General features: G+C 71.8%; 47 protein-coding genes and 1 pseudogene (1 of these 48 cut by a window edge). 26 read left to right on the plus strand and 22 right to left on the minus strand.

Going from position 1 to position 57,487, the window contains the following annotated elements:
• Window positions 1–355: 355 nt before the first annotated feature.
• From zapE to ACF1A1_RS27430, 8 genes are all read left to right on the plus strand, one after another.
• Complete coding sequence (zapE, locus tag ACF1A1_RS27395; protein WP_392003566.1) at window positions 356–1,462, plus strand: cell division protein ZapE; 1,107 nt, start codon at window positions 356–358, stop codon at window positions 1,460–1,462.
• 184 nt (window positions 1,463–1,646) lie between these two features.
• Window positions 1,647–2,054, plus strand: coding sequence for a hypothetical protein (locus ACF1A1_RS27400; protein WP_392003567.1), 408 nt, complete (start codon window positions 1,647–1,649; stop codon window positions 2,052–2,054).
• Window positions 2,055–2,135: 81 nt separating this feature from the next.
• The gene (locus ACF1A1_RS27405) at window positions 2,136–2,717 is read left to right on the plus strand and encodes a carbonic anhydrase (RefSeq protein ID WP_392003569.1); all 582 of its coding nucleotides are present in this window, start codon (window positions 2,136–2,138) and stop codon (window positions 2,715–2,717) included.
• 8 nt (window positions 2,718–2,725) lie between these two features.
• Complete coding sequence (locus tag ACF1A1_RS27410) at window positions 2,726–4,204, plus strand: SulP family inorganic anion transporter (RefSeq protein WP_392003571.1); 1,479 nt, start codon at window positions 2,726–2,728, stop codon at window positions 4,202–4,204.
• Window positions 4,205–4,324: 120 nt separating this feature from the next.
• Entirely contained in the window at window positions 4,325–5,116 is a 792-nt protein-coding gene (locus tag ACF1A1_RS27415) for a slipin family protein (RefSeq protein ID WP_392003573.1), read from the plus strand.
• 90 nt (window positions 5,117–5,206) lie between these two features.
• On the plus strand, window positions 5,207–6,589 hold the full coding sequence (locus tag ACF1A1_RS27420; RefSeq protein WP_392003575.1) for an alkaline phosphatase PhoX: 1,383 nt from the start codon (window positions 5,207–5,209) through the stop codon (window positions 6,587–6,589).
• 420 nt (window positions 6,590–7,009) lie between these two features.
• Entirely contained in the window at window positions 7,010–7,852 is an 843-nt protein-coding gene (locus ACF1A1_RS27425) for a polysaccharide deacetylase family protein (protein WP_392003577.1), read from the plus strand.
• A gap of 39 nt (window positions 7,853–7,891) precedes the next feature.
• On the plus strand, window positions 7,892–8,083 hold the full coding sequence (locus tag ACF1A1_RS27430; RefSeq protein ID WP_392003578.1) for a hypothetical protein: 192 nt from the start codon (window positions 7,892–7,894) through the stop codon (window positions 8,081–8,083).
• Window positions 8,084–8,092: 9 nt separating this feature from the next.
• Here ACF1A1_RS27430 and ACF1A1_RS27435 read toward each other — a convergent pair.
• Window positions 8,093–8,292 (minus strand): annotated as a pseudogene (locus ACF1A1_RS27435) (ABC transporter); the annotation flags it as partial.
• 124 nt (window positions 8,293–8,416) lie between these two features.
• Between ACF1A1_RS27435 and ACF1A1_RS27440 the strand changes: the two are divergent.
• The 5 genes from ACF1A1_RS27440 (at window position 8,417) to ACF1A1_RS27460 (ending at window position 14,253) form a co-directional block, all read left to right on the plus strand.
• A complete protein-coding gene (locus ACF1A1_RS27440) occupies window positions 8,417–9,148 on the plus strand; it encodes a peptidyl-tRNA hydrolase (protein ID WP_392003580.1) in 732 nt (243 codons plus the stop codon).
• 117 nt (window positions 9,149–9,265) lie between these two features.
• Window positions 9,266–10,561 (plus strand): DUF692 domain-containing protein, encoded by a 1,296-nt coding sequence (locus ACF1A1_RS27445; RefSeq protein ID WP_392003581.1) that lies wholly within the window; start codon window positions 9,266–9,268, stop codon window positions 10,559–10,561.
• Between the two features lie 274 nt (window positions 10,562–10,835).
• The gene (locus ACF1A1_RS27450) at window positions 10,836–11,621 is read left to right on the plus strand and encodes a DUF4142 domain-containing protein (protein WP_392003582.1); all 786 of its coding nucleotides are present in this window, start codon (window positions 10,836–10,838) and stop codon (window positions 11,619–11,621) included.
• 111 nt (window positions 11,622–11,732) lie between these two features.
• Complete coding sequence (locus ACF1A1_RS27455; RefSeq protein WP_392003584.1) at window positions 11,733–12,515, plus strand: TIGR04222 domain-containing membrane protein; 783 nt, start codon at window positions 11,733–11,735, stop codon at window positions 12,513–12,515.
• Between the two features lie 139 nt (window positions 12,516–12,654).
• Window positions 12,655–14,253, plus strand: a complete 1,599-nt coding sequence (locus ACF1A1_RS27460; RefSeq protein ID WP_392003586.1) for an alpha/beta hydrolase — start codon at window positions 12,655–12,657, stop codon at window positions 14,251–14,253.
• A 24-nt stretch (window positions 14,254–14,277) separates the two neighbouring features.
• Here ACF1A1_RS27460 and hemQ read toward each other — a convergent pair whose 3' ends face one another.
• Both hemQ and hemG read right to left on the minus strand, forming a co-directional pair.
• Complete coding sequence (hemQ, locus tag ACF1A1_RS27465) at window positions 14,278–15,009, minus strand: hydrogen peroxide-dependent heme synthase (protein ID WP_392003587.1); 732 nt, start codon at window positions 15,007–15,009, stop codon at window positions 14,278–14,280.
• 5 nt (window positions 15,010–15,014) lie between these two features.
• On the minus strand, window positions 15,015–16,472 hold the full coding sequence (gene hemG / locus ACF1A1_RS27470; protein WP_392003589.1) for a protoporphyrinogen oxidase: 1,458 nt from the start codon (window positions 16,470–16,472) through the stop codon (window positions 15,015–15,017).
• 161 nt (window positions 16,473–16,633) lie between these two features.
• On the opposite strand from hemG, the gene ACF1A1_RS27475 reads away from it, so the two are divergent.
• Together ACF1A1_RS27475 and ACF1A1_RS27480 are read left to right on the plus strand one after the other, a co-directional pair.
• Window positions 16,634–17,542: a DUF4349 domain-containing protein gene (locus tag ACF1A1_RS27475; protein ID WP_392003590.1), complete on the plus strand. Its 909-nt coding sequence runs from the start codon at window positions 16,634–16,636 to the stop codon at window positions 17,540–17,542.
• Between the two features lie 33 nt (window positions 17,543–17,575).
• Window positions 17,576–18,976 carry an FAD-dependent oxidoreductase gene (locus tag ACF1A1_RS27480; protein ID WP_392003757.1) on the plus strand — a complete coding sequence of 467 codons (1,401 nt, stop codon included), beginning with the start codon at window positions 17,576–17,578 and terminating at the stop codon, window positions 18,974–18,976.
• 129 nt (window positions 18,977–19,105) lie between these two features.
• Here the strand turns inward: ACF1A1_RS27480 and ACF1A1_RS27485 are convergent, their stop codons facing one another.
• Window positions 19,106–19,375, minus strand: coding sequence for a hypothetical protein (locus ACF1A1_RS27485; RefSeq protein WP_392003591.1), 270 nt, complete (start codon window positions 19,373–19,375; stop codon window positions 19,106–19,108).
• Window positions 19,376–19,508: 133 nt separating this feature from the next.
• On the opposite strand from ACF1A1_RS27485, the gene ACF1A1_RS27490 reads away from it, so the two are divergent.
• Entirely contained in the window at window positions 19,509–20,315 is an 807-nt protein-coding gene (locus ACF1A1_RS27490; RefSeq protein WP_392003593.1) for a rhomboid family intramembrane serine protease, read from the plus strand.
• Window positions 20,316–20,479: 164 nt separating this feature from the next.
• Here the strand turns inward: ACF1A1_RS27490 and hemE are convergent, their stop codons facing one another.
• The gene (gene hemE, locus ACF1A1_RS27495) at window positions 20,480–21,547 is read right to left on the minus strand and encodes a uroporphyrinogen decarboxylase (RefSeq protein WP_392003594.1); all 1,068 of its coding nucleotides are present in this window, start codon (window positions 21,545–21,547) and stop codon (window positions 20,480–20,482) included.
• 194 nt (window positions 21,548–21,741) lie between these two features.
• Here hemE and ACF1A1_RS27500 point away from each other — a divergent pair, with 194 nt between their 5' ends.
• The 3 genes from ACF1A1_RS27500 to ACF1A1_RS27510 all read left to right on the plus strand — a co-directional run bounded on the left by ACF1A1_RS27500 (window position 21,742) and on the right by ACF1A1_RS27510 (window position 25,129).
• Entirely contained in the window at window positions 21,742–22,368 is a 627-nt protein-coding gene (locus tag ACF1A1_RS27500) for a DUF3000 domain-containing protein (protein ID WP_392003758.1), read from the plus strand.
• 525 nt (window positions 22,369–22,893) lie between these two features.
• Window positions 22,894–23,556: a response regulator transcription factor gene (locus ACF1A1_RS27505; RefSeq protein ID WP_003993737.1), complete on the plus strand. Its 663-nt coding sequence runs from the start codon at window positions 22,894–22,896 to the stop codon at window positions 23,554–23,556.
• A gap of 235 nt (window positions 23,557–23,791) precedes the next feature.
• On the plus strand, window positions 23,792–25,129 hold the full coding sequence (locus ACF1A1_RS27510; protein WP_392003596.1) for a ribonuclease D: 1,338 nt from the start codon (window positions 23,792–23,794) through the stop codon (window positions 25,127–25,129).
• Window positions 25,130–25,249: 120 nt separating this feature from the next.
• Here the strand turns inward: ACF1A1_RS27510 and ACF1A1_RS27515 are convergent, their stop codons facing one another.
• The 3 genes from ACF1A1_RS27515 to ACF1A1_RS27525 are packed head-to-tail and all read right to left on the minus strand — an operon-like array spanning window position 25,250 to window position 28,340.
• Window positions 25,250–26,080, minus strand: coding sequence for a carbohydrate ABC transporter permease (locus tag ACF1A1_RS27515; RefSeq protein WP_392003598.1), 831 nt, complete (start codon window positions 26,078–26,080; stop codon window positions 25,250–25,252).
• Entirely contained in the window at window positions 26,077–27,027 is a 951-nt protein-coding gene (locus ACF1A1_RS27520; protein WP_392003600.1) for a carbohydrate ABC transporter permease, read from the minus strand. The genes ACF1A1_RS27515 and ACF1A1_RS27520 overlap by 4 nt, the downstream gene beginning before the upstream one ends.
• Window positions 27,027–28,340, minus strand: a complete 1,314-nt coding sequence (locus tag ACF1A1_RS27525; RefSeq protein ID WP_392003602.1) for an extracellular solute-binding protein — start codon at window positions 28,338–28,340, stop codon at window positions 27,027–27,029. Before ACF1A1_RS27525 ends, ACF1A1_RS27520 begins: the two co-directional genes overlap by 1 nt.
• Before the next feature lie 169 nt (window positions 28,341–28,509).
• On the opposite strand from ACF1A1_RS27525, the gene ACF1A1_RS27530 reads away from it, so the two are divergent.
• From ACF1A1_RS27530 to ACF1A1_RS27545, 4 genes are all read left to right on the plus strand, one after another.
• Window positions 28,510–30,918: a glycoside hydrolase family 2 protein gene (locus tag ACF1A1_RS27530; protein ID WP_392003603.1), complete on the plus strand. Its 2,409-nt coding sequence runs from the start codon at window positions 28,510–28,512 to the stop codon at window positions 30,916–30,918.
• On the plus strand, window positions 30,915–31,952 hold the full coding sequence (locus ACF1A1_RS27535; RefSeq protein ID WP_392003605.1) for a LacI family DNA-binding transcriptional regulator: 1,038 nt from the start codon (window positions 30,915–30,917) through the stop codon (window positions 31,950–31,952). Before ACF1A1_RS27530 ends, ACF1A1_RS27535 begins: the two co-directional genes overlap by 4 nt.
• 118 nt (window positions 31,953–32,070) lie before the next feature.
• Window positions 32,071–33,288 (plus strand): thiolase family protein, encoded by a 1,218-nt coding sequence (locus tag ACF1A1_RS27540; protein WP_392003607.1) that lies wholly within the window; start codon window positions 32,071–32,073, stop codon window positions 33,286–33,288.
• A complete protein-coding gene (locus tag ACF1A1_RS27545; RefSeq protein ID WP_392003609.1) occupies window positions 33,285–35,414 on the plus strand; it encodes a 3-hydroxyacyl-CoA dehydrogenase NAD-binding domain-containing protein in 2,130 nt (709 codons plus the stop codon). The genes ACF1A1_RS27540 and ACF1A1_RS27545 overlap by 4 nt, the downstream gene beginning before the upstream one ends.
• 54 nt (window positions 35,415–35,468) lie before the next feature.
• Here ACF1A1_RS27545 and ACF1A1_RS27550 read toward each other — a convergent pair whose 3' ends face one another.
• The 4 genes from ACF1A1_RS27550 to ACF1A1_RS27565 form a co-directional block, all read right to left on the minus strand.
• Window positions 35,469–35,630, minus strand: a complete 162-nt coding sequence (locus ACF1A1_RS27550) for a hypothetical protein (RefSeq protein WP_392003611.1) — start codon at window positions 35,628–35,630, stop codon at window positions 35,469–35,471.
• Between the two features lie 12 nt (window positions 35,631–35,642).
• A complete protein-coding gene (locus tag ACF1A1_RS27555; RefSeq protein ID WP_392003613.1) occupies window positions 35,643–36,332 on the minus strand; it encodes a hyaluronoglucosaminidase in 690 nt (229 codons plus the stop codon).
• Between the two features lie 77 nt (window positions 36,333–36,409).
• On the minus strand, window positions 36,410–38,107 hold the full coding sequence (locus ACF1A1_RS27560; RefSeq protein ID WP_392003615.1) for an FG-GAP-like repeat-containing protein: 1,698 nt from the start codon (window positions 38,105–38,107) through the stop codon (window positions 36,410–36,412).
• Entirely contained in the window at window positions 38,104–39,327 is a 1,224-nt protein-coding gene (locus tag ACF1A1_RS27565; protein ID WP_392003616.1) for a phospholipase D-like domain-containing protein, read from the minus strand. The genes ACF1A1_RS27560 and ACF1A1_RS27565 overlap by 4 nt, the downstream gene beginning before the upstream one ends.
• 332 nt (window positions 39,328–39,659) lie before the next feature.
• Between ACF1A1_RS27565 and ACF1A1_RS27570 the strand changes: the two genes are divergently transcribed.
• Window positions 39,660–41,378: an FG-GAP-like repeat-containing protein gene (locus ACF1A1_RS27570; RefSeq protein ID WP_392003618.1), complete on the plus strand. Its 1,719-nt coding sequence runs from the start codon at window positions 39,660–39,662 to the stop codon at window positions 41,376–41,378.
• A 24-nt stretch (window positions 41,379–41,402) separates the two neighbouring features.
• On the opposite strand, the gene ACF1A1_RS27575 is transcribed toward ACF1A1_RS27570, so the two are convergent.
• On the minus strand, window positions 41,403–42,419 hold the full coding sequence (locus ACF1A1_RS27575) for a hypothetical protein (protein ID WP_392003620.1): 1,017 nt from the start codon (window positions 42,417–42,419) through the stop codon (window positions 41,403–41,405).
• Between the two features lie 80 nt (window positions 42,420–42,499).
• Here ACF1A1_RS27575 and ACF1A1_RS27580 point away from each other — a divergent pair, with 80 nt between their 5' ends.
• Window positions 42,500–42,886 (plus strand): NTP pyrophosphohydrolase, encoded by a 387-nt coding sequence (locus ACF1A1_RS27580; protein WP_392003622.1) that lies wholly within the window; start codon window positions 42,500–42,502, stop codon window positions 42,884–42,886.
• Window positions 42,887–43,115: 229 nt separating this feature from the next.
• On the opposite strand, the gene ACF1A1_RS27585 is transcribed toward ACF1A1_RS27580, so the two are convergent.
• The 9 genes from ACF1A1_RS27585 to ngcE form a co-directional block, all read right to left on the minus strand.
• Window positions 43,116–44,639, minus strand: a complete 1,524-nt coding sequence (locus ACF1A1_RS27585) for an amino acid permease (protein ID WP_392003624.1) — start codon at window positions 44,637–44,639, stop codon at window positions 43,116–43,118.
• A 138-nt stretch (window positions 44,640–44,777) separates the two neighbouring features.
• Window positions 44,778–46,706 carry a 1-deoxy-D-xylulose-5-phosphate synthase gene (dxs, locus tag ACF1A1_RS27590; RefSeq protein ID WP_392003626.1) on the minus strand — a complete coding sequence of 643 codons (1,929 nt, stop codon included), beginning with the start codon at window positions 46,704–46,706 and terminating at the stop codon, window positions 44,778–44,780.
• Between the two features lie 205 nt (window positions 46,707–46,911).
• Window positions 46,912–48,276: a sugar ABC transporter permease gene (locus ACF1A1_RS27595; protein ID WP_392003628.1), complete on the minus strand. Its 1,365-nt coding sequence runs from the start codon at window positions 48,274–48,276 to the stop codon at window positions 46,912–46,914.
• Window positions 48,273–49,064: an ATP-binding cassette domain-containing protein gene (locus tag ACF1A1_RS27600; protein ID WP_392003630.1), complete on the minus strand. Its 792-nt coding sequence runs from the start codon at window positions 49,062–49,064 to the stop codon at window positions 48,273–48,275. The genes ACF1A1_RS27595 and ACF1A1_RS27600 overlap by 4 nt, the downstream gene beginning before the upstream one ends.
• 272 nt (window positions 49,065–49,336) lie before the next feature.
• Window positions 49,337–50,416 (minus strand): sugar ABC transporter substrate-binding protein, encoded by a 1,080-nt coding sequence (locus ACF1A1_RS27605; RefSeq protein ID WP_392003632.1) that lies wholly within the window; start codon window positions 50,414–50,416, stop codon window positions 49,337–49,339.
• Between the two features lie 134 nt (window positions 50,417–50,550).
• On the minus strand, window positions 50,551–51,750 hold the full coding sequence (locus ACF1A1_RS27610) for an ROK family protein (protein WP_392003634.1): 1,200 nt from the start codon (window positions 51,748–51,750) through the stop codon (window positions 50,551–50,553).
• A gap of 363 nt (window positions 51,751–52,113) precedes the next feature.
• Window positions 52,114–53,040: a carbohydrate ABC transporter permease gene (locus tag ACF1A1_RS27615; RefSeq protein ID WP_392003636.1), complete on the minus strand. Its 927-nt coding sequence runs from the start codon at window positions 53,038–53,040 to the stop codon at window positions 52,114–52,116.
• Between the two features lie 2 nt (window positions 53,041–53,042).
• Window positions 53,043–53,969, minus strand: coding sequence for a carbohydrate ABC transporter permease (locus tag ACF1A1_RS27620; protein WP_392003638.1), 927 nt, complete (start codon window positions 53,967–53,969; stop codon window positions 53,043–53,045).
• Window positions 53,970–53,997: 28 nt separating this feature from the next.
• Window positions 53,998–55,461 carry an N-acetylglucosamine/diacetylchitobiose ABC transporter substrate-binding protein gene (ngcE, locus tag ACF1A1_RS27625; RefSeq protein WP_392003640.1) on the minus strand — a complete coding sequence of 488 codons (1,464 nt, stop codon included), beginning with the start codon at window positions 55,459–55,461 and terminating at the stop codon, window positions 53,998–54,000.
• A gap of 447 nt (window positions 55,462–55,908) precedes the next feature.
• Here ngcE and ACF1A1_RS27630 point away from each other — a divergent pair, with 447 nt between their 5' ends.
• Window positions 55,909–57,487, plus strand: partial view of an alpha-glucuronidase gene (locus tag ACF1A1_RS27630; protein ID WP_392003642.1) — the 5' portion only. The gene runs 458 nt beyond the window's last position; only the first 1,579 of its 2,037 coding nucleotides appear in the window; its start codon is at window positions 55,909–55,911; the stop codon falls past the right edge of the window.

Below are 57,487 nucleotides of genomic sequence, written 5' to 3' on the forward strand. Positions count from 1 at the left end.
ACTCCCGCTCCCCCACCCTCAGGCTCCCCACTACCACTCCCGCTCCCCCACCCTCAGGCTCCCCACTACCACTCCCGCTCACTCACCCTCGCCCTCCCCACGCCGGCTCCCCCAGTCCCGGCTTCGCCACCCCCGGCTTCGCTCGAGCGAGAGCGACCCGCGTCGCGTCGACGCTCTTCTCCGCCCCGTCGACGCCCTCCACCGCCCCGCCACCGCACCCTCACCCACGCTCGGAACAACCTCACCCGGGCGCACCCCCATCGCCCCCGCATCGCCCCCGCTCACCGGTGCCGGCGAGGGAGCCGTACGCCCCGGGGCGGCCGGAGCCGCCGGGCAGGCCCTAGCATGGGGAAACGTGTCGTCCTCCACCCCCGCCCCCGGCCTCGACCCGATAGCCGACTCGGCCCCGCTGTCCCTGTGCGCCCGCGAGCCGCACGTCCCCGCGGACCGGCTGGTCGCCGAGATGGTGCCGCCGCCGCGCTTCGACTCGGTGCGCTTCAGCACGTACCTCCCGGACCCGAACCAGCCCAGCCAGACCGAGGCGGTCGGGGTCCTGGAGAGCTTCGCGGCGGGGCTCGGCGGGGCGCACGCCGTCGGTTCCGCCAAACGGGGCTTCCTCGGCTTCGGCAGGGCGAAGGCGCCCAGGACTCCGGCCGGCCCGCGCGGCGTCTACCTCGACGGCGGCTACGGCGTCGGCAAGACCCACCTGCTGGCCTCCCTGTGGCACGCCACCCCGGCCCAACCCGCGCTCAAGGCGTTCGGCACCTTCGTGGAGCTGACCAACCTCGTCGGCGCCCTCGGTTTCCAGCAGACGGTGAAGACCCTCTCCGGTCACCGCCTGCTGTGCATCGACGAGTTCGAGCTGGACGACCCCGGTGACACCGTCCTGGTCTCCACGCTGCTCGGCAAGCTGGTCGACGCGGGGGTCGCGCTCGCCGCCACCTCCAACACGCTGCCGGGCAAGCTCGGCGAGGGCCGGTTCGCGGCGGCCGACTTCCTGCGCGAGATCCAGGGCCTGTCCGCACACTTCCGCGCCCTGCGCATCGACGGCGAGGACTACCGCCACCGCGGCCTGCCCGAGGCGCCGGCGCCGTACTCCGACGAACAGGTGACGAAGGCGGCGTACGCCACCGCGGGCGCCTCGCTCGACGACTTCCCGCGTCTGCTGGAGCACCTCGCCAAGGTGCACCCCAGCCGCTACGGAGCCCTGACCGACGGTCTGAGGGCGGTCTGCCTCACCGACGTGCGGCCGGTTCCCGACCAGTCGACGGCCCTGCGCCTGGTCGTCCTGGCCGACCGGCTCTACGACCGCGAGGTCCCGGTCCTGGCCTCCGGGCTCCCCTTCGACCGGTTGTTCAGCGAGGAGATGCTGAACGGCGGCTACCGCAAGAAGTACTTCCGGGCGATCTCCCGTCTCACCGCGCTGGCCCGCGACGCCCAGCCGCTCGTCGAGCCCCAGTAAACGATCTCCCCCGCCCGGGTCAAGGATCAGATCGCGCCACTCACCCCTCGCTTTTGAGGCGCACTTCTCCTCGCAACGCCGAGTTAACCCTGCAAACAACTTTGCAGGGTTAACGTGTTTCTTGACCAGCCGTTGACCAACCGTTGGTCTGGACTGGAGGCGCGAACCACCTGGAGGGGGGCATATGTTCCGAGGTACGACGGCCCGGACCGTGGTTTCGATCCTCGCCGCCGTCCTGCTGGCCCTCCCCTTCTTCGCACCTTCGTCCTCCTTCGCACACGCGCACACGGCCCGTCACGCCCAGGCCAAGACCCAGCCCGGAATCAAACCCTCCGGCATGTCCCTGCGTGACGAGACGGTCACGTCCCGCTCGTGCGACCGGTCCGGGGCGCCCATCGACCCCTTGCGTACCCGCGACCGCCACCGCGCCACCCTGACGGCCGACTCCGCGCCCCAGGAGCGTGAGCGCACCCTGCCGGCGCGGGGTTCCTCGGCCGACCGCCAACCGATCCGGCCGGCCGCGCCGTACCACCGCTCGTCGAGATCCTCGGCGAGCCACTCTCCGGCGGCACTTCAGGTCTTCCGCTGCTGAGAGAGAGCAGAACAGCAGTCACCCCACCTGTCCTGCCCGTCCGACGCGCCCCCCACGGCGCGCCAGGAGGAGTCACCAATCATGCAGCCCCTCATCGACAACGCCCGTACCTTCGGACAGCGCCCTGAGGAGTTCGCCCGGCTTGCCGAAGGCCAGTCACCCGAGGTCCTCTTCATCACCTGCTCCGACTCGCGGGTCGTCCCCGCCCTGATCACGGGCGCCCGCCCCGGCGAGCTGTTCGAGCTGCGCACCGCGGGCAACATCGTGCCCCCCTACCTCTCGGAGCGCCCCACCGGCGAGGCCGCCACCATCGAGTACGCCGTGGAGGTACTCGGAGTCCAGGACATCGTCGTCTGCGGCCACTCCCACTGCGGCGCCGTCGGCGCGCTGGTGCGCGGCGACGACCTCGACGCCGTACCCGCCGTCCGGGACTGGCTCGCGCACGCCGCGGACCAGCCCTCGGCCGCCGACCCCGACGACCCCACCGTCATGCGGGCGGTCCAGAACCACGTCCTCACCCAGCTGCTGCGCCTGCGCTCCTACCCGTGTGTGGAGAAGCGGCTGGCGGACGGCCGGCTGCGGGTGCGCGGCTGGTACTACGAGGTCCACACCGGTGCCGTGAGCGAGCACCGCGCGGGCACCGACTCCTTCGAGGCCCTGTGAGCGCCGCGATGCCTCAGCAGAAGACCTCGATATCCAAGTTCCCCCACCTCAAGCAGGACTTCGCCGCCTCCCTCGTCGTCTTCCTGGTCGCGCTCCCGCTGTGCGTGGGCGTGGCCGTGGCCTCCGGCGTGCCGGCCGAGCTCGGGCTCGTCACCGGCATCGTCGGCGGCATCGTCACCGGTCTGATGCGGGGCAGCAGCCTCCAGGTGTCCGGCCCGGCGGCCGGTCTGACCGTGCTGGTCTTCGAGGCGGTGCAGGAGTTCGGGCTGGCCGCGCTCGGAGTGATCGTGCTGGCCGCCGGGCTGCTCCAGCTCGCGATGGGCGCCCTGAAGCTGGGCCGCTACTTCCGGGCCATCTCCCTGTCCGTCGTCGAGGGCATGCTGGCCGGTATCGGACTGGTCATCATCGCCGGCCAGCTGTATGCGGCGGCCGGGCTGAAGGCCCCCGCCTCCGGCATCGACAAGGTCCTGGGGCTGCCCGGAGCCGCCGTCGACGCGTTCGGCAGCACCGCGGCACTCGCCTCGCTCGCGGTCGGCGCCGGCACGATCGCCGTCATGCTGCTGTGGAAGCGGCTGCCGAAGGGCGTGCAGACGGTCCCCGGCGCGCTCGCCGCGGTCGTCCTGGCGACCGTGGTCACCCTGGTGTTCAGCCTGCCCGTCGCGACCGTCGAGGTGAACGGCCTGCTGGACTCCATCCAGCCGCCGGGCGCGGACGCCTTCGCCGAGCTGGCCCACCCGGCCATCTTCGGCACGATCCTCGCCTTCACCCTGATCGCCTCCGCCGAGAGCCTGTTCAGCGCCGCCGCCGTGGACCGGCTGCACGACGGTCCGCGCACCGAGTACGACAAGGAGCTCATGGCCCAGGGCGTGGGCAACACCGTGTGCGGCGCGCTCGGCGCGCTGCCGATGACCGCGGTGATCGTGCGCAGCTCGGCCAACGTCCAGGCGGGAGCCAAGACCAAGGCGTCCCGGGTGCTGCACGGCGTGTGGCTGCTGCTGTTCGCGGCGCTGCTGCCGTCGGCCCTGGCCCTGATCCCGCTGCCCGCGCTGGCCGGCATCCTGGTGCACGCCGGCTGGAAGCTGATCCCCTTCCGGGCCATCGCGTCGCTGTGGCGGGGCCAGCGCGGCGAGGCGCTGATCCTGGTGGTCACCGCCGTGTCCATCGTCACGGTCAACATGTTCGAGGGAGTGCTCATCGGTCTGGCCCTGTCCGTGGTCAAGACCGCCTGGGAGGCCTCGCACATCAAGCTGGACGTCATCGACAAGGGCGCCGGCCCGGTCCAGGTGTACCTGTCGGGCAACGCGACCTTCCTCCGCCTGCCGAAGATCCTCGACAGCCTGGAGGCCCTGCCGCAGGACCGCCCGGTCGAGCTGGACCTCTCCGGTCTGCACCACCTCGACCACGCCTGCCGTACGGCGCTGGAGTCGTGGGCCGAGCGGCACAGCGCGGTCGGCACCGAGCCGGTGCGGATGACGACGGCCGCGTAGACCGTCTCGCGCGGACCGTCGCTTCCGTCCCCGTGGTCGGGTTCCGGGCATGGCCCCGGACCCGGCCACGGGCATATCGTTGCAGGAACAGCGTTTCGGACCTTCCCGGAGGAGGTCGTCATGCTCGATGAGCTGCTGACGGCGGCCGTGGCGGTCGGCGCCGGAGGGTTCGCGTACGTCGTGGCGGCTGCGCGGGTGGTCAAGCAGTACGAGCGCGGGGTGGTCTTCCGGCTCGGCCGGGTCGTCGGCGACGTCCGCAGACCGGGCTTCACCATGGTGATCCCGGCCGTCGACCGGCTGCGCAAGGTCAACATGCAGATCGTGACGATGCCGGTGCCCGCGCAGGAGGGCATCACCCGCGACAACGTGACCGTGCGGGTCGACGCGGTCGTCTACTTCCGGGTCGTGGACCCGACGGCGGCGATCGTCAACGTCGAGGACTACCGGTTCGCCGTCTCGCAGATGGCCCAGACCTCGCTGCGGTCGATCATCGGCAAGAGCGAGCTGGACGACCTGCTGTCCAATCGGGAGAAGCTCAACCAGGGCCTGGAGCTGATGATCGACAGTCCGGCGGTGGGCTGGGGCGTGCAGATCGACCGGGTGGAGATCAAGGACGTGTCCCTGCCGGACACGATGAAGCGCTCGATGGCCCGTCAGGCCGAGGCCGACCGTGAGCGGCGGGCCCGGGTCATCAACGCGGACGCCGAGCTCCAGGCGTCGAAGAAGCTCGCCGAGGCGGCGCAGCAGATGTCCGAGCAGCCGGCCGCGCTCCAGCTGCGGCTGCTCCAGACGGTGGTGGCCGTGGCCGCGGAGAAGAACTCCACGCTGGTCCTGCCCTTCCCGGTGGAACTGCTGCGTTTCCTGGAGAGGGCCCAGCAGCAGCCGCCTCCGCCACAGGCCGCCGCCCGGTGACGCCTGCTACGCGCGTGGTTCCCGGGACGCGCGGTGAGTGATAGACACAGCGGGATCACAGTTCCTGTCCGCCAGCAGGAAGGTTTCGCCATGTCGGACATCCGTCATGCGGCGACCCGCCGTCAGATCCTCGCCCGCACCGGTGCCCTCGGAGCGGGCATCGCCTTTTCCGGGGCGCTGTCCGAGCTCTTCACGGACACGGCCGCCGCGCAGAACCTCGGCCACACCGGCTACGGCCCCCTCGTCCCCGACCCGCACGGCCTGCTCGACCTGCCGGAGGGCTTCCGCTACCGGGTCCTCTCCCGCGAGGGCGACCCGCTGCGCTCCGGCGAGGGCCCGGTGCCCTCCAACCACGACGGCATGACGGCCCTCCCCGGCCGGCACGGCCGGATCCACCTGGTCCGCAACCACGAGAACCGCCCCACGGCGAAGCTCGGCGTCCCCACCGTGCGGGGCCTGACCTACGACCCGGCCGGCAAGGGCGGCTGTACGGCCCTGACCCTGGACTCCGGCAACCAGGTGCTCGCCGAGCGGGTCGCGATCGCCGGTACGGCCGTCAACTGCGCGGGCGGCCCCACCCCGTGGCACACCTGGCTGACCTGCGAGGAGACCGAGGACCAGGCCGGCACCAACGGCTACACCAAGGACCACGGCTTCATCTTCGAGGTCGACCCGTCCGACCCGCACCGCACCGGCGCCGTGCCGCTCACGGCGATGGGCCGCTTCCAGCACGAGGCGATCGCCGTCGACCCACGGCACGGGATCGTCTACGAGACGGAGGACGCCTTCCAGAAGCCCTTCGGCCTCTTCTACCGCTTCCTGCCCGAGAAGCCGCTGGGCGGGGTGGCCTCGCTGCGCGCGGGCGGCCGGCTCCAGGCGATGCGCGTGCCGGGCGTACCGGATCTGTCGTCGATCCAGGAGCCGGGCACGGACTTCGACGGCATCGAGTGGGTCGACGTACCGGACCCGCTGGCCGCGCGGACCCCGATCCGGCTCCAGGACTTCGGCCCGAAGGGCATCACGCACGCGCAGAAGCTGGAGGGCTGCTACTGGGGCGGGCGGTGCGTGTACTTCGTGTCGTCGTTCGCGCGGGGCGCGGACGGCTCGGCGGCCGACCACTACGGCCAGATCTGGCGCTACGACCCGGCGCGCCGCCGTCTGACCCTGGTGATCGTCTTCGGCCCGGACACCGACGTGCAACTGCCCGGCGAGTCCCCCGACAACATCTGCCTGGCTCCCGGCGGCGGCCTGATGGTCTGCGAGGACGGAGGCGGTGCCCAGCACGTCTACGGCGTGACGCGGGGCGGCGAGGTGTACGCGATGGCCCGAGGCCGCCAGAACATCGGCACGCCCGAGGAGCCGGAGTGGGGCGAGTTCGCCGGCGTCGCCTTCTCCCCCGACGGCCGGACGATGTACGTCAACTGCTACGCCCCGGGAACGACGTTCGCGGTGACGGGCCCCTGGCGCCGCTAGTCCCTCGCGGAACGCGCGGGGGGGCTGGGACGACCGGGTCCGGGTCCGGTTCCGGCGGGCGGTGTCGCGGCGGGCCGACCGCGGCGGGGCGCGGCCGCCGGGCAGGCGCGTGTCCACGCGCGAAACCGCTCCGGCGGACCAACCCCAACCCCCACGCCAGGCAGGCACCGCCCAGTCAGCAGCCGTACCGCCTGCCGTCCGCGGCCTGCGGTACGCCCCGTCGCCGGCGCCGCACGGCGGACGTCGACGAGCCCGGAGGCGACAGGGCCGTCGACGCACACCCAGCCGGGCCCGGGCTCGCGCAGGGGTGGGGTAGTCGGCGCACTCGGCAGTTGGGTGGGGGACCCGGGCGGGTGACGGGGGCACGGACGCGCACTCATATCCATACATAGTGTGGTTCACCGGTCATATCTTCATACGGTGATCGTTCCCGTACGCCGTCTCGTCGCCGTCTGCGCCCTGGGTGCCGCGCTCGCCGCCTGCGGCACGGACCACGCGCCGCGGGCCGCCCGCCCGGCCCCCGCCCAGCCCTCCCCCGTGCCGTCCCGGCCCCCCACGCTGGCCCCGGGCCCGGGCGGTCTGACCCCCGTCTTCTCGCACGCCCCCCGCACCCGCGACAAGACCGTCGCCCTCACCTTCGACGCCGACATGACCGCCGGCCAGGGGGCGCGGGCGGCGGCGGGCGAGCGGTTCGACAACCCGGAGCTGATCGCGGCGCTGCGGGCGCTGAAGGTGCCGGCGACCGTGTTCATGACGGGCCGGTGGGCGGAGGAGTACCCGGTCCAGGCCCGCGCCATCGGCCGCGACCCGCTGTTCGAGGTCGCCAACCACTCCTACAGCCACTACGCCTTCACCGACGACTGCTACGGCCTGCCGACCGTGCCCGAGGAGAGGATGCGGGCGGACGTGGAACGGGCGTACGCGGCCTTCCGCACGGCCGGGGTGCCGGACGCGCGGCCGTACTTCCGTTTCCCCGGCGGCTGCTACGACCGGCGGGCGCTGCGGGCGGTGAGCGGCGCCGGGGTGACCGCCGTGCAGTGGGACGTGGTGAGCGGGGACGCGTTCGCGACGGACGCGGACGCCGTGGCCCGGCAGGTGCTGGAGGGCGTGCGGCCGGGCTCGGTGGTGGTGATGCACTGCACGCGCAGCGCCGCCCCGACCACCGAGCGGGCGGTGCGCGCGATCGTGCCCGAGCTGCGCCGGCAGGGCTACCGGTTCGTGAAGGTGTCCGAGCTGATCGGAGCCGCGAACGGCCGGCGGTGAACCGGCGGTGAGCCGCCCGCGCTCTCGTACGCTGGAGACATGAGCGACGACGACGGCGACACCGGCTACTGCCTGATCGACGCGACCCGGCCGCCCAAGGCCGACGGGCCGCCGTACGCGGAGTGCGTGCTGTGCCGGGAGCCGACGGAGTACCCGGAGTCGTACAAGGGGATCACGCTGTGCCCCGTCTGCGAGTGGCAGGAGGCGCAGCGCACGGCATGCTCGGGCTGAGCCGGCGGCTCACGGCGACCTGCGGGACGTGAGCGCGCAGGCCGCGGCCATGAGGAGGGCCGCGGCGGCCAGGGGCAGCGCGGGCGGACCGTCGTTGAGTGCGAGCCGGTGACCAGGCCAATGACCGCCGTCTGCGCCGGGGAACCCGGCACCACCAGCACCACCAGCACCGGCAGCGCAGCGAGCAGTGGCGTGGGGACCGCCCGGCCGGTGGGAGGGTGGACTTGTCATGCGCGTTCCCTGGGGGCGTCGTCCCGTACGGCGGGTGCGGGCGATGTGGCTGGTCGCGCCCCGCCGGAGCCGCGGTCGGGCACCGTCCCGCGCCCCTTAGGGTTGGCTGGTGTGAGCCCCGATGTCGCGTCCGCCAGTAACAGTCCCTTCCGGTCCGAACCGAGCGCGCGCGATGCCGCTCCGCAGTTCGTGCTCCCCCTCGTCGTCCGGGTGGAGAGAGGCGATCCCCCTGCCCGTACCGACGCGCTGGAGACCGCCGCCCGGGCCGTGCTCGTGATGCTGAGTGATGAGCGGTCCGTCGGGGACGGCGAGTGGGCGCGGGCCGTGCGGGACTGGCAGGACGCCCGGATCCGGAAGGTCGTGCGGCGCGCCCGGGGGGCCGAGTGGCGGCGGGCCGGGGCGCTGCCGGGGATCACGGTGACCGGGAAGGCGGCGGAGGTGCGGGTGTTCCCGCCGGTGCCGCTGGACGGGTGGCCGAAGGAGCTGGCGAAGCTCCAGGTGTCGGGCACCGAGCTCGACGACCCCGAGGCGCCCGCGGGGGCGGACCCGGAGGTGCCGGTGCTGTGGATGAGCCCGGAGGTGGAGATGTCGGCGGGCAAGGCGATGGCGCAGGCCGGACACGGTGCGCAACTCGCCTGGTGGGAGCTGTCGGAGGTGGAGCGTGCCGCATGGCGCGAGGCGGGGTTCCCGCTCGCGGTGCGCACCGCGCGGCCGCGGCGGTGGCGGGAGCTGACCGCGAGCGGGCTGCCGCTGGTGCGGGACGCGGGGTTCACCGAGATCGCGCCCGGCAGTTGCACGGTGGTCGCGGAACACCCGGCCCTCCGCCGGCCGTAGCGGCCCCGGTCCGCAAACCTCAAATGTTGCTCTGAAGGAGGGCGGCGAGCGGTTCGGTCCGGTGCGGCGGGGTCATATCCCCGTCACCACGGCGGGGGCCGGATGGAGGAGGGGACGATGACGCGACTCGGGACGGGAATCGGCTGGCGGCCGGAGATGGCGGACGCCGTGGAGCGGATGCCGGGCATCGACTGGGTCGAGGTCGTCGCCGAGAACGTCTGCCCCGGGCACCTGCCCGACTCCCTGCTGCGGTTGCGCGAGCGCGGGGTCACCGTCGTCCCGCACGGTGTCTCGCTCGGGCTCGGCGGCGCGGACCGGCCCGACGAGGGACGGCTGACGGCGCTCGCCGAGCGGGCGGAGGCGCTGGGGTCTCCGCTGGTCACCGAGCACATCGCGTTCGTCCGGGCGGGCGGGCCGCTGACGGCCTCGCCGTCCCTGGAGGCCGGGCATCTGCTGCCGGTGCCGCGCACCCGCGACGCCCTCGACGTGCTGTGCGAGAACGTGCGCATCGCGCAGGAGGCGCTGCCGGTGCCGCTCGCCGTCGAGAACATCGCCGCGCTCATCGCCTGGCCCGGCGAGGAGATGACGGAGGGCCAGTTCCTGTACGAGCTGGCCGACCGCACCGGCGTACGCCTGCTCATCGACGTCGCCAACCTGCACACCAATCACGTCAACCGCGGCGAGGACCCCGCCAAGGCGCTCGCCGAACTGCCGCTGGAGGCCATCGCGTACGTCCATGTCGCGGGCGGCTTCGAGCGGGACGGCGTCTGGCACGACAGCCACGCCCACCCGGTGCCCCGTCCGGTCCTCGACATCCTGACCGACCTGGCGTCCCGGGTCTCCCCGCCGGGGGTGCTGCTGGAGCGCGACGACAACTTCCCCGAACCGGCCGAGCTGGAAAGGGAGTTGGCGTCGATCCGGGAGGCGGTGGCGGAGGGCGCCCGGACCCGGACCGCCCCGTCGGACCAGACCGCGCCCGAACGGCCGCACACCCCCGTCACCGTCCCGGCCGCGGCCCGCCAGCGCCTCGGTCTCGCCCAGGCCGCCCTGCTGTCCGCCCTGGTCGCCGGGACCCCCGTGCCCGAGGGCTTCGACCGGGTACGGATCGGTGTCCAGGCGCGGGCCCTGGCGGCGAAGCGGGCGGACGTGGTGGCGAGGGTGGCCCCGGAGCTGCCGCGGATCCTCGGCAGCGGGTACCGGTCGGCGTTCCTCGCGTACGCCCAGGGGCATCCAATGCGTGGCGGGTACCGGCAGGACGCCCTGGACTTCGCGGAGCGGATGCTGCTGGGCGGACGGGTGGCGCAGGAGCGGGCCGCCCGGGAGCTGCGCAGGTGGTGGCTGGACCGGTCGGGTCCTGTGCCGAGGCCTCGGTCGCGGTGGGAACGGATGGGGCGGTCGCTGATCCGGCGGTGAGGGTCCGCGCCCGCGCCTCGCCTCACGGCTGCCTCCGCCCACCCCGGCCGGGGGGAATGTGCCGGGGTTAACACCCCGGCCGCGCCGACCCGACACAGCGCCCCTTTCGTCCCCGTTCCACCCGCTGTACGGTCCACATCGGCTCACCCATTCGCCCCGGATGTCCCGGATGCAAGTCTTCTCCCCGGCACGGCAGTTGGCGGAGCGGCCGCAGTAATATGCCAATCCCGCACCCGAAGCGCACCAGCGTGCGGTGCCGTGCGCAGGAGGCACCATGCGACCCCGACCCCCGATCAGGGGCAGAGGCATCTTCAGTGGCACCGGGCTCATCATCACGGGCCTGGCGGCGACCCTCGTGGCGCTGGTCTACCCGATCTGGTCGTACGAGGACCGGTCCGGGACCGGCGTGGACGTCCTGAACGCGCAGACCGTGGCCACCCAGTACGGCCCGCTGTCCGAACTCGACCGGGACTTCGTCACCAAGGTGCGGCTGGCCGGGCTGTGGGAACTGCCGGCCGGTCAGCAGGCGCAGCAGAAGGGCACCACCGAGGCCGTACGGACGGCGGGGCGGCATCTCGTCGAGGGGCACGCCTTCCTGGACGAGCGGGTGCGCGCGGTCGCCGCGCAGCTCGGGCTCGCGCTCCCGAACGAGCCCAACGACCAGCAGCGGGGCTGGCTGGAGGAGCTGAACGCGGCGCAGGGCGCCGAGTACGACCGGAAGTTCGCCAACATCCTGCGGCTGGCGCACGGCCGGGTCTTCTCCGTCGTCGCACAGGTGCGGGCCGGCACCCGCAACTCGCTGGTGCGCGAGCTGGCCGACGACGCCAACACCACCGTGCTGGACCACATCACGGTCCTGGAGGCCACCGGGTACGTCGACTTCGACGCCCTGGCCCAGGAGATGGCGTCCACCGGCACCGCTCCGCCGGCCGGCTCGCCCTCCCCGCCGTGGTCGGTGGCCGACCCCGGCCAGATCGTCCCGGTCACCCCGTCGCCGTACCCGAGTTACACGCTGCCGCCGGCCGCGACCGGTCCGCCGTCCCCGCTGAGCGGTTCCTGAGGACCGGTCGGCGAGGACGAAGGAAAACGGAACGTCACATACCCACAACGCTCCGTCCGGATGGTGAACGAGGCATGGCGTTCTCCTGTGCGTCTGGCATAGAAAAACGGCATGTTCTGGGTCCTTCTCCTGCTGCCGGCCTGGGCCGTCGCCGGCGCGGCGTGCACCCGGCTGTGCCTGGCCGCCGTCCGTGCGGCGGCCGTCGACGCGGACGCGGGTCAGGAACATGATCTGACCCTCTACGAGGCGGCGTTCCTCTCCGGCGGTCCGGGCCGGGTCGCCGATCTGACGCTGGTGGCCATGGCACGGCAGCGGCGGCTGCTGCTCGCCCACACCGGCTGGGCGACCGTCGTGGACCCCCGCGGGCGCGACGAGATGGAACGGTCGGTCATAGGCGCCATCGGGCCGGAGGGGCAGTCCCCCATCGCTCCGGTGCGGTCCGCCGCGGCCGCGGCGGACGCGGTGCGCGGTCTCGCCGACCGGCTGGTCAGCGCCGGACTCGCGGTGCCCGACGGGGCGCGCACGACGGTCGCGGCCGGGGTGCGCCAGGTACGGGGCGCCGCCGTGGCCGTGCTCGCGCTGGGTGCCGTGGCGCTGCTGATGCCCGGCTCCTCGGACCTGCCGCGCACCCTGGTCGCCCTCTGGTTCGCGCTGCCCCTCGCGCTCACCCTGAGCTGCCTGGCCATCGCCCGGGTCGAGGTGCACCCCTATTCACGCTGGGCCTCCCCCGCCGGTCAGCGACTGCTGGGCGCGCTGGCGCGGCGCGCCGACGACGACGGTCACGGTGACGACCGCACGTACCTGACCTCCGTGGCCGTACGCGGGATCCGGGCCGTCGGTGAGCCGGAGCTGCGGGCGGCCTTCGCCCACCGGGAGCCGTACGGGCGCGGCTGAGGACCGACGCGGAGCGCATCCGGGTTCGGAGGGGGCGCACAGGGGGCATTGGCGCCGACACCCGCGGGCGGTGCTTGCCTTCCCCAGCGGGCACACCAAACATCCCTTTTGTCGCCGCCGCGCACCGAAGGGACACCTGATGAGAGCTGCCGTCCTCTACCCGGCCGCCGGAGCCCTGCTCCTGACCACCCTCTCCGCCGCCCCCGCGGGCGGTGCTCCGAACGCCGCCGCCGGCTCCGGGGTCGCGTTCGCCGCCGCGCGCGCCGCTCAGGAGGGCATCGTCTTCGGCAAGTGCTCCTCCATGAAGGACGTGCCGGCGGGCATGCAGTGCGGCACGGTGACCGTCCCGCTCGACTACGCCCGGCCGAAGGGCAAGCAGATCAAGCTGACCGTCAGCCGGGTGTCGGCCACCCACCGCGACCCCCACAACAGCAAGCGCCTGGTGCCCCGGCAGGGCGCGCTGGTCTTCAACCCGGGCGGACCGGGCGCCTCCGGCCTGCACTTCCCGATGGCCGGACAGCTGCCGCAGTGGAAGCGCATCGGGGCCGCGTACGACCTCGTCGGCTACGACCCGCGCGGGGTCGGCCGCTCGGCGCCACTGTCCTGCCAGGACCCCAAGCGCTTTTTCAAAGGCCCTTCACCGGCGCCCACGCACCCCTCGGAGTCCTACAAGCAGGAGCGCATCGCGCAGGCGAAGGCGTACGCGCGCGGCTGCGCCGAGCGGGCGGGCAGCGCCCTTCGGCACTACAACTCGCTGAACAACGCCCGCGACCTGGACGTCCTGCGGGCCGCGCTCGGGGAGGACCGGCTGACGTTCATCGGCGCGTCGTACGGCACCTACTTCGGGGCGCTGTACGCGACGCTGTTCCCGGCGCACGTGCGGCGGATGGTGTTCGACGCGGCGGTGAACCCGGATCCCGCCCAGATCTGGTACCGCAACAACCTGGCGCAGTCGGTGGCGTTCGAGAGCCGCTGGACGGACTTCCGGGAGTGGATCGCCCGGCACCACGCCGTGTACGGACTGGGCGACACCCCGCAGAAGGTGCTGCGCGGCTACGAGCGGGCACGGGCGATGCTGGCCGCCGGGCCGGCCGGCGGGACGGTGGGGCCCGGGGAGTTGCAGCGCGCGCTCCTTCAGGCCGGGTACCACGACGACCACTGGCCGTCCCGGGCCGGGGCCCTGTCGGCGTATCTGAAGGGCGACCCCAAGCCGCTCGTCGCGCTGGCCGCGCCGGCCCCGGAGGCCGCGGCCGAGGCGGAGAACGCCAAAGCCGTCTACACGGCCGTGGAGTGCAACGACGCGTCCTGGCCGACGGACTGGAAGGTGTGGGACCGGGACAACACGCGGCTCGCGCGCGTCGCGCCCTTCGAGACCTGGGACAACGTGTGGACGAACCTGCCGTGCGCCTACTGGCCGGCGCCCCGGCAGCGGCCGCTGGACGTGCGGACCGGCTCGGACGAGCTGCCGCCGACGCTGATCCTGGCCGCCGAGCGGGATGCCGCCGCGCCCTATGACGGGGCGCTCGAAATGCACCGGCGCCTGACGGGTTCGGTGCTGGTGACGGAGCGGGACGCCGGCACGCACGGGATCGCGGGCGGGTCCAACGCCTGTGTCAACGGGCACCTGGAGGCCTACCTGCTGGAGGGCCGGCTGCCGGTGCGGCGCGCGGCCTGCGCACCGCACCCGGAGCCCGAGCCGACGGACCGCGCCGGGAAGACGGCGGTCCGGGCGGGCTGAGCGGCAGGGCCCGGCAGGGGCTGATCAGGCGAGGCCGGCCACCAGGTCGGCCACGGACTTCCGGCGCCCGGTGAAGAAGGGGACCTCTTCGCGGACGTGCATCCGCGCCTCCGAGGCGCGCAGGTGGCGCATGAGGTCGACGATGCGGTACAGCTCGTCGGCCTCGAACGCCAGGAGCCACTCGTAGTCGCCCAGCGAGAACGAGGCGACCGTGTTGGCGCGCACGTCCGGGTATCCGCGGGCCATCTTGCCGTGGTCGGCGAGCATGCGGCGGCGGTCCTCGTCGGGCAGCAGATACCAGTCGTAGGAGCGCACGAACGGGTAGACGCTGACGTAGTTGCGCGGCGTCTCGTCGGCGAGGAACGCCGGGATGTGCGAGCGGTTGAACTCGGCGGGGCGGTGCAGCGCCATGTTCGACCAGACCGGCGTCAGGGCGCGGCCGAGCCTGGTGCGGCGGAAGAGGTTGTACGCCTCCTGGAGCTGGTCGCTGGTCTCGGCGTGCCACCAGATCATGAGGTCGGCGTCGGCGCGCAGACCGGACACGTCGTACGTGCCGCGGACCGTCACGTCCTTGGCGGCGAGCTGGTCGAACAGCTCCTGGACCTCGTCGGCGTAGCCGGTGCGGTCCTCGGGCAGCGCGTCCTTCAGCCGGAAGACGGACCACAGCGTGTAGCGGATGACCTCGTTGAGGTCCTTGGCCAGCTTGCCCTTGTTCGGGACCCTGCCGGACTCGGTGGTGGGGGCGTCGTCACTCATGTCCCTCATTCTCCTGCTCCTCCGTGCAGACTCTGCACCGGGTGGGCGGTGAGCTGCTGCACACCGCTCGGGTCCCCGCCCAACCAGTCCACCGCCGCGTAGGCGCTCGCGATGCAGGCGGGGATGCCGACGCCGTCGTACTGCGCGCCGCACACGGCGAGCCCCGGCAGCTTGGCGACGTGCTCCCGGATGCGGGCCACGCGCGCGTGGTGGCCGACCGGGTACTGGGGCAGCCCGTCGGTCCAACGGGTGACGTGGGTCCGCAGGGGCGTGGCGTCGAGGCCGGTGGCCGCCTTCAGGTCCTGCCGGGAGACCTCGACCAGGTGGGCGTCCTCCCGCTGGAGGATCTCCGTCTCGCCGTACCGCCCGACGGAGGTGCGCACCATGACCACGTCGGGGTTCTCCTCGGCGCTCCAGCGCCACTTCCGGAAGGAGAACGTGGACGCCTTGATGGAGCGGCCGTCGACGGGCGGGACGAGGAAGCCGCTGCCGTCGGGGAGGGAGACCTCGCCACGGCGGTAGGCGAGGGTGACCAGGGCCATGGAGGCGTACTCGATGGCGCGCAGCTCGGCGGCGGCCGCGGGCGACTCGGCGGCCAGCAGGCCGGCGGCGACGGGGGCGGGAACGGCGACGACCACGGTGTCGGCGTGCAGGACGCGGTCGCCGGCCGTCACGCGCCAGCCTCCGCCGGCCTCCCGGCGCAGCTCCGTCGCCGGACGGCCGGACAGGATCTCGCCGCCGTGCGCGGTGACGGAGTCCGCGACCGCGTGGGCCAGGGTGCCGACGCCGCCCTCGATGCCCATGAACACGGGCCCGGTCTGCCGGTTCGCGGCGGCCTTGGCCTGGATCTCGCGGACGGCCTCGGTCAGCGAGTCGTGCCTGCGGGCCACCTCGAAGAGCTGCGGGACGGTCGAGCGCATCGAGAGGCGGTAGGCGTCGCCGGCGTAGACCCCGCCCAGCAGGGGCTCGACGACACGGTCGACGACCTCACGGCCGAGGCGCGCCGCCACGTACTCCCCGACCGCGACGTCGTCCCCGGTCTCCGTGCGGGGCAGGTCGGCGTCGCGCCCGACGCGGGCGAGGCCCTCGTCGGACAGGACGCCGGTCAGGGCGTCGGCGGTGCCGGGGACGCCCATGACGTGGCCCTTGGGCATGGGGCGCAGGGCGCCGCGGGTCCAGATCGAGGCGGCCGCGGTGGCGGGCGGCTGGAGGCGGTCGCCGAGGCCCACCTCGCGCGCGAGGTCGACCGCCTCGGGGCGGCGGGCCAGCATCGACTCGGCGCCCAGGTCGAAGCGGACGCCCTCCATCTCGGCGACCTGGAGCTTGCCGCCGAGCCTGCGGGCCGCCTCCAGGACGGTGACGCGCGCCCCGCGCGTCACCAGCCGGTGCGCCGCGGCCAGTCCCGCGATCCCGGCTCCGACGACGACGACCTGCCCGGTACTGCTGGTACGTGCTGCGCTCATGGCTCCACCTTCTCAGACGCGACCGACCGTCACGCCAGGGCCGTGTGGCCCTGCCGAGTCCGGACCGTGACCGCTTCGGAACCGGATCGGCCCAACGTCGCGGCGGGTCCTGGCGTCGAAGAAGCAACAGCCGTTCCACGACCCTCGGGGGGTACGCCCACATGCGCACACGACGATCCGTACGACCACTCCACGCCCTGGCGGGACTCCTGCTCGCCGCGGCGGTCGCGCTCACCGGATGCAGCGGCGGGGCCGACATGTCGGGCGGCAGCTCCGGGGCGAACGACAAGGCCGCCGCCGGGGACGCCGGCGCCGCCGAGGCCGCCAGGGAGGGCGCCGGCGCGAGCGGCTCCCGACCGAGCGCGGCGCCGGCCCTGCCGGTGAACCGCATCATCCGCACCGCGTCCTTGACCGTGCAGGTCAAGAACGTGCTCAAGGCCCTCGACGAGGCCCGCGCCACCACCGAGAACGCGGGCGGCTACGTCGGCGACGAGACCACCACCCGCGACGAGGAGGGCGTCGAGCACACCCGGGTCGTCCTGCGCGTTCCGGTCGAGAAGTACGACGACGTCCTCACCGGCCTCCAGGGCGCGGGCAGGCTGCTGGAGCGCACGGCGAAGGCGCAGGACGTCACCGACCAGGTCGTCGACGTCGAGAGCCGCATCACCTCGCAGCGCGCCAGTGTCGCCCGCCTCCGCGAGCTGATGGACCAGGCCACCCGGCTCAGCGACGTCGTCACCCTGGAGGGCGAGCTGAGCCGGCGGGAGGCCGACCTGGAGGCGCTGCTCGCCCGGCAGGCGTCCCTGAAGGACCGCACCAGCATGGCCACCATCACGCTGACCCTCGCCGAGAAGCCGGTGGAGAAGAAGACGGAGGAGGAGGACGACCCAGGGTTCCTGGACGCGCTCGCGGGCGGCTGGGACGCGCTCGTGACGACGCTGCGCTGGATCGCCGTCGTGTTCGGCGCGGTGCTGCCGTTCGCCGCGGTGGCCCTCGTGCTCGTCCTGGCGTGGCTGCGGCTGCTCCGGGGCCGGCGCCGGACCGGGCCGGGCGAGCCCGAGGAGGACTGAAATGCCGCCCGCCCGTAGCGTGTTCGCATGAGCATGAGCGAGAGCGTGCGCCGCGGGCACGCCGGGCGGGAGCGGCTGGTCGTGATCGGCGGGGACGCCGCGGGCATGTCCGCGGCGTCCCAGGCCCGTCGGTCGAAGGGGCCCGAGGAACTGGAGATCGTGGCCTTCGAGCGCGGCCACTTCACGTCCTACTCCGCCTGCGGCATCCCGTACTGGGTGGGCGGCGACGTCCCCGAACGGGACGATCTGATCGCACGCACACCGCGGGAACACGGTGCGCGCGGGATCCAGGTGAGGCTGCGCACGGAGGTCACCGAGATCGACCCGGCCCGGCAGGAGGTACGCGCGCGTGACGTCGATTCCGGGGCCGAGTCCCGGACGGCGTACGACAAGCTCGTCATCGCGACCGGGGCCCGTCCGATCCGGCCGGACATGCCGGGGGTCGACGCCGAGGGCGTGCACGGGGTGCAGACCCTGGACGACGGGCAGGAACTGCTCGACACGCTCACGCGCGCGCGGGGCAGGCGCGCGGTGGTCGTGGGCGCGGGCTACATCGGCGTGGAGATGGCCGAGGCGCTCATCAAGCGCGGCTTCCTGGTGACGGTCGTCAACCGGGGCAGCGAGCCGATGTCGACGCTCGACCCGGACATGGGCCGGCTGGTGCACGAGGCCATGGAGGGCCTCGGCATCACCATGGTGAACGACGCCGAGGTCACCAAGCTGCTCACCGGCCAGGACGGCCGCGTACGGGCGGTCGTCACCCAGGACGCCGAATACCCGGCGGACGTGGTGGTCCTCGGTATCGGCGTCCGCCCGGAGACCACGCTCGCCGCAGCCGCCGGCCTGCCCCTGGGCGCGCACGGCGGCCTCCTCACCGACCGGGCGATGCGGGTGCGCGGTCACGAGAACATCTGGGCGGGCGGCGACTGCGTGGAGGTCCTCGACCTGGTCTCCGGCCAGGAACGCCACATCGCCCTCGGTACCCACGCCAACAAGCACGGCCAGGTCATCGGCACCAACGTCGGCGGTGGCTACGCCACCTTCCCCGGCGTCGTCGGCACGGCCGTCAGCAAGGTCTGCGACCTCGAGATCGCCCGCACGGGCCTGCGCGAGAAGGACGCGCGCAGGGTGGGCCTCCGGTACGAGACGGTCACCGTCGAGTCGACCAGCCGTGCCGGCTACTACCCGGGCGCCTCCCCCATGACGGTCAAGATGCTCGCCGAGCACCGGACGGGCCGCCTCCTCGGCGTCCAGATCGTCGGCAGGGAGGGCGCGGGCAAACGCGTCGACATCGCGGCGGTGGCCCTGACGGCCGGCATGACGGTGGAAGAGATGACGGCCCTGGACCTGGGCTATGCCCCGCCGTTCAGCCCCGTGTGGGACCCGGTACTGGTGGCGGCGAGAAAGGCGGCGGCGAAGGTGCGCGGCGTGTAGCGGCGCGGCGGGGCGGCTCGTCCGAGGGGCGGGGAACCGTGCGACCAGCCACAGTCGTCCCGCACCCCGCACCCCGCACTCCCCCGCAGCCCGCAGCCCGCAGCCCGCAGCCCGCAGCCCGCGGTTGTGCTACGCCGTCCCGCTGAGCCTCGGCAAGGAGGACACCGCGGCCGCGGCGGGCTGCTCCGCCGGCTTCGCGTGGGCGGCCGCCGCCGGCCGCGACCGCAGCCGGTGGCTGACGGCCTCGTCGAGCGTCACCGGCCGCTGCATCTGCGAGGCGAGCCGCCCCGCCTCCTGGCCGAGCCGCGCCACGTCCTCCCAGGGGAGACGGATCACGAGCGCGATCTCCGCCTCACCGTCGGGCGTGGCATGCATCGGGGGAGTAACCCGGTCGTTCATCGCTGTTCCTCACGTCGTCCCCGCGACCCGCCTTCCCCGGACCACGGGCGGTTGCCGAGACATACGCGGGGCCGCGGCGCCGCGTTCAGCGCGTCCACCGATTCGCCGAACGGATCGAGGGCAGTACTTCCTTGTGGTCATCCCCGTCCATGACGTGAATCCCGCGCGCCGTACCCCGGTGGTGACGTACGCGCTGATCGCCGTGAACGTCTTCGTGTTCCTCTTCATGCCCGGCCTGTCCGGCTCGGTGGCCGGTGACAGCACCCTGGCGCAGACCTGCCATCTGCACGCGTTCCTGGAGCACTACGCGGCCGTGCCACGCGAGTTGATACACGATCAGCTGCCCCGGCTCGTGCCCACGGGCGAGGTGCGGGCCGGGGGCTGTGCGCTGGGTCCGCCGGGCTACGACAAGTCCCCGGCGCTGAGCGTCCTCAGCGCGATGTTCCTGCACGGCGGCTGGCTGCACCTGCTGGGCAACATGCTGTTCCTGCTGATCTTCGGCAACAACATCGAGGACCGCATGGGCCACGTCCGTTTCGCGCTGTTCTACGTCGCCTGCGGCTACGCGGCGTCGTACGGCTTCGCGCTGCTGAACGCCGACTCGGCCGACCCGCTGATCGGCGCGTCGGGGGCGATCGCGGGGGTGCTGGGCGCCTATCTGGTGCTGTACCCGAAGGCCAGGGTCTGGGTCCTCGTGCCGTTCCTGGTCTTCCTGCCGCTCCGGCTGCCGGCCTGGATGGTGCTGGGCTTCTGGTTCGCGCTCCAGGCGGTGTACTCGTCCGGCGAGGGCGTCTCCGACGTGGGCACCGTGGCGTACGCGGCGCACATCGTGGGCTTCCTCGCGGGCATGCTGCTCGCCTGGCCGCTCAAGCCGGGCACGCCCCCGCCGCCGGAGCCGCGCGGCCTGCTCTTCGGCAGGCGGGCCCGGCCGGGCTGGTGAGCGGCCCGGACGCGCCGGGCCGCCCGTCGTGCGCGCCCTGCCCGGGCTGAATCGTGCACGCGGTCACCGGCGCCGCAGCGGACCGGGCCCGTCGGCCACCACCGCCGACACCACCTCGGCCTCCGGTCGCGCACTCCGGCCGGGCCGGGGCGGGCGGACCGGTGTCAGCGGGCCGTCCGCGTGTGGACGTACTCCACGAGCCGGGTCAGCGCGTCCGGGTCGGTGGACGGCATGACGCCGTGGCCGAGGTTGAAGACGTGGCCCTCCAGACCGGCGGCCGCGTCCAGCACCTCGCGGGTCTTCGTCTCGACCGCCTCGGGGGTGGAGAACAGGACGGTCGGGTCGAGGTTGCCCTGGAGCGCCTTGCCGGGGCCGACCCGGCGGGCGGCCTCGTCGAGCGGGACCCGCCAGTCGACGCCGACGACGTCCGCGCCGGCCTCGCCCATCAGTTTCAGCAGCTCGCCGGTGCCGACGCCGAAGTGGATGCGCGGGACGCCGTACCCGGCGACGGCCTCGAAGACCTTCGCCGAGGCGGGCATCACCGAGCGGCGGTAGTCGGCCGGGGCGAGGGCGCCGACCCAGGAGTCGAACAGCTGGACCGCGCTGGCGCCCGCCTCGATCTGCACCTTCAGGAACGCGGCCGTGATCTCCGCGAGGCGGTCGAGCAGGTCGGCCCACAGCTCGGGGTCGCCGTACATCATCGCCTTGGCGTTCTCGTACGTGCGCGAAGGGCCCCCCTCGACGAGATAGCTCGCGAGGGTGAAGGGGGCCCCCGCGAAGCCGATGAGGGGGGTGGCGCCGAGCTCGCGGGTCAGCAGGCCGATCGCCTCGGTGACGTAGGAGACGTCCTCGGGGGTGAGGTCACGCAGCCGGGCCAGGTCGGCGCGGGTGCGGACGGGCTGCTCGACGACCGGGCCGACGCCCGGCTTGATGTCGAGGTCGATGCCGATGGCCTTGAGCGGGACGACGATGTCGCTGAAGAAGATCGCCGCGTCCACCCCGTGCCGGCGCACCGGCTGGAGCGTGATCTCGGTGACCAGCTCGGGCCGCATGCAGGACTCGAGCATCGGAATGCCCTCGCGCACCTTCCGGTACTCCGGCAGGGAGCGCCCGGCCTGCCGCATGAACCACACGGGCGTGTGCGGCACGGGTTCACGCCTGCACGCCTTCAGGAAGGGGCTGTCGTACGTCGCTGTCGGCTGCTGGCCCGTGGGGCTTGCGTTGGCACTCACGACGGCAAGTCTCGCACGCCGTCGCGGCCGGTGGAGCCGCCCCCTGCCGGGCCCGCGGGCGTGCGCGTGTTCGCGCAGCGCGCACCCGCCGGGGGCCCGCGCACGGGTGTCTTGCCCTGCGCGAAGCCCCCGTTCCCCTTAATCTTCCCCGCATGGCTGCGGCTCAGGGACGACTGTCGGACGGCACGGACGGAATGGACGACGCGAACGAGGAGGACCGGGATGGGAGCAGGTCGGCTCCGGTGCCCTTCCGGGCCGCCGTCGACGCGCTGAGGGCCGCCCGGCTGCGGCCGCAGATCGAGGTGGAGCCGACGCCGGCCCCGCAGCGGCTCGCCCCGTTCGCGTACGCGCTGGAGGCGACGGTCGTGGACGGCGACCAGGACCTGGCCGACGGCCGGCTGGTCCTGCTGCACGACCCGGCCGGGCACGAGGCCTGGCACGGCACCTTCCGGCTGGTGACCCTGATCCGCGCCGACCTGGAGTCCGAGATGGCCGTCGACCCGCTGCTGCCGGAGGTGTGCTGGTCCTGGCTGACGGGTGCGCTCCAGGCGCGCGGCCTGGCGTACGGCGAGCCCAGCGGGACCGTGACGCGCGCGAGTTCGCACTACTTCGGCGGGCTGGCGGAGCGGCCGGCGGCCTCGCAGATCGAGATCCGGGCCTCCTGGACGCCCCGGGAGGGCCTGGGCGGGGTGCCGGACACGGCGGCGCATCTGGCGTCCTGGTGCGATCTGCTGGCCCAGGTCGCGGGGCTGCCGCCGGCCGGCCCGGGGGACGCGTCGGTGGTGACGCTGCCGCAGCGGCGGGGGCCGCAGCCGCACTGACCGGAGCACGCCGACCGCAGACCCCACCCACCACAGACGCGCTTGCCTCAGCCCCACTCACCGCAGGCCCGCTGACCTCGGCCCCACGCACGGCAGACCCGCTTGTCACAGGCGCGCCGACCGCAGTCGCGCTGCCCGTACCGCGTGCCCTTGCCGCGTGCCCGTGGCGCGCGCCCGTGTCCGTGCCGGCTTCCGTGCCCGGGCCGGTGCCGGCCGTCCCTTTCGCGTGCCCGTGTCCGTCCCTGATCCCGTCGGCTCCCTCATTTGGCCGTCTCCGTGACCGTCTCTTTGTCGATACGGCCACTTTCGATCTCATAAGACACCCACTCAAACCGACTCGATCTTCGGATGATCGATCGCGTGTCCGAATTGCACAGATTGTTACTCACTAGATCGTGATCGTTCTCTAAAGGACGCCGCGTTCGCTGCCGAAGACGTCTGTGACCTTGAAAGCACGGTTCGTCCCGGCTGCATCCCCACTGGCCCCACGAACCGCCCCCCCCGTCCCGCACCCCAGGAGGCCTGGTGTCCGTTCTCCTCGAGCAGCCCGCAAGCCTGGTCGCCTACCGCCCGAACAAGCCCACCGCCATGGTGGTCGTGGCCGATCCCCGCGTCCGCTCCACCGTCACCCGCCATCTGTGGGCGCTCGGTGTGCGCGATGTCATCGAGGCCTCGTCCATCGCGGAGGCTCGTCCCCGCATCGGCAACCCCCGCGACATCTGCGTCGCCGACGTCCACCTGCCCGACGGCTCCGGTCTCACCCTCTTGTCGGAGACCCGCGCCGCGGGCTGGCCCAACGGGCTGGCCCTCTCCGCCGCCGACGACATCGGCGCCGTGCGCAACGCCCTCGCGGGCGGCGTCAAGGGCTACGTCGTCACCGGCACCCGCACCAACGTCGGGCTCCCCACCCGGCCCGGTGCCGCCCCCATCGGCGCGGCCGCCGCCCGCCTCCACCGCCGCCCCCCGGGTGCCCCGAGCCACCCGGGCGGCTACCGCGAGCTGTCCGGCCGCGAGGTGGAGGTGCTGCGGCTGGTCGCCGAAGGCCAGTCGAACAAGGCCATCGGCGTCTCGATGGGCCTGTCCGCGCTGACCGTCAAGAGCCACCTCGCGCGCATCGCCCGCAAGCTCGGCACGGGCGACCGTGCCGGCATGGTCGCGGTCGCCCTGCGCACCGGCATCATCCACTGACCCCCTCGCGAGCCGCCTCGCCGATCCCCGTACGAGCCGCCCGGCCTGTCCCCGCCCCACCGCCACGCCCATACTCCGCCCGCACCCCGTCCGAGCCCCCGCACGCACCCGCGAAGACCCCGTCGGGACCGTCCGTCCCGGCCGTCCACCGGTATGACTGGATTACGACCCTGCGGCGCCCGCCGACGGAACGTTCCGTCGGCGGGCGCCGTCCATACACGGATACCCTTGACAGGTGACCGACGCCCAAGAAACCGCAGCAGCCAGCTCACTGCGAACCACCGGGGGCGCCCCTCCGGACGACGACGGATCTACTGCTTCCGGGGCGCCGACACCTCTCCTCGAACCGCGCGAGGGCATTCCCGACGTGATCGCCGACGAGGACTCGCTCGCCGAGGTGATCGCGGCCTTCTCCGCCGGTTCCGGCCCCGTCGCCGTCGACGCCGAACGCGCCTCCGGCTACCGCTACGGCCAGCGCGCCTACCTGGTGCAGTTGCGCCGCCAGGGCGCCGGTACCGCGCTGATCGACCCCGTGGCCTGCCCCGACCTCTCCGCCCTGGGCGATGCCCTGTCCGGCGTCGAGTGGGTGCTGCACGCCGCCACCCAGGACCTGCCCTGCCTGCGCGAGATAGGCATGATGCCGACGCGGTTGTTCGACACCGAGCTGGCCGGACGGCTCGCCGGGTTCCCGCGGGTCGGCCTCGGCGCGATGGTCGAGGGCGTCCTCGGCTTCGTCCTCGAGAAGGGGCACTCCGCCGTCGACTGGTCGACCCGGCCACTGCCCGAGCCGTGGCTGCGCTATGCCGCCCTGGACGTCGAGCTGCTGGTCGACCTGCGCGACGCGCTGGAGAAGGAGCTGGACCGGCAGGGCAAGCTGGAGTGGGCCTGCCAGGAGTTCGACGCGATCGCCTCGGCTCCGCCGCCGGAGCCCCGCAAGGACCCCTGGCGCCGTACGTCCGGCATGCACAAGGTGCGCCGGCGGCGGCAGCTCGGCGTCGTGCGGGAGCTGTGGCAGACGCGGGACCGGATCGCCCAGCGACGGGACGTGTCGCCGGGCAAGGTGCTGTCGGACGCGGCCATCGTGGAGGCCGCGCTCTCGCTTCCGGCCAATGTGCACGCGCTCGCCGCGTTGAACGGCTTCGGGCACCGGATGGGGCGGCGGCAGCTGGAGCAGTGGCAGGCGGCGGTCGACCGGGCGAAGGCGCTGAGCGAGGCGCAGCTGCCGCAGCCGGGTCAGCCGGTGGCCGGGCCTCCGCCGCCGCGCGCCTGGGCGGACAAGGATCCGGTGGCGGCCGCCCGGCTGAGTGCGGCGAGGTCGGCTGTCTCGGCGCTGGCCGAGGAGCTGAACATGCCTCAGGAGAACCTCATCGCGCCGGACAGCGTGCGGCGGGTCTGCTGGGAGCCGCCCAACCCCCTCGACGAGGCGTCCGTCGCGGGCCTGCTCACGGGGTACGGCGCACGGCCCTGGCAGGTCGAGCAGGTGACGCCGGTGCTGGTGGCGGCGCTGTCCGCGAAGGGGGACCAGGCCGGGTCCCCGGGATCGTCCCCGGGCCGCGGCCCCGAGTCGGGCTGATCCAAAAGACACGGCCCAGCCGCCGCGGAGCCTCGTCCGCACGGCGGCCGGTGGCCCGCCGTGGCCGGTCTCGCACACGGCGGAGCCGTATGCCGGCGCAGCACCGCGTCCCTCGGGGAGTCACCTGGTCGCCCCTCTCATGAAGCCGTTGTAGATGTACTTCTGCAGCGCCAGGAAGACGATCAAGGTCGGCAGGATCACCAGGACGGCTCCTGCCGAGATCGTTTCCCAGTGGGCGGCGTAGGGGCCCTTGAAGCGGAACAGGGACGTCGAGATCACGCCAAGATCCTGGGAGGGCATGTAGAGGAAGGGGATGTAGAAGTCGTTGTAGACGGCGATCCCCTTCACGATCACGACCGTCGCGATCGCCGGTTTCAGCAGCGGGAAGATGATCTTGCGGTAGATGGTGAAGGCGTTGGCGCCGTCCAGGCGGGCCGCCTCGTCCAGGGAGATCGGGATCGAGCGGACGAACTGCAGGAAGATGTAGATCGACACGATGTCCGTGCCCATGTAGAGGGCGATCGGGGCCCAGCGGGTGTCGAACAGGCCGAAGCCGTGGACGATCTGGAAGGTGGCCACCTGGGTGGTCACACCGGGGACCAGGGCGGCGACCAGGAACAGGGCGACCACCAGTTTCCGGAAGCGGAAGGTGAAGCGGTCGATGGCGTAGGCCGTCATCGAGCCGATGAGGACCGTTCCGCCGACGGAGACCAGCAGGATGAAGGCGGTGTTGCCGAACGCCGTGAGCATGCCGCCGTCCTGGAACGCCGTCACGTAGTTGTCGAAGTTGAGCGGGTCGCGCGGCAGGGTGAGGGCACCGCCGTCGTTCGCCGTCTCGTTCTCGGTCTTGAGGGACGTCAGGAGGACGACGCCGAGCGGGAGCAGGACGACCACCGCCGCGAGGACCAGCGACAGGTACACGAGGGTGCGGGCAACGGCTCGGCGTGTCATACGAGGTCCACCCTGTCGTCGGGGACGAGGCGTCGCTGCACCCAGGTCACCAGCAGGATGATCAGCAGCAGCACGACGGCCGCCGCCGAGGCGAGCCCCGTCTTGTTGAACTGGAAGGCCAGCTTCACGGTCTGGATCACGAACGTCTCGGTGCCGGTCGCCCCGCCGGTCATGATGTACGGGATCTCGAAGGCCGAGAGGGAGCCGGAGATCGAGAGGATCACCGTCAGGGTCAGCACCGGTTTGATGCCGGGCAGGATGATGTACCGGAACTGGTGCCAGCGGGTCGCGCCGTCCAGCTCCGACGCCTCGTACAGGTCCCCCGGGATGGACTGGATCGCGCCGAGGAACAGGACGAAGTTCATGCCCAGGTAGCGCCAGACGGAGACGCCGGCGAGCGAGGTGTTCGCGGAGAACGGCGTGCCCAGCCAGGCGTGGTCGGTCTGGTGTCCGAAGAGGCCGAGCACCGTGTCGAGGGTGCCGCCGTCCTGGAAGAAGTAGAGGAAGACGAAGCCGATCGCGACGCCGTTGACCAGGGACGGGAAGAAGAGGACGCCCTTGAAGAAGTTCCGGAAGCGGATGTCGAAGCTGAGGATCGTCGCGAAGTACAGCGCGGCGACGATCTGGATCACCGAGGCGGCCAGGTAGTAACCGCTGACGAAGAACACCTGGAAGAGGTCCTCCCGGGTGAAGATCTCCGCGTAGTTCTCGGCGCCCGTGTAGTGCAGTCCGGGGCTCACGCCGTCCCAGTCGGTGAAGCTGTACGCGACCATGTTGGCGATCGGCGCGTAGGTGAAGGTGATCAGGAGGGCGAGCGGGCCGAGCAGGAACAGCCACGGCGTCACGGTCCGCCAGGCACGTGCCCGGCCTGGGGCCGGCCGGGGGGCGGCGGGCTCCGGGGCCGGCGCCACGGCCCCGGAGCCCGCCTTCTCGGTGGTGTCCGTCATCAGTCGCCCACGTTCTTCCGGGTCTCGGTCCACTTCTTGCCGAGGCCGGCCAGGAAGTCGTCCAGGCTGCCCTTCTTGGCGCCGCGCGCGAGGTCGACCAGGTCCTGCCGGTACTCGGGCTTGTAGATGCCGACCTCGGACTCGTCGTCGATCAGCTTGACCTTCGCGCCCGCCGAGTCGTCCAGCTCGATCAGCTTCACGCCCGCGTCCTCGTACGGCTTCAGCACCGTGGGCATCGGGGCGTCCTTGAGCGGGGAGATCGCCAGGTTGTCCCGGTCGTAGCCGGACTTGTCGGTGAACCAGTCGATCCAGGCGCGGGCCGCCTCCTTGTGCTCCGAGTGGATGTTCACGGCCTGGTTGTAGTCGGGGCCGATGGTCGCGCAGAACCTGCCGTCGGTCTGGGCCGGGAAGGGCATGAAGCCGATGTCGTCCGGGTTGACGCCGGCCTTCTTCGCGGCGTCCTGGAACTGGACGATCGCCCAGGTGCCGAGCCACTGTGTGGCGATCTCGCCCTTCGCCAACTGGGGCTTGGACAGCTCCCAGTTGGTGGTCGTCGGGTCCTTCTCGGCGAGGCCCTGGTGCACGATGTCGTACAGCAGCCGGTCGCCGACGCGCAGCTCGGAGTCCTTCGCCCACGGGTCGCCCTCGGCGAGCTTCGTGGTGGCGTGCGGATCGCAGTGGACGGAGCCGTTGACGTACGTCCACGAGGTCAGCGGCCACTGGGCGGCGAAGTTGGTGTAGTAGGGGATCGCGTCCGTCTTGTCCTTGATGGCCTTCAGACCGGCGAGGAACTCGGCCGGGGTGGCCGGCCACTCGGTGACGCCGGCCTCCCGCCAGACCCTCTTGTTGTAGACGAAGCCGGGCATCACACCGACCGGGCTCTGACCGTAGACCTTGCCGTCGACGGTGGTGAAGTCGGTGAAGCGGTACTTCTTTCCGCGTTCGGCCTCGGTGCCGAGGGAGGCGAAGAACTTCGGGTAGTCGTCCTTCTTGATCACCGCCGGGATGAGGAGGACGTCGCCGTAGTCCTCCGTGTTCATCCGGATCTTGATCTCGGCCTCGTAGTTGGTGAGTGCCTGGAACTCGACCTTCACCTTGGGATAGGTCTTGTTGAACTCGGCGGCGTACTTCTTCATCGTGCCGTTCTGCACGAGGTCGGTGCGCACGGTCAGGACCGTGATGTCTCCGCTCACCTGGGAGGGGTCGTCGGGCGCCTCGGCCTCCGCGCCCTTCGAGGTGCCTGCGGTGCCGGTGCAGCCAGGGAGCAGCAGGGCGGCTCCCGCGACCAGGGCGAGGACTGTACGGCGGTTCATGTGCATCAGCTCCGTTCACGGGACGGACGAGCACGTGCGGGGTGGTCGGACACGTTCGGGTTGGCTGATTCGGCACTCTGACAGCGCTTTCTCAACCGGTAAAGTCCCAATCCCGCCAAGGATGAAGAGATGGCGCTCAGTGCTGGGTTGACCGGTTTAGGGAGTGCGCATGCTGGAGGCGACACCGCTCACCGACGGATGGATCCTGCGGCACGGGCAGGAGGCGCTCCCGGCCGTGGTTCCGGGCTGCGTGCACACCGACCTGCTCGCGGCGGGGGTGATCCCGGACCCGTTCCTCGGCCGCAACGAGACCGAGGTCGCGTGGGTGGGGCGGCGGGAGTGGACGTACGAGACCCGGTTGCCGGACGGGGTGTCCGGGCACGAGCAGACGGACCTGGTCTTCGACGGGCTCGACACGGCCGCCGAGATCCTTCTGGGCGGTCAGCCGCTCGGCCGGGTGCGGAACATGCACCGCTCCCACCGCTTCGACGTGACCGGCATGAGCGGACCCCTGACCGTCCGGTTCCGCTCCGCCTACGCCGAGGCGGAGGCCGTGCGCGGACGGCTCGGCGAGCGGCCGGCCGCGTACACCGAGCCGTACCAGTACATCCGCAAGATGGCCTGCTCCTTCGGCTGGGACTGGGGGCCGACCCTGGTGACGGCCGGTATCTGGCGGCCGGTGCGGCTGGAGCGCTGGTCGACGGCGCGCATCGCCCGGGTGCGCCCGCTCGTCACCGTCGAACAGGGTGTCGGGGTCGTGGAGTTGCACGTCGACGTGGAGCGGACCCGGGTGGAGGCCGCGCTCACCCTGGAGGCCCGGGTGGACGGCCGGCGGGTGCGGGCCGAGGTCGGGGGGACGCGCGGCGTCGTCCGGGTGGAGGTGCCGCAGGCGCGGCTGTGGTGGCCTCGGGGGTACGGCGACCAGCCGCTGTACGACGTCGAGCTGACGCTGCACCACGGGAACGCGCCGCTGGACGTGTGGCGGCGGCGCGTCGGCTTCCGCAGTGCCGTGCTGGACACCTCCCCCGACGCGCACGGCACCGGGTTCACCCTCGTCGTCAACGGGGAGCGGCTCTTCGCGCGGGGCGTGAACTGGATCCCCGACGACGTCTTCCCCTCCCGCGTGACCCCGGAGCGCTACCGGGAGCGGCTGGGGCAGGCGGCCGACGCCGGCGTGGATCTCGTGCGGGTCTGGGGCGGCGGGATCTACGAGAGCGAGGACTTCTACGACGCCTGCGACGAGCTGGGGCTGCTGGTCTGGCAGGACTTCCCGTTCGCGTGCGCGGCCTACCCCGAGGAGCAGCCGCTGCGGGGCGAGGTGGAGGCGGAGGCCCGGGAGAACGTCGTACGGCTGATGCCGCACCCGTCGCTGGTGCTGTGGAACGGGAACAACGAGAATCTGTGGGGGTTCCGGGACTGGGGCTGGGAGGAGCGGCTCGGCGGGGACTCGTGGGGGGAGGGGTACTACCTGGGTCTGCTGCCGAGGGTGGTGGCCGAGCTGGATCCGACACGGTCGTACACGGCGGGCAGTCCCTGGTCGGGGTCGTGGCGGCACCATCCCAACGATCCGGCGCACGGGACGCACCACTCGTGGGAGGTGTGGAACCGGCGGGACTACGCCGACTACCGGCTCGACGTGCCGCGGTTCGTGGCCGAGTTCGGCTGGCAGGCGCCGCCCGCGTACGCCACGCTGCGGCGGGCGCTGCCCGGGGAGGAGCTCGCGGCCGACTCCCCCGGTGTGCTGCACCACCAGAAGGCCGAGGACGGCAACGGCAAGCTGCGGCGGGGGCTCGAGAGACACTTCGCCTTCCCCGAGGGGGACTTCGACCGCTGGCACTACCTCACCCAGGTGAACCAGGCCCGTGCGGTGGCCGCCGGGATCGAGTACTGGCGCTCGCTGTGGCCGGTGTGCGCGGGCACGGTCGTCTGGCAGCTCAACGACTGCTGGCCGGTGACGTCCTGGGCGGCGATCGACGGCGACGGGCGGGAGAAGCCGCTGTACCACGAGCTGCGGCGGCTGTACGCCGACCGGTTGCTCACGTTGCGACAGCGGGACGGGGAGCTGGTGCTGGCGGCCGTCAACCAGTCCGGTGAGCGGTGGACGGGCACGCTGTCGCTGCGGCGGATGTCCGTCGGGGGGGAGGTGATCGACGCGGCCGACCTCGATCTCGCGGCCGGGGCGCGGGAGGTGGCCGAGGTGCGGGTGCCGGCGGAGCTGGTACCGGCCGGGGCGAAGGAGTTCCTGGTGGCCGACGCGTGGGGGTCCCCCCGCTCGAGCGGAGCCGAGAGTGCGGAAGGGCTGCGGGCCGTGTACTTCCCCGTGCCGGACCGGGAGATCGCGTATCCCCGGCCGGAGTTCGAGGTGACGGTCGTACCGGGGGGTGTCGAGGTGAGCGCCCGCACCCTGGTACGGGACCTGCTCCTCCAGGCCGACCGGCTGGATCCGGGGGCGCGGGCCGACCGGGGGCTCGTCACCCTGCTTCCCGGCGAACGGGTGACCATCGGGGTCGAGGGCTGGCAGACTCCGGACGCCGCCGCCGCCCGCGCCGCGCTCTACTGCCAGGAGCCCGCTCGATGACTGCCTCCCCGTCGTCCCGCGTCACCATCAAGGACGTCGCCGCGCGCGCCGGCGTGTCCAAGGGGGCCGTCTCGCTCGCCTTCAACCGCAAGCCGGGGCTGTCGGAGGCGACCCGGGACCGGATCTTCGCGGCGGCGCGGGAACTGGGCTGGGAACCGAACCTGACCGCGCGTTCGCTGTCGAGCTCGCGGGTGGACGTGGTGGGGCTCGCGATCTGCCGGCCGGCCCGGATGCTGGGCCTGGAGCCGTTCTACATGGAGTTCGTCTCCGGGGTGGAGAGCGTGCTGACCGAGCACTCCTGCTCGCTGCTGCTGCGCCTGGTGCGCAACCTCGACGAGGAGGTCGGGCTCCAGGAGTCGTGGTGGCGGGGGCGGCAGATCGGCGGGTCGATCCTGGTGGACTTCCGGGCCGACGATCCCCGGGTGGCGGCGGTCGAGCGGCTGGCGATGCCGGTGGTGGCCGTGGGTCACCCCTCGCTGACCGGGAGCCTGCCGTCCGTGTGGACGGACGACGCCACCGCCGTGACGGAGGCCGTGCGGTATCTCGCCGCGCTGGGGCATCGCCGTGTCGCACGGGTCGGGGGTGCCGCCGCGCTCGGGCACACGGCGATCCGGACGGCCGCGTTCGACCAGGCGGCGCGGAGCCTGGGGCTGGCCGGGGCGCGGCAGGTCGCGACGGACTACTCCGGGGAGGCGGGGGCGCGGGCGACCCGGTCGATGCTGACCGCCGCCCCGCCCGACCGGCCGACGGCGATCGTCTACGACAACGACATCATGGCCGTGGCGGGGTTGTCGGTGGCGGCCGAGATGGGGCTGTCGGTGCCGCGGGACGTGTCCCTGCTGGCCTGGGACGACTCCCAGCTGTGCCGGCTGACCCATCCGACGCTGTCCGCGATGAGCCATGACGTGTTCGGGTTCGGCGCGGAGGCGGCGCGGACGCTGTTCGGGGTGATCACGGGAGAGGGGCCGGGGTCGCATCCGGTGCCGACGCCGGTGCTGACTCCGCGGGGGTCGACGGCGCCTCCGAACGTGTGACATTCGCCGCTCCGCCGGGTAGGACTGTGCAGCTACGTTACCCACAAGTAGCATGGGTTCTGAGCGCGCGCTCAGCGCATCGCAGCAGTGCCATCCCGCACCCTGGAGGAGAGCCATCGTGCCTCGTACCGTCAGGGACGTCGTCTTCGTAGACGGCGTCCGTACCCCGTTCGGCAAGGCGGGCCCGAAGGGCATCTACCACGAGACCCGCGCCGACGACCTCGTCGTGAAGGCGATCCGGGAGCTGCTGCGCCGCAACCCCGGTCTCGACCCGAAGAAGATCGACGAGGTCGCCATCGCCGCGACCACGCAGATCGGTGACCAGGGCCTGACCATCGGCCGCACCGCCGGCATCCTGGCCGGGCTGCCCCAGTCGGTCCCGGGTTACTCCATCGACCGTATGTGCGCCGGTGCCCTGACCGCCGTCACCACGGTCGCCGGTTCCGTCGCCTTCGGCGCGTACGACATCGCCGTCGCGGGCGGTGTCGAGCACATGGGCCGTCACCCGATGGGCGAGGGCGTCGACCCGAACCCGCGGTTCGTCAGCGAGAAGCTGGTCGACGAGTCCGCCCTGTTCATGGGCATGACCGCGGAGAACCTGCACGACCGCTACCCGCAGATCACCAAGCTGCGCGCCGACGAGTACGCCGTGCGCTCGCAGGAGAAGGCCGCCAAGGCGTACGCCAACGGCAAGATCCAGGCCGACCTGGTGCCGATCTCGGTGCGTCGCACGAACCCCGAGGGCGGCGAGACGGGCTGGGGCCTGGTCACCGCCGACGAGCCGATGCGCCCGGGCACGACCCTGGAGAACCTCCAGGGCCTGAAGACCCCGTTCCGTGTGCACGGCCGGGTCACGGCGGGCAACGCGGCCGGTCTGAACGACGGCGCCACCGCCTCCCTCATCGCGTCCGAGGACTTCGCGCGCGAGAACGACCTGCCGGTGAAGATGCGCCTGGTCTCCTACGCCTTCGCGGGCGTGGAGCCGGAGGTCATGGGCTACGGCCCGATCCCGGCCACGGAGAAGGCCCTCGCGCAGGCGGGACTCGGCATCTCCGACATCGGTCTGTTCGAGATCAACGAGGCCTTCGCCGTCCAGGTCCTGGCCTTCCTGGACCACTACGGCATCGCGGACGACGACGAGCGCGTCAACCAGTACGGCGGCGCCATCGCCTTCGGTCACCCGCTGGCCTCCTCCGGCGTCCGTCTGATGACGCAGCTGGCCCGCCAGTTCGAGGAGCAGCCGCACGTCCGCTACGGCCTGACCACCATGTGCGTCGGCTTCGGCATGGGCGCGACGGTCATCTGGGAGAACCCGCACTTCGAGGGGGACAAGTGAGCACCACCGCTGAGCTGCTGAAGGGTGCGGCCGAGCTGTTCCCGGACGAGGTCGTCACCCAGGCGCACGTACGCCACCTGGACCTGCCGTCCAACGCCGGGCGCTTCGCCCTGATCACGCTGGACAACGGCTTCGACCACACCAAGCCGACCACCTTCGGCCCGCAGTCCCTCGCGAACCTCAACACCGCGATCGACCAGGTCGAGAAGGAGGCCGCGGACGGCACGATCGTCGGCGTCGGCATCACCGGCAAGCCGTTCATCTTCGCCGTCGGCGCCGACCTCAAGGGCGTCGAGCTGCTGAAGGAGCACAAGGACGCGCTCGCCATCGGCAAGGGCGGCCACGAGGTCTTCAAGCGCCTCGCGGGCCTCGCGGTCCCGACCTTCGCGTACTACAACGGCGCGGCCATGGGCGGCGGCGTCGAGGTCGGCCTGCACTGCACCTACCGCACGGTCTCCGCGGCCCTGCCGGCCTTCTCGCTCCCCGAGGTCTTCCTCGGTCTGGTCCCGGGCTGGGGCGGCTGCACGCTGCTGCCGAACCTGATCGGCGCCGACAAGGCCGTCTCGGTGATCATCGAGAACTCGCTCAACCAGAACAAGCAGCTCAAGGGCGCGCAGGTCTACGACCTCGGCATCGCCGACGCGCTGTTCGAGGGCGCGGACTTCCTGGAGCAGTCGCTGATCTGGACGGCGTCCGTCCTCAAGGGCGAGATCGTCGTCGACCGTCCGGTGATCGACCGCGGCGAGGCCTGGGACCAGGCCGTCGCCAAGGGCCGCTTCATCGCCGACAGCAAGGTGCACGGCGCGGCCCCGGCCGCCTACCGCGCCCTCGACATCATCGCCACCGCCAAGAACGGCGACCTCCAGCAGGGCTACGACGCCGAGGACAAGGCGCTCGCCGACCTGATCATGGGCGGTGAACTGCGCGCGGGCATCTACGCCTTCAACCTGGTGCAGAAGCGCGGCAAGCGTCCGGCCGGCGCCCCGGACAAGTCGCTGGCCCGTCCGGTCACCAAGGTCGGCGTCGTCGGCGCCGGTCTGATGGCCTCCCAGCTCGCGCTGCTGTTCCTGCGCCGCCTCGAGGTGCCGGTCGTGCTGACCGACATCGACCAGGAGCGCGTCGACAAGGGTGTGGGCTACGTCCACGCCGAGATCGACAAGCTGCTCGGCAAGGGCCGCATCAACCAGGACAAGGCCAACCGCCTGAAGGCGCTGGTCTCCGGTGTCCTGGACAAGGCGGAGGGCTTCGCGGACGCGGACTTCGTCATCGAGGCCGTGTTCGAGGAGATCGGCGTCAAGCAGCAGGTGTTCGCGGAGGTCGAGGCGGTCGCCCCGGCGCACGCCATCTTCGCCACCAACACCTCCTCCCTCTCGGTCAGCGAGATGGCGTCGAAGCTGAAGCACCCCGAGCGGGTCGTGGGCTTCCACTTCTTCAACCCGGTCGCCGTCCTGCCGCTGCTCGAGATCGTGCGCGGTGAGCAGACCGACGACGCGTCGCTCGCCACGGCGTTCGCCGTCGCCAAGAAGCTGAAGAAGACGGCGGTTCTGGTGAAGGACGCCCCGGCGTTCGTCGTGAACCGCATCCTCACCCGCTTCATGGGCGAGGTGCAGAACGTCATCGACGAGGGCACCCCGGTCGAGGTCGCGGAGAAGGCGGTGGAGCCCCTGGGCCTGCCGATGTCCCCGCTGGTCCTGCTGGAGCTGGTCGGCCCGGCCATCGGCCTGCACGTCTCCGAGACGCTCAACAGGGCGTTCCCGGACCGCTTCACGGTCTCCCCGAACCTCAAGGCGGTCGTCGAGGCGGGCAAGCGCGGCTTCTACGTCTACGACAGCGGCAAGCCCGAGCTGGACCCGGAGGTCGCCGCGCTGCTGAAGCAGGGCGACACCGTCCTCACCGAGGAGCAGGTGCGGGCGCGCGTCCTGGAGGCGGTGGCGCAGGAGATCGGGCTCATGCTCGACGAGGGAGTCGTCGCCGAGGCCCAGGACATCGACCTCTGCCTGATCACCGGTGCCGGCTGGCCCTTCCACCTGGGCGGCATCACGCCGTACCTGGACCGCGAGGGCGTGTCGGAGCGGGTGAACGGCAAGAAGTTCCTGGCTCCGGGCGTGGCGTCGGTTCCGGCGTAACACCCCTGCGCAGCAGGTGAAGAGGGCCTCCGCGGTGTGCGGAGGCCCTCTTCCTCATGCGGCCGTCTCGGTGCCGGTCCGCTGCTCCGCCGCTTCGAGGCGGGCCCTCAGCTCGGCGTTCTCCGCCTCCAGCACGGCGATCCGCTTGCGGGCGAAGTACAGCTCCATCACGGCGTCGTGGAACTCGGAGATGAGTTCCTCGGTGGTCAGTTGCACCCTCGTCCTCCCTTACGCCGGCGCCAGCTGGGTGACCGTGCCGCTGCCGCCCTTCCAGAACAGCTTGCCGTCCTGGGCGTACAGGGAGCCGCCACCGGCCGCTGCGGGCGCGTTGCTCGGTACGGCCGCGACGTTCGCGAGCCGCACCGCGCCCTCGGCGAGGATGGCGGACGGGGCGTCGCCCGTCGCCACCACGTGCAGCTGGGACTGGGGCGTGGCACCGCGGGCGATGCCGATGCCGGTCCGGCCCGTGCCCTTGACGACGAGGTCCTCCACGCCCGGGTTGTTCCGCAGGACGAGCAGGGCGCCCTTGGTCGGGCCGTCGGTCGCGGTGACGAAGATGCCCTGCGCGGCGGTACCCGAGGTCCGGAGGTCGATCGAGAGGCCGGAGGACCCGGGGTCGGAGCCGTCGGCGTACCCCATGTGCGAGATCTTCAGCGTCCCGCGCGAGGTCTCCTTGCCGGTCAGGTACATGGCCGAGGTGGCCGGGTTGTCCGAGGTGACGTTCAGCGCCGCGGTGTCCCCGGAGGGCGCCTTGTGGTTGATGGTGACCGTGTGCGCCGTCGTCGACGTCCCGTAGAACTGGGCCGGCGAGGTGTACAGGGTGTACTCGCTGTCGGCGGCCGCGGCCTCCGAGCCCGCGGCGACGGTGACCGCGCCGGCGGTGAAGGCACCGAGGAACACTCTTCGTCCCACTGCCATGGATGAACCCGCTTTCCGTGTCGTCGATTGGTTCCGCTGGTCCCGCCGAAGCGGTGCGGGGATCATGTGATCATCCCTCACGAGATGAGCACAATGGAGTTCCAGCCGCTGAGTCCGACGGTGGTGCGGGGGCCGTCCACGGGGTGGCCCGACGCGTTGGTCCCGCCCGCGTAGAACACCAGCGTTCCCGTGCCCGAGTCGGTGGTGGCCCACAGGTCGGCGACGCCGTTGCCGTCCGCGTCGGCGGCACCGGCGAGCAGCGGTCGGTTGGTGGTGCCGTAGCCGTGGCCGTACTCGGTGCGGGCGTCGAGGCCGCCGTCGGACTGGCCGCGGTAGAGCCAGAGCTGGCCCGTCGCGGTGTCGCGGGCGAGCAGGTCGGGGCGGCCGTCGCCGTCGGCGTCACCCGGTGCGGTGAGGGTCATGGCGTCCCAGCCGCGCAGCCCGGTCAGGACCGGTGCCGTCACGCGCGGGCGGGCGGTGGGGTCGGCGGCGTACAGCCACAGCCGGTCGTCGTGGGTGACGGCCAGGTCGGGATGACCGTCGCCGCTGGCGTCACCGACGGCGACGACCCGGGCGTCGGCCGGCAGACCGGTGCCGATCACGGTCGGTGAACCCAGGCTTCCGTCGCCCTTGTTGGGGTAGACCCGCAGCTCCGTGCCGACCCGGGCGACGATGTCCTCGCGGCCGTCGCCGGTGAAGTCGCCGCGGTGGGTGACCGAGGCGGTCAGCCAGCCGCCGGTGCCGATGACGGTGTGGCCGCCGCTGACGGCGCCGGTGCCGAGGCCGGTGTACAGGCGGAGCTTGCCCGCGCTGTCCACGGCGACCAGGTCGGGCCTGCCGTCACCGGTCAGGTCGCCGGGGACCGGGGCCCCGCGGAAGGTGCCGACGACCGGGGCGTGGTCGGAGTAGCCGTCGGGTTCGACGCCCGGCTCGTTCGGCGTCCGGTCCATGCGGGCGGTGTCCACCGCGCAGCCGGTGAACCGGGTTCCGTAGGAGGGCCGGGTGACGAGGAGGTGGTCCAGCTTGTGGTACGTGTGCTGCTGGGTGGCGCTGTCCCAGCCGTGGTACGTGTACGCGTCGAGGCAGCGCTCCGTCGTCGACATCAGTGGCGTGAGGGCCGGGGCCGCCGCGTCGCGGTTGAGGTCGCCGCCGAGGATGGTGTCGCCGGGGGCGTGCTGGTCCAGGAACTTCCGGACGTTCCGCGCCTGTTGGGCGGCTCGGGTCTCGTCGTTGGGGATGAGGTGGGTGGTGCAGGGGGTGGTGGCCCAGCCGGCCACGGTGACGCACAGGACGGGCAGGGTGCTCAGGTCGGTGCCGGCCGGGTCCAGGGTGTTCTCGGCGACGGACGCGGTGATCGTGCCCTTCACCGCGATCAGGATGCCCAGTTCGCCGGTGAGTCCGGCCCGGCAGTCGGTGCGGCCGTCGGGGCGGGCACCGACGGCGTGCCGGATCGACCAGCCGGCGCCCAGGCGCTGTCGCAGCAGGTCCATGTGGCTGCCGGGCTCGGTGCCGCCGCAGACCTCCTGGAGCATCACCACGTCGGCGTCCCGCTCCGCGGCCACCTGCGCGACCTGCTCGATCTTCGTCGCGGGGTCGTTGCGGTAGGGGCAGTGGCCGACCTGTCCGCGCAGGCCGCCGGCCTCGCCGCAGATGTTCCAGGAGACGACCGTCAGCTCCGGTACGGAGACGGCGGGTTCCGCGGCGCGGGCGGTGGGCGTCACGCAGAGGGCCGCGAGGCAGGCGGCGAGTGCGGCCGCGGCGCGCAGGGCCCTCACTGGATCACGTCCGCCGCGGCGCGCTGGTGCCAGAAGTTGAGGCGGTAGGCGTCGTACACGGTGGAGTCGTGGTACTTCAGCAGGGCCTCGTCGTTGCCCACCAGGGCGCTCCTGGTGTACGTGTGGCTGCCGGTCCACACGATCTTCTGGTCGGCGACGCCGTTGTACGTCCCCTCCACCAGCAGGTACTTGGTGTGGCTGGACGTGCCGTCGACGTCCGCGTTCAGCCGGTGCAGGGCGATGCCGCCGTAGGCGGTGGGGGTCGTGAGCGTGTCGACGACCTGGCCCGAGTACATCTCGTCGAGGAGGCTGTACACGACGTCGACGTAACAGCCCGCGTTGTCCAGCTCCCAGAGCTTCTGGGCGACCGCGGGCCGGGTGATGTGGTGCATGGCGACGCGGATCACGGTGCGGCCGTCGGTGGTGCCGTATCCGGTGGAGTTGCCGTGGCACGCGGCGTGGGTGCCGACCGGGTCGTCCACGGTGTTGAGGATGTTGACGACCGGGTCCGTGGTGGCGCGGGGGAAGAGGTAGAGCTTGGCGACGCCCGCCTGGGTGGCGACGGGGTGGTCGGTGACCGGTGGGATCTCCCCGCTGCCCGTGGCCCGCAGGGCCTCGAAGTAGTCGGCGTAGGCCGTGTGGAGGGCGCTGTTGCCCGTGACGACCATCGCGTCGTTCCAGGACTTCTTGGTGTCCCACTCCGTCAGGTTGGCGGAGGCCTGCACGACGACGTCCCGCACCGGGGTGCCGGTGCCGGTCGCGGTCCCGGTGGTCTCGCTGAACAGGAAGAACTTGTTGTGGTTGACGGTGTTCGCGCTCTGCGACAGACAGGCCCTGCCGGCCGGGCAGGTGAGGACCCAGGAGGCGGCCGTGGTGTCGGTGCCGAGCGCGTTCACCAGCGTGGTGTACGCCGTGCTGGTGCTGTCGGAGTCGACGATCACCTGGACCGAGACGCCCCGGCCGGCGGCCTTGACCAGCTCGCCGGCCAGCCACTGGGAGTGGAGGAGGTAGAGCGACAGTTTGATCCCGGAGCCGGCGGGGGCGCCCTGCACCAGCCTGCCGATCTTCGTGAGGATCGCGTTCTGGGCGGTGGTGTCACCGGTCGGGTCGTTGAAGACGGGGCCGGTCGTGACCGCCGGCGCGTCCTCGGCGCTCGCCGTGGCGGGCAGGGCGGTCACCGCGACCGCCAGGGCCGCGGCGAGCCAGGTACGTGCTCTCAAGTAGGGCTCCTTCTCGGGGCGTTGCCGGGGCTGGGCAGGGCAGCGGACAGCCGCCCGCTCTCGGTACCCGGAGTCGGCCACCGGCCGTTCGCTTCGTCGCGTCGGAGGGGTGGCCGACCACCGTGTTCTCCGGGACGGGGGGTGGTCGAGCCGCCGCCGTCCAGGTCGGGGGCGTCCGTCGCGCCGAGACGTCACGCGCTCACCGCCCCCTCTTCCCCTGGTTCAGAGGGCCGCGCGCCGCGCTCGCCCTGTGATCATCCCGACCACGGGCGCATATTATGCGTTCGTTTTACTTTTACCCATCCCTTACGAAGACTCCGGGAGAGGCCGCCATGGGGGGACAAAAGCGGGCGTTCACCCGCCTGTTGAGGGGGATCGGCACCGGACTCGCCCTCTGCGCGGCCCTGCTGCTTCCCGCCACCGCGCACGCCGACGAACTGGATCCGGCCACCGCTCCCCCCGTCCGCTCGCTCACGTACAACGTGTGCGGCGCCTACCACGTCTGCCGGAGCGACCTCGACACCGCGACCTGGACCCAGCGGATGGTCGAGCAGATCCGGGCCTGGGACGCCGACACCGTGCTGCTTCAGGAGCTGTGCCTGGGTCAGTGGACCGCGCTGCGGGACGCGTTGCCCGGATACAGCGCGGTGTGGACCAGCCCGGCCACGGCGAGCGGCTGCGCGAAGTGGGCGGCCGACGGCAGCACCCGCTTCGGACTCGGCGTGCTGGTCAGGACCGACTCGGTCGAGCGGTACGTCGCCAACCTGACCGTCCCGGAGGGTCAGGAACCCCGTTCCGTACTGTGCGCGAAGGGTCCCGTCGACGGCCGGCCCACCCTGGCGTGCACCACCCACCTCGCCCAGTACATCCAGCCCGACAACGGCTCCGCCGAGGCCCTCGCCCACATCGACCGCTGGGCCCTCGGGCTGCCGGTCGTCCTGGGCGGCGACTTCAACGCCGCCCCGGACTACCCCGCCCTGGACCCGGTCCGTACCGGGCTGCCCGGCACCGGACGGTTCGCCGAGGTCGACGAGAACGACAGGGACTGGTTCACCGACGCCTGCCTGACCGCGGGCAGCGGCGAGTGCCGTTCCGGCGAGCCGACCGTGGACGTCGCCGGCACGCCCAAGAAGTTCGACCACGTCTTCGTCACCGCCGGCGACTTCTACGGCGTCCGCGGCGACGTCGTCGACCCCGGCCTGTCCGACCACCGGCTGCTGCGCGGCGCCGCGTACCCCGAGCCGCGCCCCGGCTCCGGTGTGCCGGGCGATCTCACGAACGACGGCCGGCCCGACCTGGTGGCCGTCCAGAACGAGGGCGACCTGCGGCTGTACTCCGGGCTCGGCGACGGCCCGGTCGCCGTCCCCCACCGGCAGATCGGCACCGGCGGCTGGACGAACGCCCTGGTCACCCACCGGGGCGACTGGACCGGCGACGGACGGGAGGACCTCGTCGTCCGCCTCGCCGACCGGCTGTGGGTCTACCCGAACACCGGCAGCGGCGCGCTCGGCACCCGTGTCGCCATGGGCGGACGGCCCACCGGCTGGACCGGGGCCACCGCCGTGCTCAGCGCGGGTGACCTGAACCGCGACGGGACGCCCGACCTCGTCGTCCGCGACGCGGGCGGCCTGTGGCTGTACCCCGGCGACCCGGCCGCCACCGCGCCCGCCCTGTCGACCGCCGCGCCCGTGCGGCTGGGCGCCGGCGACTGGAGCGGCCTCGACGTCCTCGCGCCCGGCGACACCGACGGCGACGGCTCCCCCGACCTGTGGGCCCGCGACCGGGCCACCGGCACCCTGTGGCTGCACCCGAACACCGGGACGGGAACGCTCGGCACGCGCCGGGCGGTGGCGGGCGGCACCTGGCCGGCCGCCGACCGGCCGCTGCTGACCGCGGGCGACGTCGACCGGGACGGCCGGGCCGACCTGTGGGCGACGACGAACGCGGGCACCGCGAGCGCGCTGCTGTTCCACCCCGGCACGGACACGGGGATCGGGGCGCCGGTCACCGTGGGGTCGGGCGGCTGGCAGTGGATCCTGCGGATGGCGTGAGCACCCCGCGGCCGCGCCGCCGCCTCACACCTCCTGCCACGCCCTCAGCGCCAGCCCCGGCTCGTCCTTGCGGCGGGTGACCATGAGGCGGCCGGCCGACGGGGAAAGGATCACCGCGACCACCCGGTCCTCGTGGTCCTTCGCCAGTGCCACCACGGCGTCGTCCGGCAGTTCGGGGCCCGACTCGGTCCACCAGGCGCCGGCCGCCTCCTCCTCGGTGGGGTAGGCGGCGAAGGCGACCCGGCCGCTCGCGGAGCGCTGGGCGAGCAACGTGCAGTCGTGGCCGTCGAGTTCGCAGCGCACGGCGGCCACCGGGCCGGGGCCGGCGGCGGGCAGCAGCGGGACGGGCTTGGTGCCGGCGCGCCAGGCGCACAGGTCGCCGGAGTCGTCGGTGAAGAAGAGGGTGGTGTGCTCGGGAGAGGTGGCCAGGGCCCGCAGGGTGCCGGGGCGGACCACCGCCTCCAGGGGCTCCTCCCGCACCGGGATGGTGCCCGGCTCCGCCTGACGCCAGTACAGGACCGCGTCGGGGACGGCGGCGTACGCCTCGACGCGGCCGGACTCCCCCGTCACCGCGACCGGGGGCCCCTGCACGCCCTGCCCCTTCAGGTCGCGCCACGGATCCCAGCCGCCCTTCTCCTTCTGGGCGACCATGCTGATCCCGGTGCCGACGTTGCGCACGAAGACGTGGGCCCGCCCCTGCGCGTCCACGGCCACGGCGGGCGTGCCCGTGCGGTCGCCCTTCTTGTTGGGGTGGCCGATCGGTGCCCAGTCCAGGGCGGCGAGCAGGGGCCGGTAGTGGGTCGAGTGCACCAGGACCGCCTCCCCCGCCGCGGCCGGCCGCCAGGAGGCCAGATGGGCGTAGCCGTCGGGGCCCTGTCCCACGGCACCACCCGGCTGCACCGTCTGGTCACCACCCACCGTGCGGGGCGGGTCCCAGGGGCCGCCCCGGGTGCGCTCCGCCCGGCACAGGACGGTGTCGTCCGACGTCAGGTAGACACTGAGCCGCCCATCGCGGCCTCGTATGAGCCATTCGCCGTTCACCCGCTCACTGTATGTCGGCCGCCGTCCCGGCCCCGCGCTCGGGGGACGCCCGGCCCGCGGCCCGTGCGACCCTGGGCCCCATGGACCACACCTCCCCCTTGTTGGTGATCGTGGACGCGGCGAACGTCGTGGGGTCGGTGCCCGACGGCTGGTGGCGGGACCGGCGGGGCGCCGCGGAACGGCTGCGCGACCGGCTGGCGGCGGACGGGCTCCCGGGGCACTCCGGCGCGCAGGAGATCGTCCTCGTCGTCGAGGGCGCCGCACGCGGGGTGGAGCCGGTGCCCGGCGTACGGGTGGAGTCGGCGCCCGGCAGCGGCGACGACCACATCGTCGGCCTGGTCGCCCGCACCGCCGACCGCCGCCGTCTGGTCGTGACGGCCGACCGCGAACTGCGCCGCCGGGTGACGGACCTGGGCGCGGAGGTCGTGGGCCCGCGGGCGGCACGGGGTGAGGGCGGCTCGGGCTGACGGTGCGCGTACAGGACCGAAGACGGGCCCCGAGCCGAAGACGGGCCCCGAGCCGAAGACGGGCCCCGAGCCGAAGACGGGCCCCGAGCCGGAGGCGGACACCGGGCCGAGGGCGGGTACGTAGTTGCCGGTACGGCGCTGAGGGCGGGGCGTCCCGCGCCGCACGCGGTCCGGCCCCGCGGTCCCGCCGGGGCGGGACGTGCGGGGCCGGAGGCCGAACGGGAGGTCGTCAGCGGTTGCCGCCGGGGTCCGGGTGGGCCACCTCGTCGACCGTGGTCTCCTCGCCCCGCCCCAGACGGCTGTGGGAGCGGCCGTAGAGGAAGTAGACGACGAAGCCGATCGCCATCCAGATGGCGAACCGGACCCAGGTCTCGGCGGGCAGGTTGAGCATCAGCCACAGCGAGGCGGCCACCGACAGGATCGGGATGAACGGCACCCAGGGGGTCCGGAAGGCCCGGTGCAGGTCGGGGCGGTTGCGGCGGAGGATGATCACACCGATCGCGACGACCACGAAGGCGAAGAGCGTGCCGATGTTCACCAGTTCGGCGAGTTCGCTCAGGCTGGTGAAGCCGGCCAGGATCGCGATGATCACGCCGAGCAGGATGGTCGGACGGTGCGGGGTCTTGAACCGCGGGTGGACCTGGGAGAAGAAGCGGGGCAGCAATCCGTCGCGGCTCATCGCGAAGAAGACGCGGGTCTGGCCGAGGAGCAGGATCATGCAGACCGTGGTCAGGCCGACGGCGGCGCCGAAGCTGATGAAGCCCGCGTACCAGGGGTGCCCGGTGGCCTTGAAGGCGTCGGCGAGCGGGGCGTCCACGGACAGCCGGCTGTAGTGCTGCATGCCGGTCACGACGATCGACACCAGGACGTAGAGCGTGGTGCAGATGAGGAGGGAGCCGAGGATGCCGCGAGGCATGTCCCGCTGGGGGTTCCTGGTCTCCTCGGCGGCCGTGGCCACCACGTCGAAGCCGATGAAGGCGAAGAAGACGACCGAGGCGGCGGTGAAGATGCCCATGACGCCGAAGTTGGAGGGCGCCCAGCCGAACATCAGCTGGATCAGGGGCGCGTCGAGATTCTGGCCCGCCGCCACCTCCTGCGCCTTCGGGATGAACGGGTCGTAGTTGTCACCCTTGATGAAGAAGGCGCCCGCGATGATCACGACGAGTACGACGGTCACCTTGATGGCGACCACGAGTGAGGTGATCCGCGCCGAGAGCTTCATGCCGAGGACGAGGATGCCGGTGAGCACCAGGACGAGGGCGGCGGCGAGGACGTCGAAGCCGAAGCCGTCGGCCGCCTCCCGCCCACTGAGCGCCTCCGGCAGATGCACCCCCACGTTGTCCAGCAGCGAGGCGATGTAGCCGGACCAGCCGACGGCCACCACCGCCGTGCCCAGCGCGAACTCCAGGACGAGGTCCCAGCCGATGATCCAGGCGGGGAACTCCCCGAGGGAGGCGTACGAGAAGGTGTACGCGGAGCCCGCCACCGGGACGGTCGAGGCGAACTCGGCGTAGCAGAGGGCGGCGAGCGCGCAGGCGACGCCGGCCGCGACGAAGGCCAGGGCGACGGCGGGGCCGGCGTTGTTCTTGGCCACCGTGCCGGTGAGGACGAAGATGCCGGTGCCGATGATGACACCGACGCCGAAGACGGTCAGATCCAGCGCGGACAAGGATTTCTTGAGTGCGTGCTCTGGCTCCTCGGTATCGAGGATGGACTGCTCGACCTTCTTCGTCCGGAAGAGGGTGCTGCTCACGGGTTTACCTCCCACGCTGCGTCGTCCTCGACATGATCGAGAGGGGGCGTAGTGCGTATGCCCCGGCGCGGGCGCATTCACGCAAATGGGCCGACCGCACCACCCTTCGCAGTGGTGCGGTCGGCCCATTCGTGGAGGTCAGTCGCGGGCGGGCTCCACCGAGTCGACCTCGGCGGCCGTGCTGCCGTACCTGCCGTCGAGCTTGGAGACCAGGCCGGTGACCTGGCGGGCGATGTCGGGCGCGGTGAGACCGATCTCGGCCATCACCTCGGCGCGGGACGCGTGGTCGAGGAAGCGCGGCGGGATGCCGAAGTCGCGCAGCGGCACGTCGACGCCCGCGTCGCGCAGGGCCTGTGCGATCGCGGAGCCGACACCGCCGACGCGGGAGTTGTCCTCGACGGTGACGACCACGCGGTGCCGCTCGGCGAGCGGGGCCATGGCCTCGTCGACGGGCTTGACCCAGCGCGGGTCGACGACGGTGGTGGAGATGCCCTGCTGGTCGAGGAGGGTGGCGATCTCCAGGCACATGGGCGCCAGCGCGCCCACGGAGACGAGCAGCACGTCGGGCCGGTCCGTGCCGGGTTCGCGCAGCACGTCCATGCCGCCGACCCGTCCCACGGCGGGTACGGCGGGGCCGACCGCGCCCTTGGAGAAGCGGACGACGGTCGGCGCGTCGTCGACCGCGACGGCCTCGCGCAGCTGGGCGCGCACCTGGTCGGCGTCGCGCGGCGCGGCCAGCCGGAGTCCGGGCACGACCTGGAGGATCGACATGTCCCACATGCCGTTGTGGGAGGCACCGTCGGTGCCGGTGACACCGGCCCGGTCCAGCACGAACGTCACCCCGCACTTGTGCAGGGCCACGTCCATCAGGACCTGGTCGAAGGCGCGGTTGAGGAAGGTGGCGTAGACGGCGAAGACCGGGTGCACGCCCGCGTGCGCGAGGCCCGCCGCGGAGACGGCGCCGTGCTGCTCGGCGATGCCGACGTCGTAGACCCGCTCGGGGAAGGCCTTGGCGAACTTGTCCAGGCCCACCGGCTGGAGCATGGCGGCGGTGATGGCGACGACGTCCTCGCGCTCCTCGCCGAGCTTGACCATCTCGTCGCCGAACACGGACGTCCAGTCGGCGCCGCTCGTGGCGATGGGCAGGCCGGTGTCGGGATGGATCTTGCCGACGGCGTGGAAGCGGTCGGCCTCGTCCTGGAGGGCGGGCTGGTAGCCGCGGCCCTTCTCGGTGAGGCAGTGCACGATGACCGGCCCGCCGAACCGCTTGGCCCGCGCCAGCGCCGACTCCAGGGCCTCGATGTCGTGCCCGTCGATCGGCCCGACGTACTTGAGCCCGAGGTCCTCGAACATGCCCTGCGGGGCGATGAAGTCCTTCAGGCCCTTCTTGGCGCCGTGCAGCGTCTCGTACAGCGGCTTGCCCACGACCGGCGTGCGGTCGAGGATCTCCTTGGTGCGGGTGAGGAAGCGCTCGTAGCCGTCGGTCGTCCGCAGCGTCGCCAGGTGGTTGGCGAGACCGCCGATCGTCGGCGCGTAGGAGCGCTCGTTGTCGTTGACGACGATGACCAGCGGGCGGTCCTTGGCCTCGGCGATGTTGTTCAGCGCCTCCCAGGCCATGCCACCGGTCAGCGCACCGTCACCGATCACGGCGACGACGTGGCTGTCGCGTTTCAGGAGCTGGTTGGCCTTCGCGATGCCGTCGGCCCAGCCGAGCACCGTGGAGGCGTGGCTGTTCTCGATGACGTCGTGCTCGGACTCGGCCTGCGAGGGGTAGCCGGACAGACCGCCCTTCATCTTCAGCCTGGAGAAGTCCTGCCGGCCCGTGAGCAGCTTGTGCACGTAGGACTGGTGGCCGGTGTCCCACAGCACCTTGTCCCTGGGCGACTCGAAGACCCGGTGGAGGGCGATGGTGAGCTCGACCACGCCGAGGTTGGGCCCGAGGTGGCCGCCGGTCTTGGAGACGGCGTCGACGAGGAAGGTCCGGATCTCCTCTGCCAGCTGGGCCAGCTCCTCCGGGCTGAGCCGGTCCAGATCGCGCGGTCCCCTGATGCGGGTCAGCAGCGGCACCCGTGCCTCCTTGCAGTAGAGCTGATCGAGCTGTTGCCGGGCTCGTCGAGTCTAATGTTCCGCCCCGGGCCCCAGCGCCCGGCCCGTGCGTCATAGGTCACGCATCGGCCGTACCCAGGATGCGCCTTCCTCATGACACGGCTGTGCCCGGCACGGGACAGTGCCGGGCACAGCAGGACACCCGAGGGACGCGGGGCCGTGGGTGTTATCCCCGGCCCGCGGCCTTCTGGCTCTTGCGGGAGACGGAGTCGATGACGACCGCGCCGAGCAGGACACCACCGGTGATCATGTACTGGATCGAGGTGTTCATGTTCAGCAGGTTCAGACCGGTCGTGATCGACTGGATGACGAGCATGCCCAGCAGCGCGGACCACACGGAGCCACGCCCGCCGAAGAGGCTCGTACCGCCGATGACCGCCGCGGCGATGGCCAGCATCAGGGTGTTGCCGCCACCGGCGTTCAGCGTCGCGGACGCCGTCTGACCGGCGAAGAACATACCGCCGATCGCCGCGAAACCACCGGAGATCGCGAACACCGTGATCCGGATCATCGGCACGTTGATACCGGCACGGCGCGCCGCCTCGATGCCGCCGCCGACCGCGAACACCTTGCGGCCGTACGTCGTACGACGCAGCACGAAGTCCACGATCACCAGCGCCGCCAGGAAGATCACCAGCGCGTTGGACACGCCCTGCGCGTTGTTCAGCACGGCGGCCGCGACGAAGGACGCGACGGCCAGCAGACCGACACGGACGAGGATCTCGCCGGTGGGCCGGAAGGGCACGCCGGCGGCCCTGCGGCGGCGCTGCTCGCCGAAGTTGCCGACGAGCGAGAGCACGACACCGAGGCCGGCCAGCAGGTAGGCGCCGATGATGGCCTGGTCCATGAAGAAGGAGCTCTGGCCGAGGACGTACACCGGGCCCTCGTCGGAGGGGATGTTGATCGTGCCGGTCGAGCCGAGCAGCCACAGCATCAGACCGTTCCAGCCGAGGAAGCCGGCCAGGGTCACCACGAACGCCGGTACGCCGATCCGCGCGAAGAACCAGCCGTGCAGCGCGCCGATGCCGACACCCGTGACGATGGCCAGGACCAGGGCCAGCCAGCCGTTCATGCCGTTCTCGACCACGAACACGGCGAACAGGGTGGAGGCCAGGCCGCTGACGGAGCCGACGGAGAGGTCGATCTCACCGAGCAGCAGCACGAACACCAGGCCGATGGCGAGCATGCCGGTGGCCGACATGAAGTAGCTGATGTCGGACAGGTTGTCGGCACTCAGGAAGCGGTCGTTCTTCGCCTGGAAGATGATCCAGATGATGATCAGGCCGATGACGACCGGCAGCGAGCCCAGCTCGCCGCCCTTCACCTTGCGCTTGAACTCGGTGACGTAGCCCTTGAGGCCCTCTTCGCGGACCAGCAGGCGCGGGTCGACGACGGCGACCGGGGCCGCCGTCGGGTCGTCGGCGGGGGCGACGGTCGCCTGCTCCTCCACGACGCCTTCGGCCTTCGTGGCCTTCGTGGCCTTGGCGGCCTCGGTCTTGTCGCTCTTCACGGTCTTGGACGTGTCGCTCACTTGGCCGCCTCCGCGGTGCGACGCCCCGCACGACGGGTGACGGCGTTGTCCGTGGCACCCGTGATCGCGGCGATGATCTCTTCGTGGCTGGTGTCCTTCACGGGGAAGGAGCCGTTGTTCTTGCCCAGGCGCAGCACGGCGACCGTGTCCGCGACCGCCTTGACGTCGGCCATGTTGTGGCTGATGAGGATGACGCCGAGGTTGCGCTCGCGCAGCCGCTCGACCAGGTCGAGGACCTGCGCGGTCTGCTCGACACCGAGGGCGGCGGTGGGCTCGTCGAGGATGACGACCTTCGGGTCGCCGATCAGCGCGCGGGCGATCGCGACGACCTGGCGCTGACCGCCGGAGAGACTCGCGATCGGGATGCGCACGCTGGGGATGCGGATGGAGAGCGTGGACAGCAGCTCGCGGGCGTTCTTCTCCATCGTCACCTCGTCGATGACGCCGCGGTGCAGCAGCTCGCGCCCGAGGTAGAGGTTGCCGACCACGTCGAGGTTGTCGCAGAGGGCGAGGTCCTGGTAGACCGTCGCGACGCCGAGTCCCTGGGCGTCGTGCGGCTTGGTGATGCTGACCGGCCTGCCCTCCCACTCGATGACGCCCTCATCGATGGGGTGGACACCCGCGATCGTCTTGACCAGGGTCGACTTACCTGCGCCGTTGTCGCCCACCAGGGCGACCACTTCTCCGGCGTGGACCTCCAGCTCGACGTCGGTGAGTGCCTGCACCGCACCGAATCGCTTGGAGACTCCGCGCAACGCCAGCACGGGCGTAGCGGACACGTGAACCATCTCCTTCGCCGCCTGACCGGCGGGGATGCCGCGCTGTGGGACAGGCGCGGAGGGATGTGCGTCATGCGCGCGGTCGCGGCGTGGACGCACGAGGTTTACAAGATGAACATGCGCGAGTCCGTCGCGCTTGGCAACGGTTCCGTCCGACGCCCGCCCCGCAGCGGGGGTGTGAAGGTGGGGCAGGCGTCGGCGGGGTCTCGCGGGACCGCTGGGCGGTCGTCGGGCGCGGGTCCCTGGGCGGGACCCGAGCCGGTGGCGCGGTGTGCGCGTGACTACTGCAGACCGGCGGTCTTGCAGGCGGCGGCGTACGCGGCGGTGCAGATCTCCTGGACCGTGTACAGCTTGTCCTTGATCACCGTGTCCTTGATGTTGGCCTTGGTGACGGAGACCGGGGTCAGCAGCTGGGAGGGCACCTTGTCGCCGGAGCCACTGGTCAGCGTCTGCGTGGCCAGGGACTTGATGTCCTTGCCCTCGAGCAGGTTGACCGCGAGCTGGGCGGCGGCGTCGGCCTCCGGCTTGAAGGCCTTGTAGACGGTGGAGGACTGGGTGCCGGCGACGATGCGCTGGATGCCCGCGAGTTCGGCGTCCTGACCGGTCAGCGGGATGCCGCTGATCCCGGCGCCCTTGAGGGTGTTGGCGATACCACCGGCCATGCCGTCGTTGGCGGAGTAGACGCCCGCGATGTTCTTGGCACCGAGCTGGGTGATCGCGGCGGACATCTTCTCGGCCGCGATGGTGTCCTTCCACAGGCCGGACTGCTCGTAGGCGATGGTGACCTTGCCGTCGAGGACCTTGTGCGCGCCTTCCTTGAACTGGGCGGCGTTCGGGTCGGCGTCGTCACCGTTGATCATGACGATCTTGGACTTGGTGGTCGCCTTGGCGCCGAGCGCGTCGAGCAGGGCCTGACCCTGGAGCTCGCCGACCTTGACGTTGTCGAAGGAGACGTAGGCGGAGACCGGGCCCTGGGCGAGGCGGTCGTACGCGATGACCTTGACGCCCTTGTTCACCGCGGACTGGATGGAGGACTTGATGGCGGCGGAGTCCTGGGCGGAGATCACGATGACCTTGACGCCCTTGGTGACCATGCTGCTGACCTGCTGGGCCTGCTTGGCCGGGTCCGCGGCGGCGTTCGCGTACTGGACGTCGCAGTCGGAGCAGAGCTCCTTGACCTTGGCCTCGAAGAGCGGCTTGTCGAACTTCTCGTAGCGAGCCGTGACGCTGTCGGGGAGCAGCAGGCCGATCGACTTGCTGTCCGAGCTGCTGCTGCCGGAGTCGTCGTCGCCCGCCTTGCCGCACGCGGCAATCGACAGGGCCATGGACACGGCGGTGGCGCCGATCACGACTCTACGCATCGTTGCGTTCATTGGGGTGTGCCTCCCTGACAGGGCCGCAGCGCTGCGGCCGAGGTGGCAGGAAGTCAACTCGGCCACACGTGCGACGTCAAGAAGTAAATACTTAACGAGATGGCAACGGGGTCATGCGTTCTCTAAGTGAAGGCGGGTGCCGCAGCCGGCAGGGTGCCGTCCAAAAGGGTCGAATCACCCATCTCGCTGAGTGCGAGAGCGAGTGCCCCGAGCACCTCCGCACGACCCCCAAGTGCCCCCGGAAGAACGGAGAGTTGACGCGCCGCGCTGGGGATCGCGTAGCGGCCGACGGACTCCCTGATCGGCCCGAGCACCAGCTCACCGGCCTCGGCGAGATCACCGCCGAGGACCACCCGGCTCGGGTTCAACAGGTTGCACAGATTGGCGACTCCACTGCCGACATGGCGGCCGACGTCGGCGATCACCCGACGGCAGCCCGGGTCTCCGTCCCTGGCCAGCCGTACGACGCCCTCCATGGTCAGATCCGTGCCGTGGCTGGACTGGAGGAGCGGCAGCACGTAGCGCGCGGCCGTGAAGGTCTCCAGGCATCCCCGGTTTCCGCAGCGGCAGACGGGGCCGGATTCATCGAGTGTAATATGTCCGATTTCTCCAGCGGTGCCGCCGGGTCCCCGGTAGATCTTCCCGTCGATCACCAGACCGGCGCCCACACCGCTCGCGACCTTGATGTAAGCAAGATCACGTACGCCTCTGCCGCTGCCCCAGACCATCTCGCCGAGCGCGCCGAGGTTGGCGTCGTTGTCCACGTGGACGGCCACGCCGAGACGGCCGCGCAGCTCCTCGGCGGGGCGGGTGCCGATCCAGCCGGGCAGGATGGCGGAGGAGCCGAGCGTGCCGGACTCCACGTCGATGGGCCCGGGGACGCCGAGCCCCACCCCGGCGATCTTCGTACGATCGACTCCGGTGGCCTCGAGCAGCCGGTTGACCAGCTGTTCCGCCCGGTCGAAGCCCTGCGTCGAGGAGGCGTCCACGTCCAGCGGCTCGGACTCCTCCGCCAGGACCTGGTGGGCGAGGTTGCCGACGGCGACGCGGAGGTGGGTGTGACCGAAGTCGACCCCGATGACGATGCCGGCGTCCCCGCTGAGGCTGACGCTGCGGGCCCTGCGCCCGCCGGCCGAGGTGGGCGTGACCTCGACGGTTCCGCCGTCCTTCAGCTCGCGCACGATGTTCGATACGGTCGCTGCGGACAGGCCGGTCGTCCGGGCGATCTCCGCCTGCGTGAGGGACCCGGCCAGACGCACCGCGCGTACGACTCGCTCCAGGTTGGCTCGGTGCAGCGACGACTGCGACCCCGGAGTCTCCACGACGACCTCCTGCGCGCGGGACCGCTTCGATGGGGCCCCGTCTATGTCCAACTAGTGAACTCTAAGCTGAGCTGTTCGGGTCGCCTCCCGTCAAGAGGTTGAACACCATCCGCTCAGTCGAACACGGGGGCGCACAGGGGTGCGCCCGGTGGTCGCAGGGGGTGCGGGAGTGGTTGCGGAGGGTCGATCAGGGGCTTCAGGGGTTGTGGGGGCGCCGCGGCGGAACGGTCGGCCGCCGCCGGGGGGCGGCGCGGCGTCGGCGGGGGTGCGCCGGACGCGGGGAGGACTCAACGGACCTGCCGCCGAGCGGTGTTGGGGGCACGGCTCGGGCCAGTGTCGTGGGCACGGCCCGGCGTGGGGCCCCTACTTCACCGCGCCGGCCGTCAGCCCCTGCACCACCTGCCGCTGGAAGACGACGTACGCGGCCAGGACCGGCAGCATCGCCATCACCAGGCCCGCGAAGAGGCCGGACCAGTCACCCTTGTAGCCCTGGCTGACGGCCAGCTGGACCAGGCCCTGGGTGAGGACGCGTCTGTCGGGGTCGGTGTTCAGGACCGTCGGGAGCATGTACTGGTTCCACTGGCCCAGGAAGTTGAAGATCCCCACGCTGACCAGGCCGGGCTTGGCCATCGGCAGCATGATCTGGAAGAACGTACGGCTGTGCGAGGCACCGTCGACGAAGGCCGCCTCCGCGACCGACGTGGGCAGCGTGCGGAAGAACGCCGTCAGGAAGAACACGGTGAACGGCAGCGAGTACGCGATGTAGACCAGGATCAGACCGTGGATCGTGTTCAGCAGTCCCATGTTGTTCACGACGTAGAACAGCGGGACCAGCGCCAGCATGATCGGGAAGCTCATGCCGCCGATGAAGAGGTAGTAGACGAAGCGGTTGCCCGGGAAGTCGAACCGGGCGAGGACGTACGCCGCCATCGAGCCGAGGACCAGCGTGCCGACGAGCGAACCGCCCACCACCAGGACGGTGTTCAGGAAGTAGTCGCTCATGTGGGCCTCGGTCCACGCCCGGGACCAGTTGTCGAGGCGCAGCCTGTCCGGCAGCGACCACGGCGAGCCGAAGATGGAGCTGTCGTCCTTGAAGGAGGTCATCACCGCCCACAGCAGCGGCAGCACGACCATGACCGCCCAGATGACGAGGATGCCGTGCGAGAAGGCGTTGAGGACCTGCCCTTCCGACGTGCGCCCGGGCGGCTTCCCGGCGGTCGGCGGGCCGGCCTTCGTGACGGGCGCGCCGGGCTCGGCCGGCACGGGTGCGGGGGGCTGCGTCGTCTTCATGATCAGTACTCCAGCCGCTCGCGCCGCCCCAGCCGCATCACGACCGCGGCGAAGGCCAGCGTCACGATGAGCAGGGCGACGCCGATGGTGGTGGCGTAGGCGGCCTGACCGTCACGGAACGCCTTCTGGTACACGTACAGGACCAGGACGGTCGTCGAGTAGTCGGGGCCGCCGGGTCCGGTCGTCATGATCTGCACGACCGCGAACGACTCCGCGCCGAGCGCGAGGATGCCCAGGTATACCCAGCCGGACTGCACGGTGTCCCACAGCAGCGGCAGGGTGACGCGGAAGAAGGTGGTGGTCCGGTCCGCGCCGTCGAGCAGCGCCGCCTCGTACAGGTCCGTCGGGATGGAGGCCATGCCGGCGGAGAACAGGACCACGAAGAACCCGACCGTGGACCAGACGAGCACGGCCATCACGCACCACAGCGCGAGGTCGGGGTCGCCCAGCCACAGCGGCTGGACGCCGTCCAGCCCGACGCCCCGCAGGACGGAGTTGACCGCGCCGCTGTCCGGGTTGTACGCGAAGGCGAACAGCAGCGCGACAATGGCGATCGACAGCACCTGCGGAAAGAAATACACGATCTTGTAGAAGGAAGAGCCCCGGACGCCGGAAATCACCGGGCCGCCCTTCCTTCTGCGTCCACCGACATTGATCATGAAGGCGAGGAACAGCGCCAGTCCGATCGTCACCAGCGGCAGCACGGCCGCGAACACCAAACTGTGCTGCAAGGACTTCCAGAAGATCTCGTCGTCCAGCATCCTCCGGTAATTGTCCAGGCCGACCATCTCGAATTCGGGGCTCAGACCGGTCCAGTCCGTGAACGAGTAGTAGATGGACTGGATGAACGGCCAGACCACGAAGAGCGCGTACAGTCCCAGGGGCAGCGCCAGAAACCCCACGATGAACCGGTACTTGCCGTGCTGCATCGCCACTCCGGTGCCGTGAGAATGCCGGTTACTGGTGCTTGTAGTGCTTGATCGAGCCGTCCTTCGCGGTCTCGTCGGCGAATCCCTGGATCTTCTTGACGGCCTCGGCCGGCGTGAGACGGCCCGCCATCATCTCGCCGAGCCCGGACACCCCGATCTTCTCCTTCTGCAACTGCACGTACCAGTCCTGGAGTCGTGGATTCACCACGTTCCCGCCGGCCTTCTCCAGCGCGGCGACACCCGACCGGAGTCCGGGGGTCAGGGTGATGCCGTCGGTGCCGCCGTTGTACGCGGTCAGCGACTTGACCTTGGTGGTGAAGTTCCTCGACGACGCCTCGCCGAGCATGATGCGCAGCTGCTCCATCCCGCCCGCCGCGTTCTTCGCCTTGGCCGGCACGATGAACGGCTCGCCGCCGGAGGCCCAGATGGTGCCGAACGGCATGGTGTCGGAGGAGTCGATGCCGGTGGGCGCGGAGACGGCGAGGTCGAAGTCGGCGGGCATGACGTTCGCCGACTCGTTCTCCACCCAGGAGCCGTTGGGGATGAACAGGGCCTTGCCCTTGGCCCAGGCGGTCTGCGACTGGATGTGGTCCAGGCCCGGGGTGCCCTTGAGGACGTAGCCCTTCTTGTACAGCTCGTAGTAGGCCTCGAAGCACGCCTTGACCGCGGGGTGCTCCCAGGCCTTGGGCTCCAGGTTGTCGATGGCGTCGAGGACTTCGCGGCCGCCGACCTTGCCGATCATCGGGTACAGCGAGAAGGGGAGGTAGTACGGGTACTTGCCCGCGTACGTCCAGCCCGCGATGCCCTTCTTCTTGGCCTTCTCGCAGACCGCGAGCATCTCGTCCCAGGTCTCGGGGTACGTGGCGTCGAGCGAGTCCAGGAGCTTCTGGGAGTACCAGACGCCGTAGACCGTGTAGGCGTAGTACAGGATCCAGACGGGGTCACCGTCGAGCCGGCCCATCTCCACGATGCCGGGACGCAGCGTGTCGCGGACCTTCCTGCCCGGGTCGTCGTAGGAGGGCGCGTCGAGCAGCGGGGTGAGGTCGGAGAGCTGGTTCTTGCCGGCCAGGACGCCCATGTCCATCTGTTCGGCGCCGGAGTTGTCGATGAGGTCGGGCGGGGTGCCCTGGTTGAAGCGGGGCTGGAGCGTGGACTGGATCTTCTGGGTGGCCGAGAACTTCACCTTGGCCTCGGGGAAGTTCTTCTCGTAGATCTTCACCGCGTCCTCGGCGTACTCCTTGCCGAAACCGCCGTCGAACAGCACGAATTCCAGCTGCGCGGTGTCGTTGACGCCGAGCGGGTTCTGCTCGGTCTTCGTGCCGGACTTCGCCTTTTCCTCGTCGCCGCCGCCCCCGCTGCTGGCACAGGCGGAGAGGAAACTCATCGTGGGGACCGAGATCAGGCCGAGTGCCGCGGAGCGTCTGATCAGATCGCGGCGGCCGACACCCGCGGAGCCGTTGTTCTCGGAAGCCGATGCGGAAGTGGATCCCATGCTCAAGTCCTCGCCTTCTCCAGGACTCAGGCGGTGAACGGGATCCTTCCCGGCACCGCGGTCAGGTCAAGCAGGGTCGTGCGGATCACTCGCGTGAATTGCCGACAGGTATAGTCCACTTCTTGCCAAGGGAGCAAGATCGAACACAAGGTCGGTCATGGGCTTGTCCGAGTTGAGACCTCCGGGACATACGAGCCGGCCGTGGACCCCTCGCCGGAAAATCGCACGACATGTGCCTCCCGTGACGCGGCCCATGTCCTCGACCTCACGCACCGCTTGGCCGGCGGTCGGTACCGGCGGGGTGGCCACCGCCCGGCCGGCCCGCGTTCCGGACCGGCGGACACGCGCGTTCCCGGTGGGATCACCGGGTACGTTCGGGAGGTACCGCCTGGTGTTCGACGGCCAAGTGACGCCGTCCGAGGTCGAGTTGCCCACTCAGGAGGCTCCGTGACGCTTTCCGTGCCCGTCCTGCCCGAGGGTGTCGATCCCGCGTGGCTGCCTCCGGAGGCGTTCCGGGCGGTGGGGGCCCGGCGGACGCTGATCCGGGGCTCGGGGCCGCTCGTGGAGACGGTGCACGGGGAGGTGGCCGACGCCTGCGGGCGGTTCGGCGGCGAGGTCGTGCGGGGGGAGCCGTCCGGTGCCCCGTACGACCTGGTGCTGGAGGTGACGGACGCGGACCCGGGCCTCGGGCTCGGCCTCGGGCTCGGGCTCGGGCTCGGGCTCGGGCTCGGCGAGGAGGGGTTCGTCTGCCGGCGGGCGGACGGCACGACGACCGTCACCGCGGCCGGCCCGCGCGGCCTGCTGTACGGCCTGTTCCACGTGGTGCGCCTCGGTGAGGCCGCGTTCCGCGGTGAACGGCGGCACGAAGCGCACCGGCCCGCCGTGGCGCTGCGGATGGTCGACCACTGGGACAACGTGGCGGTGCATCCGGTCATGGGACAGGTGGAGCGCGGGTACGCCGGCGGGTCGCTGTTCTGGCGGGACGGGCGGGCGCGCGGGGAGGTGGAGCGGGTGCGGGCGTACGGCAGGCTGCTCGCGGCCTGCGGGATCAACGCCGTCGCCGTCAACAACGTCAACGTGCACGCCACGGAGGCGCGTCTGCTGACCGACCGGATCGGTGAGGTCGCCGTCATCGCCGACGCGTTGCGTCCGTACGGGATCCGCACGCATCTGTCGGTGACCTTCGCCGCGCCGGTGGTGCTGGGCGGGCTGCCGACCGCCGACCCGCTGGACGCGCGGGTGCGGCAGTGGTGGGCGCGGGCCGTTCGGGGGGTGTACGCGGCGATACCGGACTTCGGCGGGTTCGTGGTGAAGGCCGACTCGGAGGGCCGGCCCGGGCCGTTCACCTACGGCCGCTCGCACGCGGACGGCGCGAACATGCTCGCCGCCGCGCTCGCCCCGCACGGTGGCACGGTCCACTGGCGGGCGTTCGTCTACGACCACCGGCAGGACTGGCGGGACCGCACGACGGACCGGGCGCGGGCCGCGTACGACCACTTCGTCCCGCTGGACGGGGAGTTCGCCGACAACGCGGTGCTCCAGGTGAAGCACGGGCCGATGGACTTCCAGGTGCGGGAGCCGGTCTCACCCCTGCTCGGGGCGATGCCGCGCACCCGGCTCGCGCTGGAGGTGCAGGCCACGCAGGAGTACACCGGGCAGCAGCGGCACGTGTGCTGGCTCGGGCCGATGTGGAGCGAGGCGCTGCGGTTCCGTCCGGAGGGTGAAGGGGGCGTCCCGGTCGGTGAGGTGACGAGGGGCGGGCTGGTGGCGGTGTCCAACGTGGGCGACGATCCGTTCTGGACCGGGCACCCCCTCGCCCAGGCCAACCTGTACACCTTCGGGCGGCTCGCCTGGCAGCCGGACGCCGACCCGCGGCGGGTCCTCGACGAGTGGATCGCGCTGACCTTCCCGTCCGCCCCGGAGCGACTGGTGGCCGGGCTGCGGACGCTGCTGCGCGGCTCCTGGCGGACGTACGAGAAGTACACCACGCCGCTCGGTGTCGGGTTCATGGTGCAGCCGGGACACC

The organism is Streptomyces sp. NPDC014995 (assembly GCF_043080745.1).
GTDB lineage: Bacteria > Actinomycetota > Actinomycetes > Streptomycetales > Streptomycetaceae > Streptomyces.

Excerpts from the sequence above, each read along its gene's own strand:
- hemG (WP_392003589.1), bottom strand. The coding sequence starts at position 16,472 with ATGAGCGCAGCACGTACCAGCAGTACCGGGCAGGTCGTCGTCGTCGGA.
- ACF1A1_RS27485 (WP_392003591.1), bottom strand. The coding sequence starts at position 19,375 with ATGAACGACCGGGTTACTCCCCCGATGCATGCCACGCCCGACGGTGAG.
- ACF1A1_RS27580 (WP_392003622.1), top strand. The coding sequence starts at position 42,500 with ATGGACCACACCTCCCCCTTGTTGGTGATCGTGGACGCGGCGAACGTC.
- ACF1A1_RS27515 (WP_392003598.1), bottom strand. The coding sequence starts at position 26,080 with ATGACACGCCGAGCCGTTGCCCGCACCCTCGTGTACCTGTCGCTGGTC.
- ngcE (WP_392003640.1), bottom strand. The coding sequence starts at position 55,461 with ATGGGATCCACTTCCGCATCGGCTTCCGAGAACAACGGCTCCGCGGGT.
- ACF1A1_RS27615 (WP_392003636.1), bottom strand. The coding sequence starts at position 53,040 with ATGAAGACGACGCAGCCCCCCGCACCCGTGCCGGCCGAGCCCGGCGCG.
- ACF1A1_RS27460 (WP_392003586.1), top strand. The coding sequence starts at position 12,655 with ATGAGAGCTGCCGTCCTCTACCCGGCCGCCGGAGCCCTGCTCCTGACC.
- ACF1A1_RS27430 (WP_392003578.1), top strand. The coding sequence starts at position 7,892 with ATGAGCGACGACGACGGCGACACCGGCTACTGCCTGATCGACGCGACC.
- ACF1A1_RS27445 (WP_392003581.1), top strand. The coding sequence starts at position 9,266 with ATGACGCGACTCGGGACGGGAATCGGCTGGCGGCCGGAGATGGCGGAC.
- ACF1A1_RS27420 (WP_392003575.1), top strand. The coding sequence starts at position 5,207 with ATGTCGGACATCCGTCATGCGGCGACCCGCCGTCAGATCCTCGCCCGC.
- ACF1A1_RS27480 (WP_392003757.1), top strand. The coding sequence starts at position 17,576 with ATGAGCGAGAGCGTGCGCCGCGGGCACGCCGGGCGGGAGCGGCTGGTC.
- ACF1A1_RS27570 (WP_392003618.1), top strand. The coding sequence starts at position 39,660 with ATGGGGGGACAAAAGCGGGCGTTCACCCGCCTGTTGAGGGGGATCGGC.
- ACF1A1_RS27520 (WP_392003600.1), bottom strand. The coding sequence starts at position 27,027 with ATGACGGACACCACCGAGAAGGCGGGCTCCGGGGCCGTGGCGCCGGCC.
- ACF1A1_RS27605 (WP_392003632.1), bottom strand. The coding sequence starts at position 50,416 with ATGCGTAGAGTCGTGATCGGCGCCACCGCCGTGTCCATGGCCCTGTCG.
- ACF1A1_RS27620 (WP_392003638.1), bottom strand. The coding sequence starts at position 53,969 with ATGCAGCACGGCAAGTACCGGTTCATCGTGGGGTTTCTGGCGCTGCCC.
- ACF1A1_RS27450 (WP_392003582.1), top strand. The coding sequence starts at position 10,836 with ATGCGACCCCGACCCCCGATCAGGGGCAGAGGCATCTTCAGTGGCACC.
- ACF1A1_RS27525 (WP_392003602.1), bottom strand. The coding sequence starts at position 28,340 with ATGAACCGCCGTACAGTCCTCGCCCTGGTCGCGGGAGCCGCCCTGCTG.
- ACF1A1_RS27530 (WP_392003603.1), top strand. The coding sequence starts at position 28,510 with ATGCTGGAGGCGACACCGCTCACCGACGGATGGATCCTGCGGCACGGG.
- ACF1A1_RS27410 (WP_392003571.1), top strand. The coding sequence starts at position 2,726 with ATGCCTCAGCAGAAGACCTCGATATCCAAGTTCCCCCACCTCAAGCAG.
- ACF1A1_RS27415 (WP_392003573.1), top strand. The coding sequence starts at position 4,325 with ATGCTCGATGAGCTGCTGACGGCGGCCGTGGCGGTCGGCGCCGGAGGG.
- ACF1A1_RS27475 (WP_392003590.1), top strand. The coding sequence starts at position 16,634 with ATGCGCACACGACGATCCGTACGACCACTCCACGCCCTGGCGGGACTC.
- ACF1A1_RS27455 (WP_392003584.1), top strand. The coding sequence starts at position 11,733 with ATGTTCTGGGTCCTTCTCCTGCTGCCGGCCTGGGCCGTCGCCGGCGCG.
- ACF1A1_RS27555 (WP_392003613.1), bottom strand. The coding sequence starts at position 36,332 with ATGGCAGTGGGACGAAGAGTGTTCCTCGGTGCCTTCACCGCCGGCGCG.
- ACF1A1_RS27500 (WP_392003758.1), top strand. The coding sequence starts at position 21,742 with ATGGACGACGCGAACGAGGAGGACCGGGATGGGAGCAGGTCGGCTCCG.
- hemQ (WP_392003587.1), bottom strand. The coding sequence starts at position 15,009 with ATGAGTGACGACGCCCCCACCACCGAGTCCGGCAGGGTCCCGAACAAG.
- ACF1A1_RS27405 (WP_392003569.1), top strand. The coding sequence starts at position 2,136 with ATGCAGCCCCTCATCGACAACGCCCGTACCTTCGGACAGCGCCCTGAG.
- ACF1A1_RS27400 (WP_392003567.1), top strand. The coding sequence starts at position 1,647 with ATGTTCCGAGGTACGACGGCCCGGACCGTGGTTTCGATCCTCGCCGCC.
- ACF1A1_RS27600 (WP_392003630.1), bottom strand. The coding sequence starts at position 49,064 with ATGGTTCACGTGTCCGCTACGCCCGTGCTGGCGTTGCGCGGAGTCTCC.
- ACF1A1_RS27535 (WP_392003605.1), top strand. The coding sequence starts at position 30,915 with ATGACTGCCTCCCCGTCGTCCCGCGTCACCATCAAGGACGTCGCCGCG.